The 57,671-nt window shown below is 73.4% G+C and carries 49 protein-coding genes, 2 tRNA genes and 1 pseudogene (1 of these 52 only partly in view); 31 read left to right on the top strand and 21 right to left on the bottom strand.

All coding sequences use genetic code 11. The annotated features are described in order from the left end of the window. Window positions 1-119: 119 nt before the first annotated feature. Entirely contained in the window at window positions 120-380 is a 261-nt protein-coding gene (locus ABD54_RS00470; RefSeq protein ID WP_047867430.1) for a mycoredoxin, read from the bottom strand. Window positions 381-627: 247 nt separating this feature from the next. Between ABD54_RS00470 and ABD54_RS00465 the strand changes: the two genes are divergently transcribed. The 7 genes from ABD54_RS00465 (at window position 628) to ABD54_RS00440 (ending at window position 6,515) form a co-directional block, all read left to right on the top strand. After that, window positions 628-2,754, top strand: a complete 2,127-nt coding sequence (locus tag ABD54_RS00465) for an ATP-dependent DNA helicase UvrD2 (RefSeq protein ID WP_047867419.1) — start codon at window positions 628-630, stop codon at window positions 2,752-2,754. After that, window positions 2,747-3,658: an acyl-CoA thioesterase II gene (tesB, locus tag ABD54_RS00460; RefSeq protein WP_047867418.1), complete on the top strand. Its 912-nt coding sequence runs from the start codon at window positions 2,747-2,749 to the stop codon at window positions 3,656-3,658. Before ABD54_RS00465 ends, tesB begins: the two co-directional genes overlap by 8 nt. Before the next feature lie 377 nt (window positions 3,659-4,035). Further along, window positions 4,036-4,380: a hypothetical protein gene (locus tag ABD54_RS00455; protein WP_047867417.1), complete on the top strand. Its 345-nt coding sequence runs from the start codon at window positions 4,036-4,038 to the stop codon at window positions 4,378-4,380. A 203-nt stretch (window positions 4,381-4,583) separates the two neighbouring features. After that, a complete protein-coding gene (locus tag ABD54_RS00450; protein WP_013154809.1) occupies window positions 4,584-4,862 on the top strand; it encodes a WhiB family transcriptional regulator in 279 nt (92 codons plus the stop codon). 53 nt (window positions 4,863-4,915) lie between these two features. Continuing rightward, window positions 4,916-5,074, top strand: coding sequence for a hypothetical protein (locus ABD54_RS28470; RefSeq protein ID WP_200904007.1), 159 nt, complete (start codon window positions 4,916-4,918; stop codon window positions 5,072-5,074). Window positions 5,075-5,357: 283 nt separating this feature from the next. Then, window positions 5,358-5,933, top strand: a complete 576-nt coding sequence (locus ABD54_RS00445; protein ID WP_047867416.1) for a M48 family metallopeptidase — start codon at window positions 5,358-5,360, stop codon at window positions 5,931-5,933. A 162-nt stretch (window positions 5,934-6,095) separates the two neighbouring features. After that, a complete protein-coding gene (locus ABD54_RS00440) occupies window positions 6,096-6,515 on the top strand; it encodes a hypothetical protein (protein WP_047867415.1) in 420 nt (139 codons plus the stop codon). Window positions 6,516-6,581: 66 nt separating this feature from the next. On the opposite strand, the gene ABD54_RS00435 is transcribed toward ABD54_RS00440, so the two are convergent. Continuing rightward, window positions 6,582-7,169 (bottom strand): NUDIX hydrolase, encoded by a 588-nt coding sequence (locus tag ABD54_RS00435; protein ID WP_047867414.1) that lies wholly within the window; start codon window positions 7,167-7,169, stop codon window positions 6,582-6,584. Continuing rightward, complete coding sequence (locus ABD54_RS00430) at window positions 7,170-8,645, bottom strand: zinc-dependent metalloprotease (protein ID WP_047867413.1); 1,476 nt, start codon at window positions 8,643-8,645, stop codon at window positions 7,170-7,172. It abuts the gene before it with no gap. A gap of 123 nt (window positions 8,646-8,768) precedes the next feature. Here ABD54_RS00430 and ABD54_RS00425 point away from each other — a divergent pair, with 123 nt between their 5' ends. The 3 genes from ABD54_RS00425 to ABD54_RS00415 all read left to right on the top strand — a co-directional run bounded on the left by ABD54_RS00425 (window position 8,769) and on the right by ABD54_RS00415 (window position 11,539). Then, a complete protein-coding gene (locus ABD54_RS00425) occupies window positions 8,769-9,836 on the top strand; it encodes an NAD-dependent epimerase/dehydratase family protein (RefSeq protein ID WP_047867412.1) in 1,068 nt (355 codons plus the stop codon). Window positions 9,837-9,942: 106 nt separating this feature from the next. Beyond that, window positions 9,943-10,380, top strand: a complete 438-nt coding sequence (locus ABD54_RS00420) for a molybdenum cofactor biosynthesis protein MoaE (RefSeq protein WP_047867411.1) — start codon at window positions 9,943-9,945, stop codon at window positions 10,378-10,380. A gap of 100 nt (window positions 10,381-10,480) precedes the next feature. Beyond that, window positions 10,481-11,539 (top strand): PDZ domain-containing protein, encoded by a 1,059-nt coding sequence (locus ABD54_RS00415; protein ID WP_047867410.1) that lies wholly within the window; start codon window positions 10,481-10,483, stop codon window positions 11,537-11,539. 121 nt (window positions 11,540-11,660) lie between these two features. On the opposite strand, the gene ABD54_RS00410 is transcribed toward ABD54_RS00415, so the two are convergent. Then, entirely contained in the window at window positions 11,661-12,182 is a 522-nt protein-coding gene (locus ABD54_RS00410) for a PPA1309 family protein (RefSeq protein ID WP_235431912.1), read from the bottom strand. A 297-nt stretch (window positions 12,183-12,479) separates the two neighbouring features. On the opposite strand from ABD54_RS00410, the gene ABD54_RS00405 reads away from it, so the two are divergent. The 3 genes from ABD54_RS00405 (at window position 12,480) to ABD54_RS00395 (ending at window position 16,052) form a co-directional block, all read left to right on the top strand. Beyond that, on the top strand, window positions 12,480-15,425 hold the full coding sequence (locus ABD54_RS00405) for a UPF0182 family protein (protein ID WP_047867408.1): 2,946 nt from the start codon (window positions 12,480-12,482) through the stop codon (window positions 15,423-15,425). 224 nt (window positions 15,426-15,649) lie between these two features. Continuing rightward, window positions 15,650-15,726 (top strand) — tRNA-Met (locus ABD54_RS00400). A 249-nt stretch (window positions 15,727-15,975) separates the two neighbouring features. Beyond that, window positions 15,976-16,052 (top strand) — tRNA-Met (locus tag ABD54_RS00395). On the opposite strand, the pseudogene ABD54_RS28700 reads toward ABD54_RS00395, so the two are convergent. From ABD54_RS28700 to hisN, 3 genes and pseudogenes are all read right to left on the bottom strand, one after another. Beyond that, window positions 16,031-16,430, bottom strand: a pseudogene (locus ABD54_RS28700) (ATP-binding cassette domain-containing protein); the annotation flags it as partial. The gene ABD54_RS00395 and the pseudogene ABD54_RS28700 sit on opposite strands and share 22 nt — an antisense overlap. A 600-nt stretch (window positions 16,431-17,030) precedes the next feature. Then, window positions 17,031-17,543 carry a hypothetical protein gene (locus ABD54_RS00390; protein WP_047867407.1) on the bottom strand — a complete coding sequence of 171 codons (513 nt, stop codon included), beginning with the start codon at window positions 17,541-17,543 and terminating at the stop codon, window positions 17,031-17,033. Between the two features lie 63 nt (window positions 17,544-17,606). Continuing rightward, window positions 17,607-18,413, bottom strand: a complete 807-nt coding sequence (gene hisN / locus ABD54_RS00385; RefSeq protein ID WP_047867406.1) for a histidinol-phosphatase — start codon at window positions 18,411-18,413, stop codon at window positions 17,607-17,609. 791 nt (window positions 18,414-19,204) lie between these two features. Here hisN and ABD54_RS00380 point away from each other — a divergent pair. Together ABD54_RS00380 and ABD54_RS00375 are read left to right on the top strand one after the other, a co-directional pair. After that, on the top strand, window positions 19,205-19,789 hold the full coding sequence (locus ABD54_RS00380) for a TetR/AcrR family transcriptional regulator (protein ID WP_047867405.1): 585 nt from the start codon (window positions 19,205-19,207) through the stop codon (window positions 19,787-19,789). Window positions 19,790-19,801: 12 nt separating this feature from the next. Then, entirely contained in the window at window positions 19,802-20,092 is a 291-nt protein-coding gene (locus tag ABD54_RS00375; protein ID WP_047867404.1) for a DUF2087 domain-containing protein, read from the top strand. Between the two features lie 62 nt (window positions 20,093-20,154). On the opposite strand, the gene ABD54_RS00370 is transcribed toward ABD54_RS00375, so the two are convergent. Then, window positions 20,155-20,577: a hypothetical protein gene (locus tag ABD54_RS00370; RefSeq protein ID WP_235431913.1), complete on the bottom strand. Its 423-nt coding sequence runs from the start codon at window positions 20,575-20,577 to the stop codon at window positions 20,155-20,157. 4 nt (window positions 20,578-20,581) lie between these two features. On the opposite strand from ABD54_RS00370, the gene ABD54_RS00365 reads away from it, so the two are divergent. After that, window positions 20,582-20,860 (top strand): winged helix-turn-helix transcriptional regulator, encoded by a 279-nt coding sequence (locus ABD54_RS00365; RefSeq protein WP_394324522.1) that lies wholly within the window; start codon window positions 20,582-20,584, stop codon window positions 20,858-20,860. Window positions 20,861-20,869: 9 nt separating this feature from the next. On the opposite strand, the gene ABD54_RS00360 is transcribed toward ABD54_RS00365, so the two are convergent. The 3 genes from ABD54_RS00360 to aroA are packed head-to-tail and all read right to left on the bottom strand — an operon-like array spanning window position 20,870 to window position 23,517. Then, on the bottom strand, window positions 20,870-21,112 hold the full coding sequence (locus tag ABD54_RS00360; protein WP_047867403.1) for a hypothetical protein: 243 nt from the start codon (window positions 21,110-21,112) through the stop codon (window positions 20,870-20,872). Window positions 21,113-21,148: 36 nt separating this feature from the next. Then, window positions 21,149-22,174: a ribosome small subunit-dependent GTPase A gene (gene rsgA / locus ABD54_RS00355; RefSeq protein WP_047867402.1), complete on the bottom strand. Its 1,026-nt coding sequence runs from the start codon at window positions 22,172-22,174 to the stop codon at window positions 21,149-21,151. Then, window positions 22,171-23,517 (bottom strand): 3-phosphoshikimate 1-carboxyvinyltransferase, encoded by a 1,347-nt coding sequence (gene aroA, locus ABD54_RS00350; protein WP_047867401.1) that lies wholly within the window; start codon window positions 23,515-23,517, stop codon window positions 22,171-22,173. The genes rsgA and aroA overlap by 4 nt, the downstream gene beginning before the upstream one ends. 159 nt (window positions 23,518-23,676) lie before the next feature. On the opposite strand from aroA, the gene ABD54_RS00345 reads away from it, so the two are divergent. After that, on the top strand, window positions 23,677-24,852 hold the full coding sequence (locus tag ABD54_RS00345) for a cysteine desulfurase family protein (RefSeq protein ID WP_047867400.1): 1,176 nt from the start codon (window positions 23,677-23,679) through the stop codon (window positions 24,850-24,852). A gap of 30 nt (window positions 24,853-24,882) precedes the next feature. On the opposite strand, the gene ABD54_RS00340 is transcribed toward ABD54_RS00345, so the two are convergent. Further along, a complete protein-coding gene (locus tag ABD54_RS00340) occupies window positions 24,883-25,569 on the bottom strand; it encodes a peptidylprolyl isomerase (protein ID WP_047867399.1) in 687 nt (228 codons plus the stop codon). 295 nt (window positions 25,570-25,864) lie between these two features. Here ABD54_RS00340 and ABD54_RS00335 point away from each other — a divergent pair, with 295 nt between their 5' ends. Further along, window positions 25,865-26,677 (top strand): Scr1 family TA system antitoxin-like transcriptional regulator, encoded by an 813-nt coding sequence (locus tag ABD54_RS00335; protein ID WP_047867398.1) that lies wholly within the window; start codon window positions 25,865-25,867, stop codon window positions 26,675-26,677. A 65-nt stretch (window positions 26,678-26,742) separates the two neighbouring features. Continuing rightward, window positions 26,743-27,951, top strand: a complete 1,209-nt coding sequence (locus ABD54_RS00330) for an amidohydrolase (protein ID WP_047867397.1) — start codon at window positions 26,743-26,745, stop codon at window positions 27,949-27,951. Window positions 27,952-28,338: 387 nt separating this feature from the next. On the opposite strand, the gene ABD54_RS00325 is transcribed toward ABD54_RS00330, so the two are convergent. Beyond that, window positions 28,339-29,163: a TIGR03089 family protein gene (locus tag ABD54_RS00325; protein WP_047867396.1), complete on the bottom strand. Its 825-nt coding sequence runs from the start codon at window positions 29,161-29,163 to the stop codon at window positions 28,339-28,341. 95 nt (window positions 29,164-29,258) lie between these two features. Between ABD54_RS00325 and ABD54_RS00320 the strand changes: the two genes are divergently transcribed. The 3 genes from ABD54_RS00320 to ABD54_RS00310 are packed head-to-tail and all read left to right on the top strand — an operon-like array spanning window position 29,259 to window position 33,413. Then, window positions 29,259-31,310, top strand: a complete 2,052-nt coding sequence (locus ABD54_RS00320; protein WP_047867395.1) for a hypothetical protein — start codon at window positions 29,259-29,261, stop codon at window positions 31,308-31,310. A gap of 52 nt (window positions 31,311-31,362) precedes the next feature. Further along, window positions 31,363-32,298 carry a glycosyltransferase family 2 protein gene (locus tag ABD54_RS00315; protein WP_047867394.1) on the top strand — a complete coding sequence of 312 codons (936 nt, stop codon included), beginning with the start codon at window positions 31,363-31,365 and terminating at the stop codon, window positions 32,296-32,298. Further along, complete coding sequence (locus ABD54_RS00310) at window positions 32,295-33,413, top strand: glycosyltransferase family 4 protein (protein ID WP_047867393.1); 1,119 nt, start codon at window positions 32,295-32,297, stop codon at window positions 33,411-33,413. The genes ABD54_RS00315 and ABD54_RS00310 overlap by 4 nt, the downstream gene beginning before the upstream one ends. Window positions 33,414-34,160: 747 nt before the next feature. On the opposite strand, the gene ABD54_RS00305 is transcribed toward ABD54_RS00310, so the two are convergent. Continuing rightward, window positions 34,161-35,117, bottom strand: a complete 957-nt coding sequence (locus ABD54_RS00305; RefSeq protein ID WP_047867392.1) for a YbhN family protein — start codon at window positions 35,115-35,117, stop codon at window positions 34,161-34,163. Window positions 35,118-35,357: 240 nt separating this feature from the next. On the opposite strand from ABD54_RS00305, the gene ABD54_RS00300 reads away from it, so the two are divergent. Then, window positions 35,358-37,985 (top strand): bifunctional FO biosynthesis protein CofGH, encoded by a 2,628-nt coding sequence (locus ABD54_RS00300; protein WP_082166595.1) that lies wholly within the window; start codon window positions 35,358-35,360, stop codon window positions 37,983-37,985. Between the two features lie 329 nt (window positions 37,986-38,314). Here the strand turns inward: ABD54_RS00300 and ABD54_RS00295 are convergent, their stop codons facing one another. The 4 genes from ABD54_RS00295 to cofD form a co-directional block, all read right to left on the bottom strand. After that, window positions 38,315-39,589 (bottom strand): glycosyl hydrolase family 18 protein, encoded by a 1,275-nt coding sequence (locus ABD54_RS00295; RefSeq protein WP_047867390.1) that lies wholly within the window; start codon window positions 39,587-39,589, stop codon window positions 38,315-38,317. 380 nt (window positions 39,590-39,969) lie between these two features. Further along, the gene (locus ABD54_RS00290) at window positions 39,970-41,553 is read right to left on the bottom strand and encodes a Na+/H+ antiporter (RefSeq protein ID WP_047867389.1); all 1,584 of its coding nucleotides are present in this window, start codon (window positions 41,551-41,553) and stop codon (window positions 39,970-39,972) included. Between the two features lie 122 nt (window positions 41,554-41,675). Next, window positions 41,676-42,971: a coenzyme F420-0:L-glutamate ligase gene (locus ABD54_RS00285; protein WP_047867388.1), complete on the bottom strand. Its 1,296-nt coding sequence runs from the start codon at window positions 42,969-42,971 to the stop codon at window positions 41,676-41,678. Beyond that, window positions 42,968-43,957 (bottom strand): 2-phospho-L-lactate transferase, encoded by a 990-nt coding sequence (gene cofD, locus ABD54_RS00280; protein WP_047867387.1) that lies wholly within the window; start codon window positions 43,955-43,957, stop codon window positions 42,968-42,970. Before cofD ends, ABD54_RS00285 begins: the two co-directional genes overlap by 4 nt. Before the next feature lie 240 nt (window positions 43,958-44,197). Between cofD and ABD54_RS00275 the strand changes: the two genes are divergently transcribed. From ABD54_RS00275 to ABD54_RS00260, 4 genes are all read left to right on the top strand, one after another. After that, a complete protein-coding gene (locus ABD54_RS00275) occupies window positions 44,198-45,538 on the top strand; it encodes a hypothetical protein (RefSeq protein ID WP_047867386.1) in 1,341 nt (446 codons plus the stop codon). A 239-nt stretch (window positions 45,539-45,777) separates the two neighbouring features. Further along, window positions 45,778-46,065, top strand: a complete 288-nt coding sequence (locus ABD54_RS00270; RefSeq protein WP_013154770.1) for a WhiB family transcriptional regulator — start codon at window positions 45,778-45,780, stop codon at window positions 46,063-46,065. A gap of 418 nt (window positions 46,066-46,483) precedes the next feature. Next, complete coding sequence (locus ABD54_RS00265; RefSeq protein ID WP_047867385.1) at window positions 46,484-49,897, top strand: glycosyltransferase family 2 protein; 3,414 nt, start codon at window positions 46,484-46,486, stop codon at window positions 49,895-49,897. 93 nt (window positions 49,898-49,990) lie between these two features. Beyond that, the gene (locus ABD54_RS00260; protein ID WP_047867384.1) at window positions 49,991-51,637 is read left to right on the top strand and encodes a DUF5719 family protein; all 1,647 of its coding nucleotides are present in this window, start codon (window positions 49,991-49,993) and stop codon (window positions 51,635-51,637) included. A 181-nt stretch (window positions 51,638-51,818) separates the two neighbouring features. Here ABD54_RS00260 and ABD54_RS00255 read toward each other — a convergent pair whose 3' ends face one another. After that, window positions 51,819-52,214: a metallopeptidase family protein gene (locus tag ABD54_RS00255; RefSeq protein ID WP_047867383.1), complete on the bottom strand. Its 396-nt coding sequence runs from the start codon at window positions 52,212-52,214 to the stop codon at window positions 51,819-51,821. A 271-nt stretch (window positions 52,215-52,485) separates the two neighbouring features. Here ABD54_RS00255 and ABD54_RS00250 point away from each other — a divergent pair, with 271 nt between their 5' ends. The 4 genes from ABD54_RS00250 (at window position 52,486) to ABD54_RS00235 (ending at window position 56,133) form a co-directional block, all read left to right on the top strand. Then, the gene (locus ABD54_RS00250) at window positions 52,486-52,887 is read left to right on the top strand and encodes a DUF3499 domain-containing protein (protein WP_047867382.1); all 402 of its coding nucleotides are present in this window, start codon (window positions 52,486-52,488) and stop codon (window positions 52,885-52,887) included. A gap of 150 nt (window positions 52,888-53,037) precedes the next feature. Further along, window positions 53,038-54,399, top strand: coding sequence for a phosphomannomutase/phosphoglucomutase (locus tag ABD54_RS00245; protein ID WP_047867381.1), 1,362 nt, complete (start codon window positions 53,038-53,040; stop codon window positions 54,397-54,399). A gap of 48 nt (window positions 54,400-54,447) precedes the next feature. Beyond that, window positions 54,448-54,624, top strand: a complete 177-nt coding sequence (locus tag ABD54_RS00240; protein WP_013154764.1) for a Trm112 family protein — start codon at window positions 54,448-54,450, stop codon at window positions 54,622-54,624. 141 nt (window positions 54,625-54,765) lie between these two features. Next, window positions 54,766-56,133 carry a protein kinase gene (locus ABD54_RS00235; RefSeq protein ID WP_047867379.1) on the top strand — a complete coding sequence of 456 codons (1,368 nt, stop codon included), beginning with the start codon at window positions 54,766-54,768 and terminating at the stop codon, window positions 56,131-56,133. 30 nt (window positions 56,134-56,163) lie between these two features. Here the strand turns inward: ABD54_RS00235 and ABD54_RS00230 are convergent, their stop codons facing one another. Both ABD54_RS00230 and ABD54_RS00225 read right to left on the bottom strand, forming a co-directional pair. Beyond that, window positions 56,164-57,309, bottom strand: coding sequence for a hypothetical protein (locus tag ABD54_RS00230; protein ID WP_047867378.1), 1,146 nt, complete (start codon window positions 57,307-57,309; stop codon window positions 56,164-56,166). A gap of 95 nt (window positions 57,310-57,404) precedes the next feature. Beyond that, window positions 57,405-57,671, bottom strand: partial view of a MerR family transcriptional regulator gene (locus tag ABD54_RS00225; RefSeq protein WP_047867377.1) — the 3' portion only. It continues 144 nt past the right edge of the window; only the last 267 of its 411 coding nucleotides appear in the window; its start codon lies off the right edge, out of view — the gene reads right to left on this strand; it ends in the stop codon at window positions 57,405-57,407.

Raw genomic sequence — 57,671 nt, 5'->3', positions numbered from 1 at the left:
TCATCGTCCGAGCCCTTCGCGACCCGAGCGCCGTCGGAGGTGCACCGCCGAAGGCGGGCCCCGCGGTGCGGGCCGCGGGGCCCGCCCCGGAGGGCGGGCCCCGCGGCCCGCGTACCGTCCTACGACAGCTCGGCCAGTTTCCGCTTCACCTGAGCGAGCGACGGGTTGGTCATCGCCGCGCCGTCACCGAAGACCAGCGTCGGAACCGTCTGGTTGCCGTTGTTGGCCTCCATGACCAGTTCGGCGGCCTCCGGGTGCTCCTCGATGTTCACCTCACGACCGGTGATCCCCTCGCGGGCGAGCTGGCTCTTGAGCCGTTTGCAGTACCCGCACCAGGGGGTGGTGTACATCGTGAACTGTTCGGTCGCCGCGCTCGTCATGTCGCTCACGTCCTTCTTTCGTCTACGGTCGATGGATCGGTCCGGTCATCTCAACACCGAGGGGTCCGGACCGCTTCCCTGGACCGCGCGACACAACGTGGGACGCCTCACCGGACCAACTGGTTCTGGAATGTCTGATGTGCCTCCCGCGGCCCCGGTGGCGGGCACGGGGTCCGATCCGCTCCCCGTGACGGCCGATACTTGAGAGACTGGGACCCCATCCACCCCGACCCTACGCAGGAGCACCATGGATCCCGACCGCGTCCTGGAGGGACTGGACCCGGAGCAGACCCAGGCCGCACGCGCGCTGCGCGGCCCCGTGTGCATCCTGGCCGGTGCCGGAACGGGCAAGACCCGGGCCATCACCCACCGCATCGCGTACGCGGTCTCCAGCGGTGTGGTCGCCGAGCAGCAGGTCCTCGCGGTCACCTTCACCGCGCGCGCCGCCGGGGAGATGCGCGGCAGGCTGCGCGCCCTGGGCGCCCCCCGCGTGCAGGCCCGCACCTTCCACGCCGCCGCCCTGCGTCAGCTCTCCTTCTTCTGGCCCCAGGTCGTGGGCGGCGAGAAGCCCACCCTCATCGAGAGCAAGCTCCCGGTGGTCTCCCGCGCCGCCCACTCGGTGGGCCTCCAGCCCGACCGCAACGGCCTGCGCGACCTGGCCGGCGAGATCGAGTGGTCCAAGGTCACCCAGGTGCGCCCCACCGACTACGACAAGGCCGTGGTCAAGGCGGGCCGCCAGCCGCCGATGCCCGCGGGCGAGGTGGCCCGGGTCTTCGAGGCCTACGAGGACCTGCGCCGCGAGCACAACCTCCTCGACTTCGAGTCCATGCTCGAACTCACCGCCGGAATGATCACCGAGTACCCGGCCATCGCCCAGCGCGTGCGCGAGCAGTACCGGTACTTCGTCGTCGACGAGTTCCAGGACGTCAACCCGCTCCAGCGCCTGCTCCTGGACGCCTGGCTGGGCGACCGCGACGACCTGTGCGTGGTCGGCGACCCCAGCCAGACCATCTACTCCTTCGCCGGCGCCACCCCCGGCTACCTGACCGGCTTCGGCACCCGCTACCCCCACGCCACCGTGGTCCAACTGGTCCGCGACTACCGCTCCACCCCCCAGGTCGTGCGGGTTGCCAACCACGTCATCGCCAACGCGCGCGGCACGACCTCCGCCCAGCACCTGACCCTCCAGGCGCAGCGCCCCGACGGCCCCGACCCCATGTACCAGGAGTACGACGACGAGCCCGCCGAGGCCACCGGGGTCGCCCGCAAGATCAGCGTCCTGCTCGAGGGCGGCACCCCGGCCAGCGAGATCGCGGTGCTCGTGCGCACCAACGGCCAGTCGGCCTCCTACGAGCAGGCGCTGACCGACGAGGGCGTGCCGTTCACGATGCGCGGGACCACCCGGTTCTTCGAGCGTCCCGAGATAAAGCAGGCCGTGCACACCCTGCGCGGCGCCCGGCACGGGGCGGCGGGGGAGGAGGCCGAGCCCCTGGTGCGCACCGTCCGCCAGCTCCTCGGACAGCTCGGCCTGACCGAGAGCGCGCCCGAGGGGCGTCAGGCCCGTGAACGCTGGGAGTCGCTGTCCGCGCTGGCCCAGCTGGCCGAGGACATGGCCGCCGCTCCGCGCCCCGACGGTTCGCCGGTGACCATGGCCGACCTCGTGGACGAGCTCGACGTGCGCATGGCCACCGAGCACGCGCCCGGCTTCGAGGGCGTCACCATCGCCTCCCTGCACGCGGCCAAGGGCCTGGAGTGGGACGCCGTCTTCCTGGTCGGCCTCACCGAGGGCATGATGCCGATCATCTACGCCGAGACCGACGAGCAGGTGGAGGAGGAGCGCCGCCTGTTCTACGTGGGGGTCACGCGGGCCCGCGAGCACCTGGCGATGTCGTGGTCCCTGGCCCGCTCGCCCGGGGGCAGGAAGACCCGCAAGCCCTCCCGCTTCCTCGACGGCCTGCGTCCCGCCTCCCCGTCCACCGCCTCCCGGCGCGCCGAGCGCCGCAAGGGCGGCGTGACCCGCTGCCGGGTGTGCTCGGCCACCCTCACCGACGCGGCCGAGCGCAAGCTGGGCCGCTGCCTGGACTGCCCCTCCAGCTACGACGAGGCCCTGTTGGAGCGGCTGCGCGACTGGCGCCGCGTGTGCGCGCAGGAGCAGAAGGTGCCCGCCTACGTGATCTTCACCGACGCCACCCTCCAGGCCGTCGCCGAGCAGGAGCCCGGCAGCCTCACCCAGCTCGCGGCCGTGTCCGGTGTCGGCGCGGTCAAGCTCGATCGCTACGGTGAGGCGGTACTGGCGCTGGTGGCCGGAGCGGACCCGGCGGACGTCGCCGAAGGCCGGGCCGAGGACGACGGGGAGGAAGCGGCGGATGAGTGAGAACGCCGACGCGCAGGTGCGGGGCCAGTCCCTCGCCGACCTGCTGGCCGTGCTGGACCTGGAGCGGATCGAGGACGACATCTTCCGGGGCAGCAGCCCCGAGGAGGGTCCCCAGAGGGTGTTCGGCGGTCAGGTCGCGGGCCAGGCGCTGGTCGCGGCGGGGCGCACCGTCCCCGCCGAACGCCACGTGCACTCCCTGCACGCGTACTTCATACGCCCCGGCGACCCCTCGGTGCCCATCGTCTACGAGGTGGACCGCGTCCGGGACGGCCGCTCCTTCACCACCCGGCGGGTGGTGGCCATCCAGCACGGCAAACCGATCTTCACCCTGTCGGCCTCCTTCCACAAGGAGGAGCCGGGCCTGGACCACCGGATCCCGATGCCCGACGTCCCGCCGCCGGAGGAGCTGCCGAGCGCTCGGGAGCGACTGCGGGAGGCCTTCGGACGCGTGCCGGGGTTCGTGCGCTGGCACCCCATCGAGCTGCGCCCGGTCGGGCCGCTGTCCTACGAGGCCGAGCGCGACCCGCGGCTGCGCACCGCCACCAACCCCGTGTGGCTCAAGGTGGACGGCAAGCTGCCCGACGACCGCCTCACCCACGTGTGCCTGATGACCTACGCCTCGGACATGACCCTGCTGGACACCGTGCTGCTGCGCCACGGCCGCTCCTTCGCGGGGATCTCCATGGCCAGCCTGGACCACGCGATGTGGTTCCACCGGCCGTTCCGCGCCGACGAGTGGCTGCTGTACGCGCAGGAGGCGCCGAGCGCCCAGGGCGCCCGCGGTCTGGCGCGCGGGCTGGTCTACACCCGCGAGGGCGAACTCGTGTGCTCGGTGGTGCAGGAGGGTCTGATCCGGGTGGTGGACGCCGAGGGCTGGTCCGACACCCTTCCGGAGCCGTTCTAGGCGGTGCCCCGGGCACGCGCCCGCGCGCACGCCGGGCCCCGGGCCGGATCCCGGCCCCCGGTCGGCGCGGGACAGCGCCAACGGCCCCGTCCGGACCCGCGGACGCGAACAGTCCCCGGCCACGGTGCGCACCGTGGCCGGGGCCTCGTCGTCTCGCGGACCGGGTGGCGGAAGAGCCCTCGGGGGATGCCAAAGGGCAACGCCTCCGGGCGCCGCGCAATTCCCGCGAACCCCTGACCGGATGCGGACGTTTCCGCAGGTCAAAAATAGGTTGCTCTCTTTCCGCGCCAGCCCATAGTGTGTACCCCGTCGCAATGACCGCTCCCGGCGCGGGTGCAAGATCCCGTCGCCCGACAGTGAAGGAGGTGCCCGATCCAATGACCAGCATCACGGAGACCACAGGTTTCGTCACCGGCTTCGCCATGCCGTCGCGTCAGCTGTCCCCGACCGCTGTTCAGGGCAACCTCCTGGGCGGTCACACGGATGTCCTCGCCGTCTACGGCGGGACCACCGTCGGCAACGGCGGCGCCGGGGTCCGCGGATCCCGTTCCCCGCTGATGGTGTCCCAGGTCGAGCGGACCGTCTTCGGCGACGGCAGTGGTCTGTCCGTCGAGTCCGGGCTCGCCCTTGATCGCGGCAAGCGCCAGACGAAGCACGCAGCAGAAGCTACCCAGCGCCCGTATGGCGCATCGGGGGAGTGTCCACGGAGGATTCCGGCCTAGAGCAGGACGGGCCGAGAGTTTCGACCGTGGCCGCGGACCCCGACAGGGGCCGCGGCTTTCTTTGTATCTTCGCCAGCTCCCCGTCCCCCAGGGACGAGGGAGAGGGCGGCGGCATCGCAAGTCCAGGTCCCCCACCGGACCGGTTCCGGTGACCAGTCACCGACCGCGTTGTACGAAACGATCAAAGATCTTGGAGGGCACCGATGCTTGCGTCGGTCCTGGAAACTCCCTGGCTGGGCGACACCGAAGTTCCCTGCCGTCTGGAGCCCGACCTGTTCTTCGCCGAGGCGCCCGCCGACGTCGAGGCGGCCAAGGCCGTCTGCGGCGCGTGCCCCGTGCGGGAGCAGTGCCTGGCCGACGCCCTGGAGCGCGGTGAGCCCTGGGGCGTCTGGGGCGGGCAGCTCCTCGTCTCCGGACAGGTCGTGGCGCGCAAGCGCCCCAGGGGCCGCCCCCGGAAGAACCCCGCTCCGGTCGCGGCCTGACCGTTCCAGCCACAGCCTCACCCCACCCCCGCGGACACGAAGGACGAAGACAGATGATGATGGAACTCATGCGTGTGGTCGAGCGGACCGACGTCGAGACGCGTGAACAGCAGGGCAGAAGGCTCACCGCCCGCCAGCTGCGCGCCCGCCAGCGCGAGGAGCGCCGTGCCGAACAGGCGCTCACGGAAATCGCGTGGTCACGTCTGTGTTGACGTGACGGGATGCGCTGCGCCCTGAACTGACCAGGGACCGGGCGGGGCTCCTCCGAGGTCACTGTCCGGTCTCTTTTGTGTATCCGAAAGAGCACCGGAGTGCCCCGGTGGGCCCCGCCGTGGTCCGTCACACGGCCGAAAAACGACCCTGGTCAGGGCGGAATGTGCTACCGTACCGTGTTTTCCGGTTATGCTCCGGGAGTTGGGACAGAAACGAGACCGGCGACATAACGGGACAGGACACACCTGTCCTGGAGCGCTTCGCTGGGCTACCGTAAACTTCGTGCCCTCGAACACCAAAGTCGAGGTACGACGCAGTCCTCGTCGCCGACGCACGGTGTCGGCCTACAGGGACGGGGACACCACGGTCGTCCTCGTGCCCGCGACGTTCTCCCGCGCAGAGGAAAAGCGCTGGGTGGGCCGCATGCTGCAACGGCTCGAGGCCCGCGAGGGGCGCCGCAATCCCGGTGACGCCGAACTCCACGAGCGCGCGCTCGAACTGGCCCGCCGCTACCTGGACGGCACCGAACTCCCCGAGAGCGTGCGCTGGGTGGACAACCAGAACTCGCGCTGGGGGTCGTGCACCCCCGAGACCCGCACGATCCGCATCTCGCGCCGCGTCGCCGGAATGCCCTCCTGGGTCGTGGACTACGTGCTCATCCACGAACTCGCGCACCTGTTCATCCCGCACCACGGCCGGGAGTTCTGGGACCTGGTGCGCCGCTACCCCAAGGCCGAGCGGGCCCGCGGCTACCTGGAGGGCTTCAGCGCCGCCTCCCGAGCCGAGTCCGACCGCCCCTGCGGGGCAGGGGAGGACGAGGAGGAGCTCGACGCCACAGAGGTCGCCTTCGACGAGTGAGTCCGGCCGCGCGCCGCAGGGGCGGGCGCCGTCACCGATGCGGACAGGAGCAAAAGGCCTTTTCCGCCCTTAGCGCTCTCCTTTTTCCGTGCGTTCCAGGGTATTTTTCTGCGGTCACGCGGGCCACGGGCCCCACCGAACCGGAACGGACACCCACCTCCCATGAGGACACTCAAGAAGACCCTGGCCACCGCCGCCGCGACCCTGACGCTCCTGGCCGCGGGCGTCGTCACGGCCTCTCCGGCCAGCGCCGCCGCCTACAACGGCGCCTGCGGCTCGGGCTACTCGGTGGTCAACTCGGCCCCGATCCGCTTCGACCTGGGAACCGTGTTCCTGACCTACAACAGCTCCAACGGCTACAACTGCGTGGTCACCGTCCGCAGCGCCGACAGCGCCGGCTTCGCCATGCCGATGAGCGCGGGCCTGCGCCGGGCGGGGGACGGCGGCTCCTTCGTGTCGGACACGGGCGAGTACAGCTACTACGCCGGTCCGGTGTACGTGTACGCCAGCGGCTCCTGCGTCGACTGGCGGGGGCTCATCGGCAACCAGGCCACCGAGCGCTACGCCACCAACTGCGGCTGACCCGGAGCCGACGGCCCCGCCGACCGGCGGGGCCGTTCGCGTGCCGCGGGACGGCGGAGAAGGGCGTCAGCGCCTGCCGTCCGTGCCCGGATGAGGGGCCGGCGAACGCAGGTGGCGGCCCACCGCCTCGGCGGCGGCGCGCACCAGCGAACGGCACACCTCGTCGGAGGGCTCGGGCAGGTCCTCCACCGGGAACCAGCCGAGGTCGGCCGACTCGTCGGGGTCGCGCACCAGCACCGCGTCCTCGGGGGCGAGGGCCGCGTACTGCACGTCCAGGTGGAAGCTGCCGCCCCCGCAGGGAACCGCGTGGCGGTCCAACCCGACGGGCTCGGGCAGCAGGGTGAGCCCCCGGATGCCCGACTCCTCGGTGGCCTCGCGCAGCGCCGCCGCGCCCAGGGTGGCGTCCTCCGGTTCGCAGTGCCCGCCGGTCTGCAACCAGATCCGGTGGATCCGGTGCAGGGTGAGCACCGCCCGCGAGCCGTCGGCGGAGATGATCGCCGTGCTGGCCGTCACGTGGCCGGGCAGGCAGGAGCGCCACATCCCGTCCCCGTGCGCCTCCAGGTGGTCCAGGTAGGAGCGGCGCAGCCCCTCCTGCCGGGCGTCGGGCGCGGTCCACGCGCCCAGCACCGCCCGGGCGTCCGCGTGCAGCGACACCTACGCGCCCTCTCCCCGGTCGTCGTCCCCGTCGCCGTCCCCGTCCCGGTCGGCGCCGGAGGAACCCTCCGCGGACGCGCCCCCGTCGGTCCCAGCCTTGCGACCGGGGGCGTCCCCGGTCAGCGAGGAGATGTCGAAGTCGGCGTCGCCGAACCCGTCACCGCCCCCGCGCACGAAGCCCTCGGGATCGTCCAGGTCGTCACCGGTGGGCATCAGGTCCGGGTGCTCCCAGACCGCGTCCCGGCCCTCCACGCCTCGCGCCTCCTCCAGAGCCGACCACAGCGCGGACGCCTCGCGCAGACGGCGCGGGCGCAGCTCCAGACCGACCAGGGCGGCGAAGGTGTGCTCGGCGGGCCCGCCGGTCGCCCGGCGGCGCCGGGTCGCCTCGGCCAGGGCGTCCGCCTGCGGCAGACGGCCGGACACCGCGGACGAGACCACGGTGGCCACCCAGCCCTCGATCAGCGCCAGGGTGGTCTCCAACCGGGCCAGCGCCGCCTTCTGCTGCGGGGTGTCCTCGGGCTGGAACAGCCCCTCGCCGCCGACGCCGCCCAGGGCCTCCTGGAGCGCCTCGGGGTTGGTGAGGTCGATCTCACCGAGCCGGTCCTCCAGACCGCTGATGTCGAAGGACATCCCGTCCGCGTACTCGTTGACCAGCCGGGACACGTGCGAGCGCAGCCACGGCACGTGCGAGTACAGCCGGTGCACGGCGGCCTCGCGGGCGGCCAGGTACAGGCGCACCTCCTCCTCGGGGACCTCCAGGCCCTCGCTGAAGCGCGCCACACCGGAGGGCAGCAGCGCCGCACGGCCCTCACCGGCCAGGGGCAGCCCGATGTCGGCTGTGCCGACCACCTCGCGGGACAGCTCGCCCACGGCCTGGCCGGCCTGGCGGCCGACCATCATGCTGCCCATCTGCTGGATCATGCCCAGCAGCGGACCGGCCACGGACCGCATCTCCTCGGGCAGGTTCTGCCCCATCGACCGGACGGTCTTGCTGGTCAGCGGGTCGCACAGCTGCACCCACGAGTCCATCGTCCGCTCGATCCACTCCGACCGGCTCCAGGCCTGGGTGGTGTGGACGCCCGACGGCAGGTCGGTAGCCTGGTCGAGCCACAGGTCGGCCAGGCGAAGGGCCTCCTCGACCCTGGCGTAGTCGGATGCCGGAACGCTCGGGTCGCCCTCCTGGGCGACCGTCTGGCGCGCGACGTCCTTGGCCATGTCCCAGTTCACACCGGACGACGACTTCTGGTCGCCGCCGGGGCCGGGGCCGGGACCGGGTTGGGCCGACATCATGTCGGCGAACTGGCGCAGCATGTTGGCCATCTGCTGCGGGTCGCCGAACGGGAAGCCGTCCGGCGTTCCGGATCCTCCTCCGCCCGGGCCGCCGCTGCCGGCACCCGAGCCGGAGTCGCCAGAAGGGCGTCCGGACTCGTCATCGGGATCGTTCGGCATGCTGAAACCGAATGGCAGGTCGCTCACAATCAGACCTCAGGCAGGATTAGGTTTGGTCTCCACTGTCACGTTAGCTGGGAGTCGCCCGGAGTGAATACCGAAAGCAGCCAGGTTCGCCCAGAGCACAGCCCCTCCGAGGAAGCGGGCACGGTGGTCGCTGTCACCGGTGCCGCCTCCGGGGTGGGCCGGCTCCTCGTGCAACGCCTGGCCGCGCCGGAGAGTTCCGCGCGTTTGCGCGAGGTCGTCGCCATCGACGCCGAACTCGCCGACCTGCGCGGCGTCACCTGGCGCGTCGCCGACGTGTGCGACCCCGGGCTGGTCTCCCGGCTCGGCGGGGTCGACGTGCTCGTGCACACCGCCGACGACCGCTCCCTGGAGACCCGGCCCGCGCGGCGCCGCGCGCACAACATCCGCGCGGCGCAGACGGTCCTGACCGCCGCCGCGGCCTCGGGGGTCCCCCGCGTCATCCTGGTCACCAGCACCGTGGTCTACGGCGCCGCCCCCGACAGCCCCGTGCCCCTGGCGGAGAACGCGCCGCGCGTGTCCGACAACGGCGAGGGGCTCATGGGCGACTTCGCCGAGATCGAGGCCCTCGCCGAACGCGCCCGCCGGGCCCACCCCAGCCTCACCGTCACCGTCGTGCGCCCCGCCCCGCTCGTGGGGCCCGGACTCGACACCCTCCTCAGCCGCCACTTCTCCGCCCCGCGCCTGCTCACCGTCAAGGGGCACGAACAGCACTGGCAGTTCTGCCACGAGGACGACCTGGCCAGCGCCCTGGCCTTCTGCGCCCTGCACGGGGTGGACGGGCCCGAGGGCGTGGTCGCCGTGGCCAGCGAGGGATCCCTCACCCAGGACGAGGTGGAGTCCGTCGCCGGGATGAAGCACTTCGAGGTGCCCGCCAACCTGGCCTTCGGCGCCGTCCGCCGCCTCCACCAGGCCCGGATCACCCCGGCGGCCGAGGGTGAGCTGAAGTTCCTCGTCTACCCGTGCGTGGTGGACTGCGCGGTGCTTCGTGAGGCCGGGTGGAAGCCCGCCCACGACAACGAGTCCGCCCTGTCCGCCCTCCTGGAGTCGCGCAGCGGCAGGCCCGCCCTGGTCGGCCGCAGCCTGGGCCGCAAGGAGGTCACCATCACCGCTGCGGGCGCCGCAGGCGCCGCCGCGGCGGCCATCGGCACCGCCGCCGCCATCCGCCACCTGCGCAGGCGCAAGGGGGCGTGAGGCGCGGATCCGCCGAAACCCGGCAGTCTCCGGAGCACCTGCGCGTGCGTCGGAACGCGCACCCGTGTCCCCACATGGGGGAACACCCGGTTGATACGGTCATGACGTGGAAGAGATCACTCTCGCGTCAGTACGCGACACCCCCCTGTCGGTGGACGAGGTCCTGGCCGCGGTCTCCGACCCGCGCGCGGGCGGCACCGCGGTCTTCGTCGGCACCGTGCGCGACCACGACCACGGCCGTGACGTCGCCCGCCTGGCCTACTCCGCCCACCCGACGGTGGAGGCCCAGCTGCGCGTCGTCATGGAGAAGGTCCTCAGCGACACCTGCGTCCCGGGCCGCCCCGTGGTGCGGATGGCCGCGACGCACCGGGTCGGCCAGTTGGAGATCGGCGACGTCGCGGTGGTCGTGGCCGCGGCTGCCGCGCACCGGCAGGAGGCCTTCGAGGCCTGCCGCCGCCTGATCGACGACCTCAAGGCCCAGGTGCCCATCTGGAAGCAGCAGGACTTCGAGGACGGCCGCAGCGAGTGGGTGGGCGCCCCCTGAGCGCCCCCTGACCGCCTACGGCTGCCGGGCGGACCGGAGGGAGGGCGGACCCCCGCCGGTCCGGACGCGGCAATAGGCTGGGGGCATGCTCCGTCGTGCCATGACCCTCGTCGTCGCGCTCGTCCTCCTCGTGGGGCTCGGGATCGGCAGCCTCTACCTGCCCGTTCCCTACCTGGTCGCCGCGCCGGGCCTGACCGTGAACACGGTCGGGCAGACCGACCGGGGGCCGGTCATCGAGATCGAGGGCGCCGAGAGCTACGAGCACGACGGCACCCTGTCCATGGTGACCGTGCAGTACGCGGGCGGACCCCAGCACCGGCTCGACTTCCTCACCGTCGTCACCGCCTGGCTCTCGCCCACCCAGGCGGTCCTGCCCGAGGAGCTGCTCTTCCCCGCCGGGCGCACGCCCGAGGAGGTCACCGAGCGCCAGACGGTGCAGATGAACGACTCGCAGACCGACGCCACCGCCGCCGCGCTCACCCAGCTCGGTATGGAGTACGAGGCGGTCCCCGTGGTCAGCGGCACCGTCGAGGGCATGCCCGCGCACGGCGTAGTGGAGGCGGGCGACGCCGTCGTGGCCGTGGACGGCGAGCCGGTGCCCATCCGGGGCGGCGCCCCCGGCGCACCCGCCGGCAGCGGAGCGGTCGTGGAGATGGTCGGCGCCCGCGAGCCCGGCGACCCGGTCGGGCTCACCCTGGAGCGCGACGGCGAGACCGTGGAGGTGGAGGTCGCCAGCGAGGAGGGCGACTCCGGCGGCGCGGCGATCGGCGTGCTCATCGCCGACGAGACGGACTTCCCCGTGGACGTGGAGATCACGATCGGCGACATCGGCGGGCCCAGCGCGGGCATGATGTTCGCGCTCGGGATCATGGACCGGCTCAGCGAGGAGAGCCTCACCGGCGGCGCGGACGTGGCCGGTTCGGGCACCATCGCCGCCGACGGTCGGGTGGGCGGGATCAGCGGCGTCCCGCAGAAGATGGTCAGCGCCCAGCGCGACGGCGCCGAGTACTTCCTCGTGGCCGCCGAGAGCTGCTCCCAGGTCTCCCAGTCGGCCGCCTACGGCGAACTGGAGGTGGTCCGGGTGGAGACCCTGGACGACGCCGTCGGGGCGCTGGAGACCATCCGTACCGGCGAAGGCGAGCTGCCGCGCTGCGACTAGGGGCGCGGAACCCGTCCCGGGCTCCGGCCCGTGCCCGGACACCCGCAACGGAGGGATCCCGGGCGCGCACCCCGCCTCGCGCGGGCGCGCTCCCGGGTCCCGCGCGACCCCGCGGCCCGGATCAGTCCTGTCCGGACTCCTCGTCCAGGTCCAGGGTCAGCGCCAGCGCGGAGGTCAGCGCCGGGATGAGGTCCGCCCCGTTGAGCACCTCGGACTCGCTGTCGTGGCTGCGCATGCGCATCGCGCAGTGCCGCGAGCCGTCGCGCAGCACGCCGGCGACCATACGGATCTCCTCGGTCTCGCGGCCGGAGGAGCCCGGCTGCTCGTCCGGGGCCAGGGTCTCGTCCGTGCCCTTGACCACCAGTCGCTCCATCACCAGCGCGCACCCGGCCACGCCCTCCGGCCACAGGATGCGGCCCAGCGCCTCCTCCAGCGGGACGTCGGCGGGCAGCTGCTCCTGCTCGACGGGGGTCAGCTCTTCGGGATCGGCGGGGGAGTCGATGCCCAGCAGACCGGCCAGCGCGGGCTCCGCCCGCAGCAGTTCCGCGGTCGGCACCAGGGCGTACAGGCCCAGCGGCCGGTCCCAGCCCTGCCCGGCTGCGTGGCGTTCGAGGTCCATGACGGCTTCGCGAATGTTCGACACGCCTCCATAGTGACCGATGCGGGAGGCACGACGCCCCTGTTTTCGGACAGTAGGGTCGCCACGTGGCCTTCCGGATGCGACTCCGATACAGCAACGATGCAGCCTTGTCACCCAAACGAGGGCCGTTTCGGGAACCCGGGGGCCACCGATTAAGTTTTCAGTAACAGAGCGCCACACGCGCACCCATACGCACCTACCAAGCCAGAACGAGGGGGAGGCGTGAGCTTCCGATCGCCCGGCGCACCACCTGCGCGTATGCCTCGCCGATCAAGGTTGCTCGCGCCAGTCGCGGCGACCGTGGTCGTCATCATCGCGGGGCTGATGCTCGCCGCGAACTTCTGGACCGACTTCAAGTGGTTCGAGTCCGTCGGCTACACCTCGGTCTTCCTGACCGAACTGTGGACCCGCGTGCTGCTGTTCGCCGTCGCCGGACTGGTGATGGCCGTCATCGTCGGCGCCAGCGTCTTCTTCGCCTACCGCTCCCGGCCCGGCATCCGGCCGATGAGCCTGGAGCAGCAGGGCCTGGACCGCTACCGGCAGTCCATCGACCCGCACCGCAAGCTGTTCTTCTGGATCGCCGTGGGCGCCCTCGCTCTGCTGGCCGGAGCCGCGGCCAGCGGTGACTGGCGGTCCTACCTCCAGTTCGTGAACAGCACCGACTTCGGGGTGAACGACCCCGAGTTCGGCATGGACGTGGCCTTCTTCGCGTTCACCTACCCGTTCCTGCGCATCCTGCTCGGCTACCTGTACGCGGCGGTCATCCTGGCGTTCATCGCCGCGGTGATCGTGCACTACCTGTACGGCGGGGTCCGCCTCCAGAACGAATCCGGCCAGCGCGCCACCCCCTCGGCCCGCGTGCACCTGTCGGTGCTGCTGGGCCTGTTCGTGCTGCTGCGCGGCGGTTCCTACTGGCTGGACCGCTACGGCCTCGTCTTCTCCGAACGCGGCTACACCTTCGGCGCCTCGTACACCGACGTGAACGCGGTCAAGACCGCGCTGCTCATCCTCACGGTCATCTCGGTCATCTGCGCAGTGCTGTTCTTCGCCAACATCTACTTCAAGAACATCATGGTGCCCATGGCCAGCCTCGGACTGCTGGTGCTGTCCGCGGTGCTGGTCGGCGTGGCCTACCCCGAGATCGTCCAGCGCTTCCAGGTTTCGCCCAACGAGCAGCGCCTGGAGAGCCCCTACATCGAGCGCAACATCGAGTACACGCGCCAGGCCTACGGCATCGACGACGCCGATGTCCAGGCCTACGACGCCACCACCGAGCTCAGCGCCCAGGACCTGGTGGAGGAGTCCCAGGACACCACCGTGCGCCTGGTCGACCCCTCCGTCGTCTCGCAGACCTTCCAGCAGATGCAGCAGGTCCGCGGCTTCTACCAGTTCCCCGAGGTGCTGGAGGTCGACCGCTACCCGGACTCCGACGGCAACCTGATCGACACGATCGTGGCCGTCCGCGAGCTGGACGGACCGCCCGCCGACCAGGACAACTGGCTCAACCGGCACCTGATCTACACCCACGGCTACGGCATGGTCGCCGCCGCGGGCACCCAGATCGACGCCGAGGGGCGCCCGGTCTTCACCGAGTACAACATCCCTCCGCGCGGTGAGCTGAGCGACGTCGTCGGCGAGTACGAGCCGCGCATCTACTACGGCCGCGAGGGCGCCGACTACGCGATCGTGCAGGCCGAGGAGGAGTACGACTACCCCCTCGACGCGGAGGAGGAGACCGGCGACGTCCCGACCCCGGAGGACGCGGTCCAGCCGGAGGTCTCCCCGAGCCCGGACGAGGCCCGCGCCCCGGCCGACGCGGACCAGGAGGCCGCGGAGCAGACCGCCGAGGAGGCTCCCGCCGAGGGCGGGGGCCAGGGCGGCGGCGAGGGCACCGGCGGCGGTGAGGAGGGCAGCGACTCGCAGGCCTACAACCGCTACGACGGTGACGGCGGCGTCCAGTTGGCCAGCTTCTTCGACCGGATCCTGTACGCGATCAAGTACCAGGAACCCAACATCCTGCTCAACAGCGCCATCACCAACGACTCGCGCATCATCTACGAGCGCGACCCGGTGGAGCGCGTGGAGAAGGTGGCCCCGTACCTGACCACGGACAGCCGCCCCTACCCGGCGGTCGTCGACGGCCGGGTCGTGTGGGTCGTGGACGCCTACACCACGTCCGACGGCTACCCGTACGCCAACCGGATCGACTTCACCCAGGCGGTGACCGACACCTTCACCGACGGCTCGGCCCAGCAGGTGGGCGCGCTGCCCGGCAACGAGGTCAACTACATCCGCAACTCGGTGAAGGCCACCGTCGACGCCTACGACGGCACGGTCACCCTGTACGCCTGGGACGAGGCGGACCCCGTCCTCCAGACCTGGATGGACGCCTTCCCCGGGGCCGTGGTCAGCAGGGACCAGATGAGCGACGAGCTCATCGACCACCTGCGCTACCCGGACGACCTGTTCAAGGTGCAGCGCCAGATCATGCGCGAGTACCACGTGACGGACGCCGCGGCCTACTACGGCGGTCAGGACTTCTGGTCGGTCCCCAGCGACCCGACCAGCGAGACCGAAGCTCCCGAGCCGCCCTACCGGCAGACCATCCAGTACCCGGACGAGGAGTCCACCTTCTCTCTGACCAGCACGTTCGTGCCGCGCGGCCGTGAGAACCTGGCGGCCTTCATGGCGGTGGACAGCGATCCGCGCTCGGAGGAATACGGCCAGCTCAAGCTGTTGGAGCTGCCCCGGAGCACGGTGATCCTCGGCCCGGGGCAGGTGCAGAACGCCTTCGACGCCGACGCCGACGTCCGCGAGGTTCTGCTGCCGCTGGAGCAGTCCAACGCGGAGGTGACGCGGGGCAACCTGCTCACGCTGCCGTTCGCCGGCGGCCTGCTCTACGTCGAACCGCTGTACGTGCAGGCGGGCGGCGGCGGAGCCGCCTCCTTCCCGCTGCTCCAGCAGGTCATGGTCGGCTTCGGCGACGAGGTGGCCATCGGCAACAGCCTGCCGGACGCGCTCAGCAACCTCTTCGACGGAGAGGGCGCGGCACCCGAGGAGGGCGTCGAGCAGACCCCGGAGGAGGAGTCCGAGGCCGGCGGTGGCGGCGGGGGTAACCAGGACCTCACCGAGTCCCTCAACGAGGCCGTCGAGGCCTGGGAGGAGGCCCAGCAGTCCAACGAGGAGGCCAACGACCGCCTGCGTGAGGCGCTGGAGGACATCCAGCAGCAGCTGGACGAGGACTGAGCCCCGCCTTCCGGCGGTGACCGCTCGGTGAGGGGGCGGGGGTCCGAGGACCCCCGCCCCCTCCGCGTTCCCGGGAGGCGGTGTCCGGGGGCCTGCGCGCTCTCCGGGCGCGTGCCCCCGGGAACGGGAAGAGCGGCGCGGTGAAGGGGGCGGGGCCCGCTGACGCGTCCCGGTCCGCCGATTTGGGTTTTGGTTCGGGGCGCGCTACTGTGTAGACACAACGACGCGGGGTGGAGCAGTTCGGTAGCTCGCTGGGCTCATAACCCAGAGGTCGCAGGTTCAAATCCTGTCCCCGCTACCAGACCCGGACCCGGGAGAAATCCCGGGTCCGTCGGTTTTCCGGTTTCCTCCTTTTGTGGAGGATGACGGAGGACGGGTTTCCCCGGGGAAACCCGGGTGGTCGGACCAGGGTGCAAGCGCTGGTAGGATTGCCGAAGGCGGTCGGGAAACCGAAAGCCGCAGGGTGGGATCTCCACCGGTTTTCCACGCGGAAACGCAGGGAAAACCGATTTGCCACCAGGGGGATGAACCCCTAAAATAGAGATCACGACGCGGGGTGGAGCAGTTCGGTAGCTCGCTGGGCTCATAACCCAGAGGTCGCAGGTTCAAATCCTGTCCCCGCTACCAGCAAAACGCCGGGCGCATTTCGCGCCCGGCGTTTTTCGTGTGCCCGCGCGCTCAGCGGGTGCGGCCACCGGGTCGGCCCGCTCGGCCACTCCGGGGTCGCGGGTCACCGCGACCACCACCACCACCGCCGCCGCGTCGCGGAGCCGGGCCTGCTACAGCAGTTGGCCCACGATCATGGTGCTGCTGGCGGCGTCCAGGGCGCCTCCGGGCTCGTCGGCGAGGATCAGGGCGGGCTCCCCGGCTCAGCGCCCGTGCCAGGGCCGCACGCTGCCGCCCACCGCCGGAGAGCTGATGCGGCTGCGAGTGCGGCCGCCGCCCCAGCCCCACGGCCTCCAGCAGCTCGCGGGCCCGAGCCCGGCGGCGCGGCAGCGGCACGCCGACGTTGGCCAGGCACCCGGAGAGGACCTCGCCCCACCACGGGTCCTGCGCCGCCGGGTCGTGCGGGTCGATCCGCACCCGGTAGGCGGTCATGTCGCCCATGGGGAACGGGTCGGCCGACTCCTCCTCCCGGGCGCCGGTGGAGGTTTCGAAGAGCAGCTCCTCGGAGGCGGGCCGCGCGTCAGGTAGGCGCTTTACCAGCGCGTGTCCAGCGCGTGTCCAGCGCGGAGTCCTCCAGGACGCCGATGACGCGCGTCCGTCCACCGGCCGGTGCCGACCCGGACACGGGTCAGGCCGCCCAGCGCGCCGACGCCGACGACGATGCCCGCGCAGGCCGGGATGGTCCGGGCCGCGTTGGCCCGTGAACCGGCTAAGGCAAGCGCGACCCCGGCTGGCGGTGTGTCGGCTCCTTCCCGTGATGCCTGTGAGACCGGGACGCCGCGGCGGCGGCGCGGGATACCCGCGGGGGTGGCGGGGTTTCACCTGACTCATCGTGGAAGGGGGACGGTTTGGGTTCAGTCAGACAGCGCGAATTCCGGGCTGCCGTTTCGGGCTGTGCGCGGGGGGATGGATGGGCGGGGACGCGGCGCGACCGGGGCCTCAGACCGCCTCGAAGCCGTCGCAGGTGAGCGGTGTCCCGGAGCCGGTGTCCGACCAGACCACCGTGTGCGCCCCGGCGGAGGGGTGGTCCTCGGCGCCCCCGAAGTCGTCGGGGTAGCGCACGCGGGTCCACTCGCCGGGGGAGACCGGCGCCTCGGTGGCGGCGGTGCCGCCGCGGGGCCCGATGACTGAGACGGTCACCGAGTCGGTGTCCGCGCCCCCCGGCGCGAGGACGCCCAGTCCGACGGGGCCGTCCGCGGCCGTGCGCGGCGCCTCGGTGCGCCAGAGGCGGGCGGTCCGGTCGTCCACGGCGGGCACGCACAGGTACCTGGCGGGGTCGAAGGCGGTGCCGGGGACGCCCAGGCCTGGGCCCTCACCCCGTACGGAGGCGCGCACGGTGTCGGCGATCATCTCGCGCAGCTGTTCGGGGCTGTGCCCGTGGCCGCCGCAGGCGGTGGCCAGCAGGACCGCGGCCGCGCACAGGACGGCCCGCGGGGGTGTCGTGGTCAGCACACCACCGCACGTTACTACGTACGGTGGTGTCGTGCGTACCCTTTGTCGCGGTCGGGGCGGGGGTCAGGTGCGGCGCAGCGGGGTGGGGCCGCCGTTGAGCCAGGTCAGCACCTGGTCGTGGATCTCCCCGTTGGTGCACACCAGGGGGCCGCCGTCCTCGAAGCCCTCGCCGCGCAGGTTGGTGGCCCGTCCGCCCGCCTCCTCCAGGATGACGGGCAGCGGCGCGGCGTCCCACAGCGACAGTTCGGGCTCGGCGGAGATGTCCACGACGCCCTCGGCGACCATCACGTGCGACCAGAAGTCGCCGTAGGCGCGGGTGCGCCAGACCGAGCGGGTCAGGCCGAGGAAGGAGTCGAGGCGGTCCTGCTTCTCCCAGCCGGTCAGCGAGGCGAAGCTCAGCGAGGCCTCCGACAGCTCCGAAACCTTGGACACGTGGCAGCGAGAGGCCTTGGACAGGCTGCGGCCCTGCCAGGCGCCGCCGCCCCGGGAGGCCCACCAGCGGCGGTGCAGCGCGGGTGCCGAGACCACGCCCACCACGGGGCGGTCGCCCTCCATCAGGGCGATGAGGGTCGCCCACACCGGGACGCCGCGGACGTAGTTCGCGGTGCCGTCGATGGGGTCGATGACCCACACCCGGTTGCTGTTGCCGGTCTTGCCGTACTCCTCGCCCACCACGGCGTCGCGGGGCCGGGCGCGGGAGAGCACGCCGCGCAGCGTCTCCTCCACCATCCGGTCGGCCTCGGTGACGTGGGTGAAGTCGGGTTTGGTGTCGACGACGAGGTCAAGCGCCCGGAAGCGCTTGAGCGCGATGTCGTCGGCAGCGTCGGCGAGCACGTGGGCCAGCCGCAGATCATCGTCAAAGGACATCATGACCGGTAACGCTACCGTTCCCGAACAGTGATCAGAAGTGACCCCTGGGGGGTCACGCCGGCACCCAGCTCTGAGGAAGGGGAAGAAGCGGGCGGCCTCACACCGGCACCGCCACCCGGCCTCGGTCGGTTGCGCCTGCTCCGGGCGGTGACGGCTGTTCAACAACCGCTTGCCGCCGCGCACCACCCGTACACGGCCCGCCTCCCAACCAGCCACCGCCACCGCACGGCGACGTTCCGGGGCGGCCGGGCGCCAGGACAACCGGTGGCGCAGGGTGTGGATCCCCGTTCGGAGGCGGTGCGGGTGCGCGGCCAGCCCCCTGCTCGCTGGAGGCCCTGGTGATCGCACCCCGCCCACCGCGACGAGGACTCAGCGGTCAGTTGCCGTTTGCGGGCCGCCCGGGAGCCCTTGCCGTGGTCGGGCCGTCCAGACACCGGGCGGCCGGATCCGTGGCGGCCGAGGACCACGGACGTGCGCCCACGGCCTCCAGCGCCGCCCCGTCCTCAGGGGGAGCCCCTTGAGTCGGTCACGCACGCCCACCCCGGTCGGCACGGGAGCCGGGAAGGGGTCCTCGATCGACCGCGACCGCCGCGTGCCGGTACCCGCCATCTCGCCTCGCCTCGCCTCCCGATCCGACAGCTAAAGATCCTCACGGGCACGAACATGACCGAAGGGGCGCTCTCGCGTGACCGGAGTGTTAGCTCCCGGCCGCCCGGGTCCGCGGGAACGGCGGCGAGGGGGAGGGGGCGTCAGGGGTGTCGTCCGCGGCGGCGGATGCGAGGATGGGGAGCATGGACACCGCTAACCGACAGGGGCGCGCCGAGGGCACCTCGGCGCGGGAGCGGTTGCTGGACGCCGCCTACGCCGAGGTCGTCTCGGGCGGCTGGTCCGACCGGCGTATGGCCGACATCGCGGCGGTCGCCCGGGTGTCGCGCCAGACCCTGTACAACGTGTTCGGCAGCAAGGAGGGCCTGCTCCAGGCCGTCGTGGTGCGCGAGGTGAACGCGCTGCTGGACCGGGTGGTGCGCCTCCTGGACGAGGAGGGCGAGGACCCGCCGCACGCGGTGAGCCGGGCCACGCGCCTGGTGCTGCTTTCCGCCCGCGACAACCCGCTGCTGCGCGCGGTGGTGACCGGGGACCACGGGCTCCTGCCGGTGCTCACCACGCGCGCCGAGCCGCTGCTGGACGTCCTGGGCGAGCGCATCACCGCCCTGCTGGGGGAGCGCTACCCGGAGCTGGCCGACTCCGCCGCCGAGGTCGCGGCCGACGTCGCCCTGCGCCTGACGGTGTCCTACTCGTTGCAGCCCATCGACCCCGACGAGGCCGCGCGCAGGGTCGAGACGGTCGTGCACGGGATGCTGACGGTCGGGCGCTGAGGGGGTGGCGCCGTGGTGGAGGGTCCGCTGACGGAGAGCGAGCGCCGTGAGGTGCTGCGCGCCTGCATGGCCGACGGGCGGATCACCGCGATCCCGGTCCGCCGCACCGCTCGGCTGGTCCTGCTCGACCAGGTCGCCCGGGCCTTCGAACCGGGGGTGCGCTACAGCGAGGTCGATGTCAACGCGGTCCTGAGCGGTTTCAGCGCGAACGTGGCGGTACTGCGCCGCGGCCTGGTCGACGAGGGGTTCATGGAGCGCGACCGCACCCGGTACTGGCGCTGCGGCGGGACCGTGGAGGTCTGACCCGGGCGGCCGCAGCCGGTGGAAGCCGGTGCGGCCGCCCGGTGAGCGCGGCCCGCCCGCGTTCAGCGGCGGGGCGCGGCGAGCAGGTCCACCACCCCCGTATCGTCCTCGTCTCCGTGGCCCCCGGCTAGGCGGCGCTCCATCAGCTCCGCGTACGGAGTGAGGAGTTCGGCGCTCACCCCCTGCTCCTCAGCGGTGCGCAGCAGGGTCCGGTTGCCCCTCACCCGCATGGCGAGGTCGGACACGACGCCCGTGGTGTAGTCGCCGCTCTCCAACCGCTCCGCGGTGGCGTGGACGCCGGGGGTCATCGCGCCCAGCCAGTCCGCCAGCAGGGACGCGAACCCCTTCAGCGGCACGTCTTCGTCGCGGACCAGGGCGAAGGCTTGCGCGACCCCGGCGAACATGCCGCTCATCGCGCTGAGCAGTGCCACGTCGTACAGGTCGGCCAGCCCGGCGTCCCCGCCGACGAACACGGTCCCGGCCACGAAGGTGCTGATCCTGTGGGCGCTGGATGAGGAGCCGCGGCGCTTCGGCGAGCTGCGCCGGATGCTCGACGGTGTCACCGAGAAGGTCCTGGCCTCGCACCTGCGCGAGCTGGAGAAGGACGGGATCGTGCGCCGGGAGGACTTCGGCGAGGTACCGCCCAGGGTCGAGTGCTCGCTCACCGCGGTGGGGGAGTCCCTGAACGAGGCCCTGGCCCCGCTCGGCGTCTGGGGCCGCGCGCACGTCGTCGATGCCGCCGAGCCGGTGGACGCCCGTCGGCGCTGACGTCCCGGACTACCCGTCCCGTGCGACGGAGTGCTTTCCCGGGGCTCCCCGACGCCGGAGGGGCCGTACGAGGAGGACCGCCTGCCAGGCGAGCGCGACGACGGCGAGCCCGAGGAGCACGTAGGCGAGTACCGTCAGGTCCGGCCCGCCGTTCCCCATCCATATGTCCAGGAGCACCGCCGCTGTCACGAGGAGGGCGCTGGCGGCTCCCGCGACCGCCACCGCGCTCACACGCCTGTCGTCGTCCTTCATAGCGGTTCCTCCGGAAGAAAAGGTGGGCGGTGCCGGTCAGGACTCGTTCTCGTCGGTGTTCTCCGCCTCCCCGGTGCCCCCCTCCCGGCTGGTGAGCAGGCGGCGCAGGGAGGCCACGCGGTCCGGGTCGAGTTCCCCACGCTCCAGCGCGGCCCGGATCGCGCAGTCGGGGGCGTCGGACTGGTGTGAGCACCCGGCGGGGCAGTCCTCGGCGGCCTCGGCCAGGTCCGCGAAGCCCTCGACGATGTCCTCGGGGTCGATGTGGGCCAGGCCGAAGCTGCGCACGCCCGGGGTGTCGATCAGCCAGCCGTCCTCGAAGGGCAGCGCGGCGGCGGACGTGGAGGTGTGGCGGCCCCGTCCGGTGACGGCGTTGACGTGGCCCACGGCCCGGTCGGTGCCGGGGACGAGCCGGTTGACCAGGGTGGACTTGCCCACTCCCGAGGAGCCCACGAGCACGGTGGTGCGGTCGGCCAGACGGGCGCGCAGGCCGTCCAGGCCGCTCTCGGGATCGAGCACCTCGTAGGGCACGCCCAGGGGCGCGTACACCCGCACCAGCTCGTCCGGGTCGGCCAGGTCGGCCTTGGTCAGGCACAGCAGGGGGGAGAGGCCGGCGTCGTAGGCGGCGACCAGGCAGCGGTCCACGAAGCGCGGCTGCGGCGCGGGATCTGCCAGGGCGCAGACGATCGCCAGCTGGTCGGCGTTGGCCACGATCACCCGCTCGACCGGGTCGGTGTCGTCGGCCGTGCGTCTGAGCACGGACGCCCGCTCCCTGACCCGCACGACGCGGGCCAGGGTGTCGGGTCTGCCGGACAGGTCGCCGACCACGTCGACGCGGTCGCCGACCACGATCGAGCCGCGGCCCAGCTCGCGTGCCTTCATCGCCACGACGGGAACGCCGTTGACCAGGCAGCGGTACCGGCCCCGGTCCACGGCGGTGACCAGGCCCTCCACGGCGTTCTCGTGCTTGGGTCGGGTGCGGGTGCGGGGGCGCGAACCGCCCCGGGCGCGCACGCGGATGTCGTCCTCGTCCAGGTGGCGGCCCCCGCCCCGCGTGCGGCTCACGCCAGGGCCTCCGCCCACAGGCCCGGGAAGTCGGGCAGGGTCTTGCGCGTGGTGGCGATGTTCTCCACCTCCACCCCGGGCACCGCGAGCCCGATCACCGCTCCCGAGGTGGCCATCCGGTGGTCGTCGTAGGAGTGGAACACCCCGGCGCGCATCGGGCGCGGGTTGATGACCAGCCCGTCGGGCAGCTCCTCGGCGTCGCCGCCCAGCCGGTTGATCTCGGCGGCCAGCGCGGCGATGCGGTCGGTCTCGTGGCGGCGCAGGTGCGCGATGCCGGTCAGCCGGGAGGGGGTCGTGGCGAGCGCGGCCACGGCGGCCACGGTGGGCGTGAGCTCGCCCACGTCGCGCAGGTCGGCGTCGATGCCCAGGATCCGGCCGGTGCCGCGCAGGGTGAGCAGTCCCTCGGGCGAGCGGGAGACCTCGCCGCCCATCCGGGTGAACAGCGAACGCAGTTCGTCACCGGGCTGGGTGGTGTGCTCCGGCCACCCCTCGATCGTCACCTCGCCCCCGGTGACCAGGGCGGCGGCCAGGAAGGGCGCGGCGTTGGACAGGTCGGGCTCCACGGTGATGTCGGAGACCTCGACCGGTCCGGGCTCGACCCTCCAGGAGTTGTCGGCGGTGGACACGGCGACCCCGGCCGCGCGCAGCATCTCCACGGTCATGTCCAGGTGCGGCTGGGAGGGCACGGGGGGACCGGAGTGGCGCACGTGCACGCCCTCGGTGAAGCGGGGGCCGCTCAGGAGCAGCGCCGACACGAACTGGGAGGAGCCGGACGCGTCGAGGGTCACCTCGCCGCCGCGCACGGCGCCGGTGCCGTGCACGGTCATCGGCAGCGCGCCGCGGCCGCCGTCGTCGATGTCGGCGCCCAGGGCGCGCAGGGCGGCCAGCAGCTCTCCCACGGGCCGTTCGCGGGCGCGCGGGTCGCCGTCGAACTCCACCGTGCCCGAGGCCAGGGCCGCCACCGGCGGCACGAACCGCATCACCGTGCCCGCGTTGCCGACGTCGACGGAGGCCGGACCGCGCAGCGGGGCGGGGGTGACCGCCATGTCCTCCCCCTCTGTGGTGATCCCCACACCCAGGGCGCGCAGGGAGCCCGCCATCAGCTCGCTGTCCCGGCTGACCAGCGGGCGGCGCACCAGGCACGGCGTCTCCGACAGGGCGGCCAGGACCAGCGCGCGGTTGGTCATTGACTTGGACCCCGGCAGCGACAGCCGGGCGCGCACCGGCCGCTCGGCCGCGGGCGCGGGCCAGTGCCCGCCGGCGGCCCCGGCCGGGCTCTGGGACGGTGCGGTGCCGGGGTTCTGGCCGGACTGGACGGGCTGCGAGGACGCGGACTCAGGCATGACACAAGGTTATCGGGAGCGGCGAGGCCGCAGGGGAACGCCTTCCCGCCCGTGGACGAAGCGTCGGAGGGCAGCGGCGGCCGACCCGGCCGAACCGCGCGTGCGGCCACGGGCCCGGAGAGGCCGGACGATCCGGGACGGACGTATCCTTGTCAGGCCATGGTGTATCTGGATCACGCTGCCACGACCGACGTGCGCCCCGAGGTCGCCGCCGAGGTCGCGGCCGAGCTCGGCGCCCTCGGGAACCCGTCGTCCCTGCACGGCCACGGGCGCGCCGCGCGCCGCACGGTGGAGGAGGCGCGCGAGCGCCTGGCCGGGGCGCTCGGCTCGACCCCGCACGAGGTGGTCTTCACCGGGGGCGGCACCGAGTCGGACAACATAGCCGTCAAGGGCCTGTACTGGGCGCGCAACACGCCGGACGCCCGCAGACCCAGGATCCTCACCAGTGCCGTCGAGCACCACGCCGCCCTCGATCCCGCGCACTGGATGGCCGAGCACCAGGGGGCCGTGCACGAGAAGGTCCCCGTGGACGCGCTGGGCCGGGTGGACCCCGAGGTCCTGCGGAAGACGATCGAGGGCGGCTCCGGCCCCGGCGCGGTCGCGCTCGTGTCGGTCATGTGGGCCAACAACGAGGTGGGCACGGTGCAGCCGGTCCGGGAGCTGGCCGCCGTCGCCGCCGAGTACGGCATCCCCTTCCACACCGACGCCGTGCAGGCCGTGGGCGTGGAACCGGTCGACTTCGCCGGGAGCGGGGTGAGCGCGCTGACGGTCAGCGGCCACAAGCTCGGCGGCCCGGTGGGTGCGGGCGCGCTGCTCGTCGCGCGCGGCCTGGCCCCGGTGCCGGTCCTGCACGGCGGCGGCCAGGAGCGCGACATCCGCTCGGGCACCCTGTCCCCGCCGCTGCTGCGCGGACTGGCCACGGCCGTCCACCTGGCTGTCGCCGAACGCGAGGAGCACGCCGAGCACCTGTCGGACCTGCGCGACGAGCTGGAGGAGCGGGTCCGCGACGCCGTCCCCGACGCGGTCGTCAACGGCGACCCCGCGCGCAGGCTGCCGGGGATCTCGCACATCTCCTTCCCCGGCTGTGAGGGGGACGCGCTGCTCATGCTCCTGGACGCCAAGGGCATCTCCTGCTCGACCGGCTCGGCCTGCTCGGCGGGGGTGGCCCAGCCCAGCCACGTGCTGCTGGAGATGGGCGCCGAGGCCGGGACCGCGCTCAGCAGCCTGCGCCTGTCGCTGGGCCGCACCTCGACGCGGGAGGACGTGGCCGCGCTGGGTCGGGCCATCGGACCGGCCGTGGAGCGGGCCAGGGCCGCCCGCGCCAGACGTCGCTAGGAGGACGCGGCGGCCCCGGACACGGGCCGTCTACTCCGCGCGGTGCACGGTGACGGACTCGATGGTCACGTCCTGGGCGGGACGGTCGTTCATGTCGGTCTCGGCGTTGGCGATGCCGTTCACCACCTCCATGGAAGCCTCGTCCGCGACGTGCCCGAAGATCGTGTGCATGCCGTTCAGGTGCGGGGTGGGCGCGACGGTGATGAAGAACTGCGAGCCGTTGGTGTCAGGGCCGCGGTTGGCCATGGCCAGCACTCCCGGCTCGGAGAACTCGCGGCCTGAGTCGAACTCGTCCTCGAAGGTGTAGCCCGGACCGCCCTGGCCGGTGCCCTGCGGGTCACCGCCCTGGATCATGAAGTCGTCGATCACCCGGTGGAACACGGTGCCGTCGTAGAACGCGGCCTCGCCCGTCGCCGGGTTGGGCACGCCCTCGCCCTCGGCCAGGCCCACGAAGTTGGCCACCGTGACGGGGGCGTCCTCGGGGAAGAGCTCCAGTTCGATGTCGCCCTCGCTGGTGTGCAGCGTGGCGCCCCCGACTCCGGTGACGTCCACTTCGGCGGGGCTGCCGGTCTGCTCCGATGCGGTCTCCTCGGGCGTGCCGCCGCCCTCCGATCCGCCCTGGTCGGCCGGGCCAGCGGCACCGTTGGCGCAGGCGGAGGCGGCGAGAAGGGCGGTGCAGGCCAGGAGGGCTGTCGCCGGGAGGGGCAGAAGCTTCATCGGTTCACTTCCGGGAATGAGGATCGCGGCTGGGCGGCACAAAGGCTACTCGGCCGGGGGAAGCGCCCTCGCCAGCGGGTTGGCTTTCCGTCATGGCGCGACCACGTTCCGCCCCCGCGCGGCCGCTCCGGCCGCCCCGCCGCGACGCCCCGATGACTTGTCACGGATCGCCGTACCCGTCCGGTCGCTTGACCGGTGACCCCGGCACGGGAGAGGGTCGGAAAGAGGACGGGGCGGTGCGTCGGCGGTGTGCCGGGGGCGAGGCCCCGCCCGGCGCTGGAGGGAGGGAAGTGGATTGAACACCGCACTGCCGTCCGCGATGTGGCTCCCCTTCGCCGCGAGGGTGCTGCGCGCGCGCTCCGACAGGGGGCTCTCACGCGCCGAACTCGCCGCGACGGTGGGGGTGACCGACGACAAGCTCCGCGAGGTGGAGAGCGCGTACTGCAGGCCGGCCCGCTCGCTGGTCGAACGGGTGGACACCGCCCTGGGCGCCGAACACCAGCTCGTGGACGCCTGGGCGATCACCCTCCAGGCCGAGGCCTTCCCCAACGAGTTCGGCGACCAGCGCGAGCTGGGCGTCCACGCCACCCACCTGTGGGAGTACCAGCCCATGGCGGTCCCGGCGTTCCTGCGCACCCGCGAGTACTCGCGCGCGGTGCTGCGCCCGCGCCACCCGGACCTGTCCCCGGACGAGGTCGAGGAGATGGTGGAGGAGGAGATGGCCCACCGGGCCTCGATGACCGGCACGGAGGGGCCCGTGCTGCGGGTGGTCCTCAACGAGTCGGCCCTCCAGCGACCGCAGGGCGGGGCCGCCGTCCTCAACGCCCAGCGCGACTTCCTCGCCGACCTGATCGAGGCGGGCATCGTGGCCATGGGCGTCATCCCCGAGCAGACCCCGAACCACCCCGGCCTGGGCGGCGCCTTCCGGCTGATGGAGTTCGCCGACCGCCCCAGCATGGTCTACGCGTTCGCGGCCCAGGGCGGCGACCTGACCGCCGAACCCGAGCAGGTGGGCCGCTGCACCACGGTGCGCGACGCCATCGAGGCCGCGACCGAGGAACTCACGCCGGGGTCGGCACTGCTCACCGCCCGCTGGCCGGCGGGGTAGCGGGCCGCCCGCCCGCGCCCCGCGGGGCTTGGGGACACGCCCCGTGATGGGCTAGGTTGCCCGCCATGGATATCGCGATCACAGCCGGATACGTCGTCCCCGTCGCCGGAGACCCCATCGACGGGGGCACCGTCCTCATCTCCGACGGCCGGATCGCCGCCGTCGGCGCCGACGTCACGGTCCCCGAGGGCGCCACCGTCGTCGACGCCTCCGGCAAGTGGGTGCTCCCCGGCTTCGTGGAGGCCCACGGCCACATCGGCATCGACGAGGAGGGCATCGGCTGGGCCGGTGACGACACCAACGAGATGACCGACCCCAACGGCGCCCGCATGCGCGCGCTGGACGCCGTCAACCCCGCCGACCGCGGCTTCGCCGACGCCCTGTCCGGCGGCGTCACCAGTTCGGTCGTCAAGCCCGGTTCGGGCAACCCCATCGGCGGCCAGACCGTGGCGATCAAGTGCTGGGGCCGCAGTATGGAGGACCGCCTGATCCGGCACCCGGCCAGCGTCAAGAGCGCCCTGGGCGAGAACCCCAAGCGGGTCTACGGCGACAAGGACAAGCTGCCCTCCACCCGCCAGGGCGTGGCCGCCGTCATCCGCGACGCCTTCACCAGGGCCCAGGACTACCGGGCCAGACGCGAGCACGCGGCCTCGGAGGGCACCCCGTTCGAGCGGGACACCACCCTGGAGGCGCTGGCCCGTGTCCTGGACGGCGAACTCCCGTGGTGCCAGCACACGCACCGCGCCGACGACATCCACACCGCGATGCGCCTGTCCGACGAGTTCGGCTACCGGCTGATCATCAACCACTGCACCGAGGGCCACCTCCTGGCCGACGAGATCGCCGCGCGCGGCATCCCCGTCATCACCGGCCCGCTCATGACCAGCCGCTCCAAGGTGGAGGTCAACAACAAGACCCTGGCCAACCCGGGCATCCTCGACCGGGCGGGCGTCAAGGTCGCCCTGACCACCGACCACCCGGTCGTCCCGATCGAGTTCCTGGTCCACCAGGCCACCCTGTGCGTCAAGGAGGGCATGGACCCGCGCTCGGCGATCCGCGCCCTCACGGTCAACCCCGCCGAGATCATGGGCATCTCCGACCGGGTCGGCTCCCTCAGGCCGGGCCTGGACGCCGACGTGGTCGTGTGGTCGGGCGACCCGCTGGACGTGATGAGCCGCGCCCTGCGCGTGTTCGTCGAGGGCCGCGAGGTCTACACCTACGACGAGGCCACACGCGAGCGCACCGTGCTCGACGCCTACTACCGCGAGGGCTGAACGGCCGCGCCGGGTCCCCGGTCCGCGGGGTTCCCGGGCGCTCCGCCGCCGCCGGACAGCGGTCGGGCCGCGGACTGACCAGGCGTGTCAGCCCGCAGCCGACGCGGCGGCGTCACGGAGAGGGGGAGCGGTCCGGGAGTGCCCGGGGCGCGACCCCGGTTCTGTTCTTTGGACGGGCCTCAGCTTGTGGGGGCCGGTTCGGGCGCCCACGGGGTTCTGGAGGTGCCGGAGACGGGTTCCCTTGGGAGAACCGCGCCGTAGGCGTCGGTTGAGGGTGGTGGCGGGCGACGGGTGGGCACGAGCGAAGCCGCCGCAGGCGCCGAAGGTTCCCGTTCCCCGGGCGCCCGAACACGGACCGAAGCGGAGCGCAGGTCCAAAAGACACTGCCTAGGAGAGCCCCACCGTCCGGAAGGGGGCCCCGTCCGGCAGCGCCGCGCCACCGGCCCCCTCCGCCACGCGCACCGCCACGGTGACCTTCTCCATGCCGGTCCTGCGCAGGACCTCGTCCGGGCCCGCGGAGCCCAGCGGCGTCAGGACGAGCGGCGCGCCCGCCGCGACCGGGGCCAGCAGCAGCTCCGCGCCCTCCCCGAGCAGGGTCAGCGGGGCGTCGGGTTCGGCGAACAGCGCCACCCGGTCCCCGGCGTCCAGCTCCCACCGCCGCGCCCGGTCGCGGCCCCCGGCGGTCAGCTCCGCGCCGGTCCGGACGCCGGGGCCGCGCAGAGCGGGCGCCCCCGGGTCCACGGGGTAGGGCGAGAAGTGGTCGCCGTGCCCGCGCACCTCCACCGAGTAGTCGAGCACCATGGGCGGCGCCTCGGTCAGCGGCAGCCCCAGCGGGTGCAGGGACGTGCCCACCACCTCCTCGGCGCCGCTGTCCAGGGCGGCCTCCAGGCGGTCGGCGTCGGCCACGGCGACCTGGGCGCCCCCGGGCAGGTCCGCGCCGGGCCGTGCGAACTCCGCCACGGCCCCCACCGACCAGCACGAGAGCATCCACACCAGCGACTGCCAGTGCACCGGCAGGGCGAGCACCACCCGGTCGTCCGGCTGGGCCCCCAAGCCGTCCACCAGCATGTTCGCGGTCTTGGACACCCAGTTGTCGAAGGTGGCGCGCGACAGCTCCACCCGGCCGCCCGAGGCGTCGTAGGAGGTCACGAAGGGGCGGGACGGGTCGTCGGAGACCAGGGCGCGCCACAGCTGCGCGGGAGTTTCGGACATGCCCGCCACTCTAGGGCGTCACGGGGGCTCCGCGCGGCCCCCGCGCGGGCCGCCACGGGTGTGCGTTGGTGCCGGGGAGCTGTCAGAGTTGCCCCATGCGCTTGCTCCCCGGACGGTTCATCGCCCGTGTCACCGCGCTCCCCGCGATCGCCGTCTCGGCCTGGCTCCTGGTGGCCTTCCCCCTCCTGGCCCTGGGCTCCCTCACCCCGCTGACGGCAGCCGTCCTCGGAACGCCCGCCGTGCTCGCGGCCTGCCTCCTGGTGCCCCGGCTCATACCCGACCCGCCCGACCGGGAGGACGCCCCCTGGTGGCCGGTCGTCCTCGTCGCGCTGATCACGGTCGCCTTCGCCGCCGTGCAGATCGCCTACCACGCCGAGGCCCTGGTAATCCGCCGCGACCCGGCCTCCTACGCCATGTACACGGCGTGGATCGCCGAGAACGGGTTCCTGCCCATCCCGCAGCAGCGCGAGCTCATCGCGGGCGACGACCCCTCGCTCAGCTACCAGAGCCTGGCCCACTACCAGCGCGGCGACGTCATCTGGCCGCAGTTCATGGCCGGTGCGCCCCTGGTCGCCACCATCGGCTACTGGCTGGGCGGGCTCGACGGGATGCTCGTCACGACCCCGGTCCTGGGCGCGCTGGGCGTGCTCACCTTCGCCGGGCTCACCGCGCGCCTGGTCGGGATCCGGTGGGCGCCCCTGGCCGCCCTGGTCCTGGCCGTGTCCCTGCCCCAGCAGTGGGTCAGCCGCTTCACCTACAGCGAGCCGGTCACCCAGATCCTGCTGCTGGGCGGCCTGGTCCTGGCCTACGACGCGCTCGCGCGGCGGACCCGGATCACCGACCGGTGGTCGTCCGCGCACACACTGGCCGCCGTGGCGGGACTGGCGTTCGGCCTGGGGCTGGTGGTGCGCATCGACGCGATCCGCGACCTGCTGCCCGTGGTCGGGTTCGTCGGTCTGCTGCTGCTCGCCCGCCGGGGGCAGGCCCTGCCGCTGCTGGGCGGGTTGGCCGCGGGCGCGGGGCTGGGCCTGTACGCCGGGTACGGGCTGTCCCTGCCCTACCTGGAGTACCTCTCCGACTCCCTCAACCCCCTGCTCCTCATCAGCGCGGTCGTCATCGCCGTCACCGTCGCGGCCACCGCCGTCCTGTGGCGCCGCGGCGTTCCGCGCGTGGAGCGCGTGCGTCGGCTGCCCGACGCGGTGGCCGCGCTCGCCCTGCTGGCCATGGCGCTGTTCGCCGTCCGCCCCCTGCTGTGGCCGGACTACGGGCACGGCAGCGACTTCACCGACGGCTGGGTCGCCTACGTGCAGCAGCGCGAGGGCCTGCCGGTGGAGGGCAGCCGCACCTACTACGACATGAGCCTGTACTGGGTCGGCTGGTACGTGGGCCTGGCCGCGGTCCTGTTCGCCTCGCTCGGCGTCGCCCACGTGCTGCGCCGCCTCTTCCAGCGCCGCGACCTCCAGTGGCTGCTGCCCGCCATGCTGTTAGTGTGGACGGTCGGCACCACCCTGCTGCGCCCCGCCATCACCCCCGACCACCCCTGGGCCAGCAGACGGCTGATCGCCCTGGTCATCCCGGCGTTCATCCTGTTCGCCGTCTGGTTCCTGGCCTGGCTAACCCGCTACTGCGCCGTCGCCGCCCACTCCGGCCGCAGCACTCCGGCGGCCCGCGCCCTCCCCGTCGTGGTCGCCGCCAGCGCCTCGGCGGCGCTGCTCGTCCCCACCGCGGCCACGGCGGCCGCCGGGATCATGGGCTACAGACAGGACGTCGGCAGCGTCGCCGCCACGCACCGGCTCTGCGCTGCGCTGTCTGAGGACGCCTCGGTTGTCGTGGTGGACTCCGACACGGCCGGGAACTACATGCCGCTGCTGCGCAACGTCTGCGGGGTGCCCACCGCGTCCATGGACGAGCCGACCCCCGGGGACGTGGACCGCGTGGTCTCCGAGATCCACGAGCGCGACCGCGACGCCGTGCTCGCCGCCTCCGACTGGCAGGTACTGGAGGACCTCACGGGCGGAGAGGCCGAGCCCGAGCGCCCCTTCCAAGTGAACGCCCGGATGGACCCGAGTACCCTCATGGAACCGCCGACCGGTTCCTGGGCCTTCAGGGGAAACGTGTGGGTGTCCGTGTTCCCCGACGGGGGATGAGCGCCCGGCCCGGCCCCTCCCGAACCCACCCCATCCCGCCGAAGAAGAACCCATGAGCCACAGAAGCGACGACGCACCCAGGCAGCACGGCGAGGACCAGCCGGTCCGCGTCACCATCGTGCTCCCCTGCTACAACGAGGAGGACCACGTCGTCGACGAGGTCAAGCGGATCTGCGGCGCCATGGACGCCTCCGGGTACCCCTACGAGCTGCTGGCCGTGGACGACGCCTCCACCGACGCCACCCTGGCCCGGCTGCGCGACGCGGAGCCCGTGTACCCGCACATGCGCGTCATCGCGTTCGGGCACAACGGCGGGGCGGGCACCGTCCGCCGGATCGGCAGCCAGCGGGCCCGAGGCGAGTTCGTCGTGTGGACCGACGCCGACATGAGCTACCCCAACGAGCGCATCCCCGAACTGGTCCGCATGCTGGAGGAGGACCCCGAGACCGACCAGGTCGTGGGAGCGCGGACCCAGGAGATGGGCAGCCACAAGGCCCTGAGGGTGCCCGCCAAGTGGGTCATCCGCAAGATCGCCGAACGCCTCACCAACACCCGCATCCCCGACCTCAACTCGGGGCTGCGCGTGTTCCGCCGCGAGGTCGCCCGCCCCTACCTGCGGCTGCTGCCGCCCGGTTTCTCCTGCGTCACCACCATCACGCTCGCCTTCCTGTCCAACCAGCACCCGGTCAGGTACGTGCCGATCGGGTACGCCAAGCGCGCGGGCACGTCCAAGTTCCACTTCGTGGGCGACGCCTACCGCTACATCCTCCAGGTGCTGCGCATGGTGATGTACTTCAACCCGCTCAAGGTGCTCATGCCGCCCGCGCTGGTGCTGCTGGGGGTGGGCGCCGCCAAGTTCGCCTTCGACCAGGTCCGCAACCCGCTCTACATCCCCAACAACACCGTCATGATCCTCATGACGGGGCTGATCATCGCGGCGATCGCCCTGCTGGCCGACCTCATCGTGCGCTCCAGGGGCAGCGCGTGAGCCCGGCGGCGCGGGTGGCCCTGGTCGGGCCCGCCCACCCCTACAAGGGCGGCGGCGCCAGGCACACCACCGAGCTGGCCCACCGGCTGAGCGCGCTGGGCCACCCCACGGCCGTGGAGTCCTGGCGGGCTCAGTACCCGGCCGCCCTCTACCCCGGTCGGCAGACCATCGAGGACCCCGAGGGGGAGCCCCACCCCGGCACCCGCCGCGAGCTGGCCTGGTACCGGCCCGACGGGTGGTGGAGCACCGGGCGGCGCCTGGCCCGGGAGGCCGACCTGGTGGTGCTCACCCTGTTCTCCCCGGTGCAGGTGCCCGCCTACCTCGGGGTCCTGGCCGGGGTGCGCTCCGTACGGCGTTCCGAGGGTGCGCGGGTGGTGGCGCTGTGCCACAACGTGCTGCCCCACGAGCGCCGCGCCGTGGACGTGTCCCTCGTGCGCACCCTCCTGCGGCGGGTGGACGGCGTGGTCGCCCACTCACCCGAGCAGGCGCGCCTGGCCGAGGGGCTCAGGGGACCCGGGGCGCGGCGGCCCGTGGTCGCCCAGATGCCCCCGCACCTGCCCGAGACCGGCGGCGCGCAGGCCCCGGCGCCGGGGGAGCGGCGGCACCTGCTCTTCCTTGGCATCGTCCGCCCCTACAAGGGTGTGGACCTGCTGCTGAGCGCCCTGGCCGACGGTGCGCCCGAGGACGTGTCGCTCACCGTGGCCGGGGAGTTCTGGGGCGGCACGGCGGAGCTGGGGGAACTGGCCGCCGGGCTGGGGGTCGCCGACCGGGTGCGGCTGCGGGACGGGTACGTCCCCGCCGGTGAGCTGCCGGAGCTGTTCGCCTCGGCCGACGCCGTGGTGCTGCCATACCGCACCGCCACCGCCACCCAGAACGTGTGGCTGGCGCACGAGCACGGGATTCCGGTGGTGGCCACCCGCGCCGGGACCCTCCCCGACCACGTGCGCGAGGGGGTCGACGGCCTGCTGTGCGCGCCGGGCGACGCCGCCGACCTGGCCCGCGCGCTGGGGGAGTTCTACGCGCCGGGGGAGCCCGAGCGGCTGCGCGCCGGGGTCCGCCCGGTGGAGGCCGAGCCTTACTGGCGGGCCTACACCGAGCGGCTGCTCGGGGCCTGAGCCCCTACGCCGGGCAGGACGCCCGGCGGCCCCGGCCCCGGGCGGCGGGGGACCGGGGCCCGAGCGGCCGCTCGGGCCACTCGTCAGTCAAGCCCGTGGACTCGTGGAGCCGGTAGCTGACCACGTATTCGGGCCCGATTCAGACGGTGTCCGAGGCGGCGGGCTCCAGCACGGCCATCTCGTCGGGCAGCGGAGCGCCCGTCTGCGGGTCGGACGGGAGGCGCTGCTCGTACGCACCCGACTCCCCGAGCCGACGCGGTGGGCCAGGCCGACGGCGGGCCGTCCCGACACGTCGGTCGCCCCTTCCGGCGGACGGGCCCCGGGGAGCCGCGCGAGCACGGTGTACACGCCCGCTCGCACCTCGACCGGTTCCGGCTCCGGGCCGCCCAGCCGCGGGGCGGCGTAGCGGTGCGGGGCTGGCGCGTGGCGGCGGGAGACCTCTCCGAAACGCGTCGGCTCCTCCGACGACAGCATGAGGGCGGTCGCGTCGGTCTGCGCGTCCCCGGCCCCGGCGGCCCGGAATACGGCACTGGGCGTGGGGCTTCCATCCATTCGTGTCCTGGCGGGGGCGGTCCCGCACTCCTACCGGGTCGTGTTCCTGGGATCATTTCTGGCGCGCGAGCACCGGTCGGCCCCTCACCTGCTCGACGCCGGCGCCTGCTACCGTCCGCCACCTCCGCTTCGGCGCTTCCGAGACGCCGGTCCGGCCCGCCTGCTTCCGGTGCCGCCAGCGAGACGGGGCCCTCCTCAGGGACGCGGTCCGGTCACGGCCTCCGGCCCCCGGACGGCTCCCCGGGACAGCAGCACCGACAGCCCTGCCCAGGCCACGTCCGCCACGGTCATCACCAGCCGCGACAGCACCGCCACCACCAGCGCGGCCCCGGCATCCACCACCGGCGCCAGCGCCACCACCAGCACCGCCTCGCGCACCCCCAGGCCCGCCGGGGCGAACACCACGAGCAGTCCCAGCGTCCACGCCAGCGCGTAGGCGCCCACCGCCGGTCCGAGCGACCGCAGCGCCTCGCCGCCCACCGCCCAGGTCAGCAGCCACACGTGCAGGCCCAGGGGCATCCAGGCCACCAGGGTCCACCCCACGGCCGCGGCCATGGACCGCCCGCGCACGTCCAGGGGACCGGCCTCGGCGACCTCGCGGAACCGGGCGAAGGGGCGGGCCGCCAGCCGGATCCCCCAGCCGACCACGCGCGGGTGCAGCGCGGCGAGCAGCACGGGTGCCAGCGCCAGCGCCCACCACCAGCGGCGGGCAGCCTCCGCCGACGACAGCGGCAGGGACACCGCCGCGACCGCCAGACCGGCCGCGACCGTCACACCCACCGCGAGCAGGGTCGCCGCCGCACCGCGAGTGCGCGGCACGTTCCAGTCCCGGGCCAGCTCGACCTGGGCGACGAAGGCCCATACCGAACCCGGCAGGTACTTGCCGAGCTGGCCCACGAACATGACGCGGGCCGCCGTGCGGCGGGGCAGGGGGGAGCCCATCCCGGCCAGCAGCGCGCGCCAGGCGAGCATCTGCGCGGCGAGCCCCGCCATTCCCGTCAGCACCGCCGCGGGCAGCACCCACAGGGGCAGCGCCGTCGCGGCGTCCCGGGCCTGTTCCCAGTTCGCGCGCAGGGCCAGCCCCACGCACACGCACACCACCAGCAACAGCGCCAACCGCACCCACGGGCTACTGCGCAGCCGACTCAGCACGTGGCCTCCCTCCCGTACGTGCCGACCCTACGCCGCCCATGCACCCGCCGGCCCCCCGTCCACGCCCCGGATCAGTTGGCCACAGAGTGCACAACTGATCCACAGGTCCCACCACGCCACCGAGACCCCTCCCGCGCCCCCGACCAGCGGCGGAACGCGACGGTGACGCCCCGCACACATCCGGCGCCACGGGTGGTGCGTCCGCGCGCGCGAAAGGAGCGGGGCGTAGGGTTGCGCCCTATGAGTGGTGCGAACGACCCGGCCCCCGTCCCCTCCCCGACCCCGTCCGCCATGCGCAGGGCCCTGGCCCGCGCCCGGGACGGCAAGACCCTCGACCTCACCGAGGCGGAGGTGCTCCTGCACGCCAGGGGCGAGGACCTGGACGTCCTCCTCGAACACGCCGGAAGGGTGCGTGACGCGGGGCTGGAGGCCGCGGGCCGCCCCGGGGTCGTCACCTACAGCCGCAAGGTGTTCGTCCCCCTGACCCGCCTGTGCCGCGACCGCTGCCACTACTGCACGTTCGCCACGGTGCCGGGCCGCCTCGAAGCCCCGTTCCTGTCGCCCGACGAGGTCCTGGACATCGCCCGGCGGGGCGCCGAGACGGGCTGCAAGGAGGCCCTGTTCACACTCGGCGACCGGCCCGAGGACCGCTGGAAGCAGGCCGCCGAGTGGCTCGACGCCCACGGTTACGACGACACCCTGTCCTACGTGCGGGCCATGGCCGTCATGGTGCTGGAGGAGACCGGCCTGCTCCCGCACCTGAACCCGGGTGTGCTCACCTGGGCCGACCTCCAGCGCCTCAAGCCCGTCGCCCCGTCCATGGGGATGATGCTGGAGACCACCTCCACCCGGCTGTTCACCGAGAGGGGCCGGGCCCACTACGGCAGCCCGGACAAGGACCCGGCGGTGCGGCTGCGCGTGCTGGAGGACGCCGGGCGCTCCAGCGTCCCCTTCACCACCGGCATTCTCCTGGGCATCGGTGAGAACACCGCCGAGCGCGCCGAGTCGATCTTCGCGATGCGCGGCGCCTCCCGGCGCTACGGCGGCGTCCAGGAGGTCATCGTCCAGAACTTCCGGGCCAAGCCCGCCACCGCGATGATGCACCGGCCCGACGCCGAACGCGAGGAGATGGCCGCCGCCATCGCGGTCACCCGCCTGGTGATGGGGCCAAGGGCGCACGTGCAGGCGCCGCCCAACCTCATCGGCGCCGAGCACGGGGGCGTGGACGAGTACGGTCTGATGCTGCGCGCGGGCATCGACGACTGGGGCGGCGTCTCCCCGCTCACCCCCGACCACGTCAACCCTGAGCGGCCCTGGCCGCAGATCGACGACCTGGCCGCGCGCACCGCCGCGCACGGCTTCGCCCTGCGCGAGCGGCTGACGGTCTACCCCGAGTACGTCCTGGCCGGGGAGCCCTGGCTGGACCCGCGCGTGGCCGGGCACGTGGCCGCCCTCGCCGATCCCGAGACCGGCCTGGCCCGCGAGGACGTGCCCGTGGTGGGCCGCCCCTGGCAGGAGCCCGAGGCGGTGCTGGTCTCCTCCGGCCGCACCGACCTGCACACGGGGATCGACGAGGAGGGGCGCACGACCGACCGCCGCGGCGACTTCGACGCCGTCTACGGGGACTGGGACGAGTTGCGCTCGGGCGTGGACCGCGAGGGGGCCGTGCCGCGCAGGTTCGACCCCGGCGTCGCGGAGGCCCTGCGAAGCGCCGAGACCGACCCGGCGGGGCTCTCCGACGACGAGGCGCTCGCCCTGCTGCACGCCGACGGCGCCGAACTGGAGGCGCTGACCGACCTGGCCGACCGGGTGCGCCGCGACGCGGTCGGCGACGACGTCACCTACGTCGTGACCAGGAACATCAACTTCACCAACGTCTGCTACACCGGCTGCCGCTTCTGCGCGTTCGCCCAGCGCCGCACCGACGCAGACGCCTACACGCTCTCCCTGGAACAGGTCGCCGACCGCGCCGAGGAGGCCTGGAAGGCCGGAGCGACCGAGGTGTGCATGCAGGGCGGCATCCACCCGGACCTGCCGGGCACCGCCTACTTCGACATCGCCGCCGCCGTGCGCGAGCGCGTCCCGGACATGCACGTCCACGCGTTCAGCCCGATGGAGGTGGTCAACGGGGCGGCGCGCACGAACCTGCCGGTCCGCGAGTGGCTGCTGCGCGCCCGCGAGGCCGGGCTCGGCTCCGTGCCGGGCACCGCCGCCGAGATCCTCGACGACGAGGTCCGCTGGATCCTCACCAAGGGCAAGCTGCCCGCGTCCGAGTGGATCGACGTCATCACGTCCGCCCACGACCTGGGCATCCCCACCACGTCCACGATGATGTACGGGCACGTGGACTCGCCCAGGCACTGGGTGGCGCACATCAAGCTGCTGCGCTCCCTCCAGGAGCGGTCGGTCGAGCGCAACGGCCGCCGGGGGTTCACCGAGTTCGTCCTGCTGCCGTTCGTGCACACCAACGCGCCCATCTACCTGGCCGGGCTGGCCCGCACCGGGCCGACCGTCCGGGAGAACCGAGCCGTGCACGCCCTGGCCCGACTGCTGCTGCACGGGCACATCGACAACATCCAGTGCTCGTGGGTCAAGCTAGCCGAGGACACCTGCCGCCAGCTCCTCTCGGGCGGGGTGAACGACGTCGGCGGCACCCTGATGGAGGAGACCATCAGCCGGATGGCAGGTTCGGGGCAGGGGTCGTTCAAGACCATCAGCGACATCCGCGCCCTGGTCGAGCCGACGGGCCGCCCCGTCCGCCAGCGCACCACGACCTACGGTCCGGTGCCGGGGGAGCGCCGGCGCGCGGCCGAGGCCAGTGACGGCGTGGCCCCCAGCGTCCGGCGCCCCTCGCTGCCGTTGGTCTAGACGGTGTTTTTCGGACCTGCGCTTCGCTTCGGTCCGTGTTCGGGCGCCCGGAGCACGGGAACCCTCGGCGCCTGCGACGGGTTCGCTCGTTCCTCGCGAACCCCTCTCCTGCCCCTCCAGTAACCCCGTGGGCGCCCTAACCGAGCCCCACAAGCGAGACCGGTTCGAAAACAGAACCCGGACGCGGAAGGAGGGGGCGAAGCGCCGGGGGACGGCGCTCCGCCCCCTCGCCGAGGGGGCGGCGGCCCGTCACCTGTGGGGAGTGTGCGACGGGCCGCCGGGGAGCCGCGTACGGCGGGAGGGGCGGTGCCCCTCCACGCGGACTCGGCCTAGCAGGTGCCGACGAGCCTCCAGACGCCCCATTCTCCGGTGGTGCCCGGCTCCTCGCCGCGGGTCCACCACTGGGCGCGGTACTCCGAGCCCCCGTGGGAGACCACGTCGCCGCCGTTGTAGACGCTGTCGGCCGTCCAGGCGGCGGCGGTGCAGTCGCCGGGCTCCTCGGTCGGCTCCTCGGTCGGCTCCTCGGTGGGCTCCTCGGTGGGCCCGCCGCCGTCGCCGGGGCCGGCGGCCAGGCGCGCCGAGATGGTCTCGGCGAAGGCGTAGCCGCTGGTGGCGTCCCAGTTGACGGACCAGGTCATCACACCGCCGATGGGGCCGTACGGGGCGGCGGGGGAGAAGGACCCGCAGTTGGTCCCGGCCTCCAGGCAGTCCAGGGCGCGCACGATCTGGCCGGGCGCCATGTACCCGCCTCCGGCGGCGGACTGCACGGCGGGCAGCCCGAGGCCCACCTGGTCCGGGCTCAGCCCCATCTCCAGCTGGATGCAGGCCAGCGCGGCGACGAAGTCCGGGGTGCCCTGGTGGTACACCTGGTCGTCGCACCCCAGCATCGAGCCGGAGTTGTAGTACTGCATGTTGACGATGGTGAGGATGTCGGAGATGCCCGAGGCGAGCTTGTAGTACTCCCGGTCGGGGCTCTGGAAGTCGATGGTCTGCGGCGCCATCGTGATGATCAGGTCCGACCCGGCCCGGCCGCTCAGGTCGCGCAGGGCCTGGGACATGTACTGCGCGTTGATGCCGTGCTCCAGGTCGATGTCGACCCCGTCGAAGCCGTAGTCCCGCATCAGCTGGTACACGGTGTCGGCGAAGTTGTCCGCCTGGGCGGCGTTGGCGACGCTCACGTGGCCGAGCTCGCCGCCCACGGAGATGACGACCTTGCGGCCCTCGGCCTGGACGGCCGCGATGTCGTCGCGGAACTGCTGGTCGGTGTAGCCGTTCAGCTCCTGGCTGGCCAGGTTGAACGTGACCCCGCCGTCGAGGGTGGGATGGTTGTCGGCGAAGGCGACGGCCACCAGGTTGTACTCGGAGGGGACCTCCGACAGCGGCATCACGGTGGAGCCGTTGTCGAAGTTGTGCCAGTACCCGGTGAGCCACTGGCCGGTCTGCTGGACCCCGGCGGAGTCGCTGTCGGACACGGTTTCGACCTCGGTCGGAGCGGGGGAGAGCTGGCTGAAACCGGCGAGGAGTCCGGCGGTCAGGAGGGCGAGGGCGCCGGTCAGCGCGGCCTTCGCGGCCCGGGGGGCTTTCCTGGGGCGGTGTTCGGGCATCGGGGGTTGCTCCTGTCGTCGAGCGGGGGAGACGAAGGGGCTCTGTGAGCCGCTAATTGTTAGGAAACTTTAAAGTTGTCACGCGGCCGCGTCAACGAAAACGGTAAGGAAAGTTTGTAGTTTTTCTGGTGGCCTCAGTGCCTTTCCCAGGTCTCAGGAACCCCTTCAGCACCAGGAGAGGGGGCCGACGGGTCCACCGTTCGTCACGGTCCGTGCGCGCCCGCGCGGGCGTTCGCGCCCCGCTGGCTCCGGTTCCCACGCATTCACACGCGGCGCGCTGAACGGTCCGGCGGGCACCGGCCCCCACGGAGAAGGCGGCCGGGCCCCGGCCGTTCCGGGCCTCACGGGACCTGCGGGCCCGCGCCCGGCCGCCCCGCGACTCACGAGCCGTACGGACCCGCCCCCGTGTCCCGGATGTCCAGGTCCCGGCTCATCTCCTGGAACACGGCGTGGTCGATGTCGCCCTCCCGGTACATCGACACCAGCGCGTCCCTGCGCGCCTGCGTGATCTGCGCGTGCACGGCCCTGCCGCTTTCCACCCGTTCACGAGCCCGCCCGTCCTCGGCGTCCATCAGGCCCCGCACCTGCGAGACGCGCCGCGTGTACACCGCGCGCAGCGAGTCGGCGGTGCGGTCGTCCACCTCGCCCTCCCGCAGCAGCTCGTCCACCTTGCTCAGCGCCGCGCAGCTCATCTGCTCGTCCGCCCGGAGGAACTCCATCCGCCGCGCGCCCTCACGCGCCATGCCCAGCTTGCGCAGCAGCAGCGGCAGTGTCATCCCCTGCCCGACCAGCGTCCCGAGCACCACCACCCCCGCCACGAACACCAGCGCGCCCCGCTCGGTGAAGGGCTCACCGCCCAGCGTCGCGGGCAGGGACAGGGCGATCGCCAGCGACACCGCCCCCCGCATCCCGCTCCACCCGATGACCAGCCGCTCCCGCAGGTCGGCGACCTCCAGCTTCGAGAACGGCGGGATCCGGTGCAGCGGGATCACCACCAGCATCAGCCCCATGCGCAGGGCGACCGCCGTGGCCGTCGTCGCCAGCGCCATCCACACCAGGTCCAGGAAGGCGAACTGGTCCCGCACCGCCGTGACCACCGAGTCCAGTTGCAACCCCAGCACCACGAACAGCATCGACTCCAGCAGCCCCACGAGGGCGCTCCAGATCGTCTGCCCGTTCACCCGCACCCGGGGCGGCAGCAACCCCTCGCCGCGCGTGCCCAGGTAGAAACCGGCGACCACCGCCGCCAGCACCCCGGAGAACCCCGCCAGCTCCGCCGGGATGTAGGCCGCGAACGGTGTGACCAGCACGACCATCAGTTGGAGGGAGGGGTCACGCATGCGGGTCCGCGACCACGACACCGACAGGGCCACCGCGGCGCCGCAGAGCAGGCCGCCCGCCACGACCTTCACCAGCTCGACCAGGCCCTCCTGGGGCGTGAGCGGGTGCGCCATGGCGGTCACGGCCAGGCTGAACAGGGTCAGCGCGACCCCGTCGTTGATGAGGGACTCGCCCTCCAGGAGCGTCAGCACCCGGCGCGGGGTGCCCACCCGCTTGAGGATCGCCGACGCCGCCACGGCGTCGGTCGGCGCGACGGCGGCGCCCAGGGCGATCGCCGCGGGCCACCCCACCGACGGCATCAGCAGATGGACGATCCCGGCCAGACCGAACGCGGTCAGCAGCGTCACCCCCACCGCCGTCACCACGATGGGGCGCGCCAGCTCGCGCATGTCCTTGGGCGAGGAGAAGAACGCGGCGTTGTAGATCAGCGGGGGCAGGAAGACCAGCAGGATGACCTGGGGGGAGATCGACAACGAGTGCAACCAGGGCATCAACCCCAGAACCATGCCCAGCAGCACCAGCACGACCGCCCCCGGCACCCGCAGCCGCCCCGCGACCAGTCGGCCGCAGATCACCGCGACCACGATCACCAGCGTGGCGACAACGTACCCCTCGACGGACACCCCGCACCTCCCCGCCGACCCCCGCACGCACCAGCATGGCGCTGCCGGGCCCGCCGGTCACCCTGACGCGCCGGTCGCCGGGGGACGGGCCCCGGCGGCCACCGCGTCAGCGGGTAGGCGGGTCAGCGCACGGCGACGAAGTCCTCCGGGTCGCGCGGCGGCCTCTCCCCGGGCGCCTCGGCCGCGTACCCCACGGCCACCGCGCCCATCGGCTGCCACTCCTCGGGCACCTCCAGCACCTCGCGCACCACGTCCGCGCAGAACATGGTCGAGGAGACCCAGGCCGACCCCAGCCCCTCCACGGCCAGCCCCACCAGCAGGTTCTGCACCCCGGCACCCATCGCCACCAGGAACATCGACCGCTCGGCGTCGGCCCGGCGCGCGTCCGGGTAGGGGTGGGCCCCGTCGGCCACCAGGAAGGGCACCACCAGGTACGGCGCGCCGCGCAGCACGTCGCCGCGCCGCGTGCGCCGGGCGATCTGCTCCTCGCTGAACCCGTCGCCGCGCAGGTCCGCCACCCACGCCGCGAGCATCGCGTCCAGCAGCCGCTTGCGCGTGTGCGCCGACTCCACCAGCACGAAGCGCCACGGCGTGGTGTGGTGCGGCGCGGGGGCCGTCACCGCCGCGGCCACGGCCCGACGCACCGGCGCCGGGTCCACCGGCGCGTCGGTGAACGAGCGCACCGTCCGCCGGGCGTGGACCACGTCCCGCGACCCGTACCGGAACAGGTCGGCGTCGGGCGAGCGGACCAGTGCCAGCGCCCCCGGGCCGTCCTCCTCGGTGACCAGGCCGCCCAGGCCGCTGACCACCGCGACCGGGACCCGGTTCGTCTTGCCCTTGACCAGCTCGCCCGCCCCGGCGATCTCGTCGGCCACCGCGTTGACGGTCGCCTCCATGAGGTTGCCGTGGGTGTCGGCGGTGCCGCGCAGGTCCTGCACGACCGACAGTCCGGCGGCGCCGATGGCCACGTCGGTCTGCCCGACCCGCCACGGCCGCCCGAAGGTGTCGGACACGATCACGCCGACGTTCACGCCCAGGCGCTCGCGCAGCCCTGCGCGCAGCGCGCGGGCGGAGGCGTCGGAGTCCTCGGGCAGCAGCAGCACGGTCCCGGGCTCGACGTTGGAGGCGTCCACCCCCGCGGCGGCCATGACCAGCCCCTGCCGGGTCTGCATGATCCCGGTCCCGCCCGTACGGGCCACCACCCGGACGGTCTCGGAGGCGACGGCCTCCTTCCGGTCCATGCGGCGGGCGCGGCCCTCGGCCTTGCTCACGACCTTGGATGTGACCACGAGGATGTCCCCGTCGGCCAGCGCGGTCCCGGAGGCGGACACCGCCTCGGCGACCAGGGCCGACAGGTCGTCGCCCGACCGCACCTCGGGGATGCCGCCGAGCCCGCGCACGCTCAGTTCGGTGCTCACTCGCCGCCTCCCCGCCTCTGCGCCAGCTCCACGGCCAGGTCCACGGCCGCACGCGCGAGCGCCTCGGTGGCGGCGGGGCCGCTCATGTACAGGGGACGCGAGCGCACCTCGACCCCCTCCACCTCGGTGCCCGCGTCGGCCTCGTCCACCAGCCAGCCGTCCAGCAGATCGGCGCCCAGGTGCGCGGCGACCGCGCCCGCGCTGGTCTCCACCCCGATCGCGGCCAGGCAGGCGTCTGCCATGCCGCGCACCGGAGCGCCGCCGATGATGGGGGAGACGCCCACGACGGTCTTGGCCACCATGGCCTCGCGGATCCCCGGGACGCCCAGGACGGAGCCCACGCTGACCACCGGGTTGGACGGGGGCAGGATCACGGCGTCGGCCTCGGCGATCGCCTCCAGCACACCGGGCGCGGGCTTGGCCGTCTCGGATCCGACGCTGACGATCTGTTCGGCGGGCAGCGCCGCGCGGTGCCGGATCCACCACTCCTGGAAGTGGATGGCCCGGCGCCCCCCGCCGTCGTCGACGACCACGTGCGTCTCGACCTGGTCGTCGGTCATCGGCAGCAGCCGCACACCCGGCCGCCAGCGGTCGCACAGCGCCTCGGTGACCGCCGAGAGGGGGAACCCGGCGGCGAGCATCTGCGTCCGCACGATGTGCGTGGCGGTGTCGCGGTCGCCCAGGCCGAACCAGGTGGGCTTCATCCCGTAGGCGGCGAGCTCCTCCTTGACTGTGAAGGACTCGTCGGTCCGGCCCCAGCCCTGCTCCTCGTTGATCCCCCCGCCGAGGGTGTACATCACCGTGTCCAGGTCCGGACAGATCCTCAGCCCGAACAGTGTGATGTCGTCACCGGTGTTGCCGATGACGGTGACGCTGCTGTCTGTGGTGTGCTCTTCGGTGGCCGACGCCACGGTTCCGAGCGCCGCCCTGAGGCCGCGGAGGAACCGCGCGCCGCCGATACCGCCAGCCGGTACGACTATCCGCATGCGCCCAAGTCTGGCAGTCTGGGGGCGTGTATGGGTCGTCTGCCCCGCCGTGGGCGCGATCCGTGCGTGACCGTTCCGGTATCGGAGGTCCGTGAACTCCGTGGCTGCGGTCGCCATCCCACTCCTCGGCCCCGCCCGGTGTCCCCACATCCATGCCCGGACGCGGCCGATCCACACGTGACAGCCCGACGCCGTTCCCGACGACCCGACGGCGAAGCAGCAGTAGATGGGGAACCTCTCTTGAAGAACGAAACGCTAGAACGCCTGCGCCTTCCGGCGGCCTGGGTCCTGCTTGCAGCCGCGGGCGTGCTCATGCTCTCCGGACTCATCCAGGTGATCGTCCGGTCCAGCGGCTGGCGCTCGGAGACCTCCTTCGCCACGGCCATGTACGACGCGGGCTCCGCCAACTTCTTCGGTGTGACCATCACGATCCTGGTCGCAGTCGCGGTGGCCCTCGTGCTGACCAGCGACAGGACCAGGGCGGGCGCCTCCCCGGTCGTGCTGACCGCGATGATCGTCACCGGTGTGGGCCTGCTCTTCTGCCTGATCACGGTGATCTGCGGCTTCATCGACGCGATCAACATCGGCCACGGCCTCGCCCGGATGCTGGGGACCGTCGCCCAGGGCGCGGTGCTCGGCATGCTCGGCTTCGCGGCGCTCAAGGCCTTCAACGACCCGACCCTGGTCCCCAGGGCGGTGCAGCCGCACAACGCCTACCCGCAGCAGTTCCCGCCCGCGACCGGCGCGCAGCAGTCCTTCGCCCAGCCGGCCTACCCGGGCCAGCCCGCCGACCCGACCCAGAGCGCCGCCCCGCCCTACGGTGCGGACCCGGCCCAGCAGTCCTACGGCCAGCAGTACGGGACCGACCCGGCCCAGCAGTACGCCGCGGATCCGGCCGTGCAGCAGTACGGGACCGGCGCCCAGCAGTCCTACGGCCAGCAGTACGGGACCGACCCGGCCCAGCAGTACGCCGCGGATCCGGCCGTGCAGCAGCAGTACGGCACGGGCGCGCAGCAGTCCTACGGTCAGCAGTACGGCACCGACGCCTCCGGCCAGCAGCCCGTCCAGCAGGGCTACGACGCCTCGCAGCAGTACGGCCAGCAGTACGGAGCGGACCCGGCCCAGCAGGCCTACGGCCAGCAGTACGCCGCGGATCCGGCCGTGCAGCAGCAGTACGGGACCGGCGCGCAGCAGTCCTACGGTCAGCAGTACGGCACCGACGCCTCCGGGCAGCAGGCCGCCTACGGCCAGCCCGGCGAGTACGCCTACGACCCCTCCCAGTACGCCCCGCAGGCCACCGGTCAGCAGCCCGCCTCCGGTGAGCAGGCCGCTCAGGACGCGATCCAGTACGGCTGGTACCAGGGCGCTGACCAGGGGCAGCAGGCCCAGGACACCCCGGCCGACGGCAAACTTGATCCTTTCTTTAACTCCGGTGAGAACAACGGCAACCGGACGCCCGGCCAGGGCGGGGGATCGTACGGGGGTCAGTACGGAGCGGGCACCGGATACGGCTCTGACCAGCAGGGACAGGGCGGAACCGGTGACCAGCAGGGGTGGTACGGAGGCGAGGACAAGCGCTGACCCGGCCCCGTCGGCCCGCGCTCCCCACCGCCTCGGAAGGTAGTGAATTGCACGGTAATCCGCAGAACGGACATCACCGGGCTGCCGTTGACGGTTCGTTACATGATATTCAGTGGATTACCACGCAGGGCGCTTGACTCTCAGCAAGCGACCCACGTGTAATTTCAAGGTGGGATTCCACCCGGCCCGGGGGGACGAAAAGGGCCGGGGACATCTATGGGGGGCAACAGGAGGTGCGCATGAGCGAGGTCATCCCGCTGGCGCACGGCTCGGATGAGGATCTGGGCTGGCAGGAGCGTGCCCTGTGCGCGCAGACCGACCCGGAGGCGTTCTTCCCCGAGAAGGGCGGCTCGACCCGGGAAGCCAAGAAGGTCTGCCAGTCGTGCGAGGTACGTGCGGAGTGCCTGGAATACGCGCTGGAGCACGATGAGCGCTTCGGTATCTGGGGGGGACTCTCCGAACGCGAGCGCCGCAGGCTGAAGAAAGCCGCCGGGGGAGATTTCGATTTCCTGGCGGAGATGCTCTAGGGCCGCGTGCGAGACGCGCGTCCGGGCCGCGAGCCCGGGCGCGCGTTTTTCATGTTCGACCCCTTCCGGGCGCGCGGCGATTGTGTCCGCGGCGCGGTCGGAGACGGCAATACCCGGATGCGCCGGGCCGTATTCGAATGCGTGTTCGAATATCCCCTCCCTGTCGTGGTGGAAATGCTCCGATATGGCCGACCGCAGCGGCGTGTGACGAATAGGCCCGTAATGGTGCCGAGTGGCGTAGGGTGATGTCCCGCGCGGGCCGTGTCCGGCCCCGACGAGGTCACGAGGGCCGCGGTCGGCCGTGACGCCCCGCGCGCGGACCGCGTCCGGAGCGCGGTCGCGCCCGTCGGCCCCGCCCGGCCGGACCCGCGGACCCGATCGGGGCCGCGCCCCCTCCCGGAGAGAACCCACCACAGCCGTGCCTGACCAGGATTTCGCCCGACACGTCGTCACCGCGGTCATCGTCTCCCACGACGGCGCCCGCTGGCTGCCCGAGACGATGCAGGAGCTGCGCGGCCAGTCCTGGCCCGTGCAGCGGGCCGTCGCCGCCGACACCGGCAGCACCGACGACAGCGCCGAGGTCCTGGCCCGGTTCCTGCCCGCCGACGCCGTCGTGGAGCTGCCCGCCGACACCGGGTACGGCGACGCCGTCCGCGCCGCCCTGGAACTGCCGCGCTCCACCAGCGCCGTACGCGGCTTCGACGAGGACGCCACCGAGTGGATCTGGCTGATCCACGACGACCTCACCCCGGACCGCGACGCCCTCGCCCACCTGCTGGACGCCGCCGACCAGGACCCCCGAGCCGCCGTCCTTGGCCCCAAGCTGCGCGACTGGTTCGACCGCCGCCTCCTGGTGGAGGCGGGCGTGACCATCGACGGCGCGGGCCGCCGCGAGACCGGTCTGGAACAGCGCGAGTTCGACCACGGCCAGCACGACGGCACACGCCAGGTCCTGGCGGTCTCCAGCGCGGGCATGCTCGTGCGCCGCGACGTGTGGGACCGCCTTGGCGGCTTCGACCCCTCCCTGCCGCTGTTCCGCGACGACATCGACTTCTGCTGGAGGGTGGGCGGCGCCGGACTGCGCGCCGTGCTCGTCACCGACGCGGTGGCCTACCACGCCGAGGCCTCCGCCCGGCGCCGCCGACCCATCTCCGCCACCCGCAACCACCCGCGCCGCGTGGACCGCCGCCACGCCGTCTTCGTGCTGCTGGCCAACCTGCCCGCGGGCGGCATGGTGGCCGCGCTTCTGCGCAACTCCGTGGCCTCGCTGCTGCGCGTGGCTGGGTACCTGCTCATCAAGCAGCCCGCCAACGCCCTGGACGAGGCCGCCGCGATCACCCTGGTCTACCTGCGGCCGCTCCGGCTGATGCGCGCCCGCTTCAGGCGCCGCCGCGACCGCCGCCGCACCTACAGCGCCATCCGGCCCTTCCTGGCGCGCGGCGTGGCCGTGCGCCAGGTCCACGACGTTCTCACCGCAATCCTGTCCGGGGAGCCCGTGCGCAACACCCCCGGCCGCCACCAGGCCGTCACCGCGCCGCCCGCCGCCGAGGACGAGGACGAGATCCCCGCGGACACCGCCGGCTTCGTGCGCAGCGTGCTCCTGCGGCCCGGGGCGCTGATGGTCCTGGCCCTGGCCGCCGTGGCACTCGTCGCGGAGCGCTCCCTGCTCCTGGGCGACCTCCTGGCGGGCGGGGCCCTCCCCCCGGTCGCGGGCGGCGCGGGCGACCTGTGGAACCTGTACCTGTCCGGCGGCCCCGACAGCGGACTCGGCGCGGCCGACCCCGTCCCGCCCTACGTCGGGCTGCTCGCGCTTCTGTCCACGCTCACCCTGGGCAAGCCCTGGCTGGCCGTCACGATCGTCCTGCTGGGCTGCGTGCCCCTGTCCGGACTGACCGCCTACCTGCTCGCCCGCGAGGTGCTGGGTTTCCGCCCCGCACGCCTGTGGACGGCCGCGTCCTACGCGCTGCTGCCCGTGGCCACCGGCGCGGTCGCCCAGGGCCGACTGGGCACCGCCCTGGTCCACGTCCTGCTGCCGGTGCTGGGACTGCTGCTGGTGCGGCTGGTGTCGATGCCGCCCAAGCCCTCGCGCCGCGCGGCCTGGGGGGTGGGCCTGGTCCTGACGGTCGCCACCGCGTTCGTGCCGATGGTGTGGTTCCTGTCGCTGGTCACCGGCGTACTGGTGGCCGTCGCCTTCGGCCACCTGGGCCGCCGGATCTACGTCAGCGTCGCGCTGGGCCTGGCCGTCCCGCTCGTGCTGCTGATGCCCTGGACGCTCGAACTGCTCGTGCACCCCAGCCTGTGGCTGCTGGAGGCGGGACTGCACCGCCCCGAGCTGTCGGCGCCGGGCGCGGTCCCGCAGGAGTTGCTCATGCTCTCGCCGGGCGGCCCAGGGACGCCGCCGTTCTGGGTCACGGCCGGGTTCGCAGCGGCCGCGCTGTGCTCCCTGCTGCTGCTCCGCAACCGGATGCTGGCCGCGGCGGGGTGGTCGCTCGCCCTGTTCGGGATCCTCCTGGCCATCCTGACCAGCCGGGTGGTCGTCGAGCCCTACTACGGCGGCCCCCCGGCCCCGGTCTGGCCCGGGGCGGCACTGGCCTTCGCCGCCACGGCGGTGCTGCTGTCGGCGGCGACCGCCGCCCGCTCCTTCGGTGACATGGTGCGCCTGGGCGGGCCGAGGCGGTTCTTCGCCCTCGCCGTGGGGCTGCTCGCCCTGGCGACCCCCGTCTGCGCCGCGGGCGTGTGGATGTGGGAGGGGGTGCGGGGCCCGGTCACCGCGCACGCCGACCCCGTAGTCCCCGGCGCGCTGCTCGGGGCCGGGACCGTCGAGGGCGGCGGGTCCGACGGTGCGCAGACCCGGCCGCGCACCCTCGTGGTCACCGCCGACGGCGAGGGCGGTGTGGACTACCTGGTCGTGCGCGGACGCGAACCCCGGCTGGGAGAGGAGCAGCTCGTGCCCGAGCACGGGGTCCGCGAGGCGATGGACCGGGCCGTGGCCGAACTCACCGCGGGCCAAGGCGGCGACCCGATGTACACCCTGGCCGACCTCGGCATCCAGTACGTGCTCCACCCGCGCCCGGAGATCAGCGGGCCCGCCGACGTCACCATGGTCGACACCCTGGACGGCACACCGGGGCTGGAGCGGCAGTCGCTGTCGCGGCACTACGCGCTCTGGCGGCTGGCCGCCCCCACCGGCGCGCTGCGGGTGGTCTCCGAGGACGGCGTCGGAGCCGAGGTCCTCGCGGTGCGCGGGGACGCGGACGAGGTGAGCGCCCCGGTTCCCGACGGCGGCACCGGACGACTGCTCGCCCTGGCCGAGGCCGCCGACAGCGGCTGGCGCGCCAGCCTGGACGGCGTCGAACTGGACCCCGCCCCCGCCCGGAGCGGAACCCAGGCCTGGGAGCTGCCGGCGGGGGGCGGCGAACTGCGCGTCTGGCACACCGACTACGTCCACGCGGCCTGGCTGCTCACGCAGGGGGTCCTGCTCGCTGCGGTCGCCGTCCTGGCCGCGCCGGGCGTGCGGACCGAGGAGGAGGTAAGGCTGATCGAGGCCACGCCCGCCCCCCGCCCGCGGCGGCCGGAGCGGCTGCGGCGGGCGGGTAGGTCCCGGGCGTCCTCGCGCCGGGGCGCACGCGCCCGGCCAGGTCGGCCGCGGCCCGGCGGCGACGACCCCGGCGTGTGCGCGGACGGGGACGCCGCGGCGGACGCGCCGGAGGGCGGCGTCCGGCCCGGCTCCGCGTCCGGGGAGGACACCGGCACGCTGTCCGCCGTGCGTGGCGGGGGCCGCCGCCGGGGCACCCGGGGCGTGCGCAGGGGGGAGCCGCGCCGTGGCCGGTGACCGGGACGGGAGAACGCGCCGGGCGGCGGCGGACGAGGACACCGGGACGGCCGGGACCGACGGGCGTGCGGTACCGAACGGGAGGAGCAGGCGGTGCGACTGATCGTGGAGAACCGGTTCGCGCTGTTCGGGTTGGTCTCGCTGGCACTTGCCGCGCTGTTCGGCGTCGCGTTCGCGACCGGCCCGATCACAGCCGAGCTGGGCGTCACCGAGCCCGGGACCGTGCGGCCCGACCACGCGGTGCGGGTGTGCCCCGCCCCGCACGAGTCGGGGGGCAGCTCCGTGGCCGCGTTCGCGCCGAGGGTGAGCCGCGACGACGAGGGCGAGCTGTGGGCCGAGACGGTCCCGGCGGCCCCCGAGGACGAAGGGGAAGGCGCGGGGAGCGGCCGGGACGGTGCGGAGTCCGAGGAGACCGGGGACGGTGACGCCGGTGGAACCGGCGGGGACGGCGGCGACGCGGGGAACGCGGGCGGCACCGTCGGCGAGGAGCTGACCGAGCCCGGCCGCGTGTGGAACACCGGTACCGCCGGCACCGGGGCCCCCACCGCCGTCCGCGCTCAGGGATCCCTTGCCTCCGGACTCGACGCCGCCCAGACCACCGTCTCCGACGGCTCGGTCACCGAGGTCCGCTGCCTCGAACCCTCCGTCGGAACCTGGTTCGCCCTCCCCGGCGGCGACGGCATCGAGGGCATGCGGCTCGACGCGCTCACCGCGCACCTGGCCAACCCCGAGGACTCCCGGGCCACGGTCAGCGTGGACGTCTACACCGAGGGCGGTCCCTCCTACTCCGAGGAGAGCAGGGGCATCGCCCTGCCCGCGGGGGCGGCGACCGAACTGGACCTGACCGACCTGGTCGGCGCAACCGGCGCCGTCGGGGTCCACGTGCGCACCAGCACGGGGCGGGTCGCGGCCTCCCTTCTCGCCGAGCACTCCTCCGGCACCGCGGACTGGGTCCCGCCCACGGCCGCGCCCGCGCGCGAGCACGTGGTCCCCGGTGTCCCCGGCGGCGACGGCCGTCGCCGCCTGCACGTGGCCGCGCCGGGCGACGAGCCCGTCCGGGTGCGCGTGCACACCGTCACCCCGGCCCCGCGGGAAGGGATGGAGGGGGCGCCGCAGGAGGACGGGGAAGGGCAGGGAGCCGGGACCGCCGACGACCCGCTGACCTTCAGCGTGCCCCCGGCCGCCTCCGCCTGGCTCAGTCTGGAGACCGTGCTGGCAGGGGAGCCCGGCGCCGTCGTGGTGGAGGCGGACGCGCCCGTGGTCGCCGGTGTCGCCGCCGAGGCGGTCACCGGAGAGGGGGACGACGTCGAGGCGGTCGAGGCGGCCTACACCTCCGCGGTGCCGCCGCTCGGCTTCCCGCTGGACACCACCGCGGTCCTGCCCGACGTCCCCGAGGACGCCGACACCGAGCTGCTCCTGACCGCGGTCGGGGGCGACGCCGCGCTCATGGCCACCCCCATCGGCGCCGACGCGACCCAGGGGGACGCCGTGCGCGTGCGGGTCGCCGCGGGGACCACCACCGTGTTCGGCGGGGACGACGGCTGGCGGGCGCCCGCGGGCACCGGGCCCGAGGACGGCTACGCGGTCCGCCTGGAGGTCCTGGAGGGCTCCGAACCCGTCCACGTCGCCCGCGTGCTGCGCGGCGGCGGAGACGGCCTGGGCGTGCTGCCGGTGACGCCCGCCCCGGTGCGGACCGAGCTGCCGGTGGTACGCGACAGCATGGTGGGGGTCGTCCGCTAGCCGGGGAGTGTTCCGCGGAGGCCTTCGGGTCAGCGGGCGGCCCGGTGCTCGCGGAAGCGCTGGAGCCGAAGGCTCTGCGCCCAGGGCGGCGAAGGGCGGAGGGCGGGACCGCGATGATCCGAGGAGCGCGACCCAGCCGCGTCGGCCGTGGGGCCGACGCGTCCGGGCCGCCCCGGGCCGGTCAGCCCTCGGGGTCCACCGACTCCGGTTCCACGCCGAGCAGGTTGGCGACCTCCTCGACGACCGTCTCGTGGACCAGGAGGGCCATCTCCTCCGGGTCCTTCGTCCGGATCTCCACCGGACGCCGGTACACCACGATCCTGGCCCGGCCGGAGGGGTCGGTCTCCAGGCGGGAGAAGGGGATCGCCTCGGTCATGGGGCCGCGGGGTTCCACCGGGGGGACGTCCTCCACGAGGAAGTCCACATTGGCCAGCTCCCGCGCCCACAGGCGTTCGAGGCGTTCGACGGCGTCCAGGACAAGGTCGTCGAAGGCCTGCGCCCGGCTACGGAAAACCGGCAGGTCAGAGGGCACGAGAGGACCGCGGATGCCTCGGCCGCGGCGGTCCCGGCGCCGCACTCGGTCTGGTTGGCCACTGGAAAGGCGCACTCGTCGCACACTTCGAGACTAAGCCATCGCGGGCCCCGCGCGTAGTCCCTCCCGAGGCGAAAGCGCTCACGCGCCCGGGGAGCGGGCCGCCGGACGGCGGCGGGGGGAGGGCCGGAGGAGGCGCCACGACCCCCGGGAGGGCGCCGGAGGGCGGCGCGCGGAGGCCGCCGACGAGCGCGAACGGGCCAGCTCATGGAACGATGCTGGCGTGTCCCTCAGTAAAGGCATACAGTCGAACGCTGTGAGCCCTGTTCGACGCTGCTCCCGTACCGCCTGCAGACAGCCTGCCGTCTTCACGCTCACGTACGTCTACGCGGACTCGACGGCCGTCCTCGGCCCTCTCGCCGCCTACGTGGAACCGCACTGCTACGACCTCTGCGCCGTGCACGCCGACCGGCTGACGGCACCGCGCGGCTGGGAGGTCGTCCGACTCCCGGTCGAGACGTCCGGCGGCGGCCCGGGCAGCGACGACCTGGAGGCCCTCGCCGACGCCGTACGTGAGGCGGCCCGCCCGCCTGTCCGCAAGGACCCCTCCGACGAGATCGTCGAGGGGACCCAGACGCTGCGCCGGGGGCACCTGCGCGTGGTCAGATCCGATCCGGGGCGCGGCGAACAGCAGCCCCCCCGGCACTCCGGCGGGTAGACGGCGCCGCCCCGCCGCGGCGGGGAGCCGGCCCGGGTCCGAACCGGCGGTGGTGCGGGGGCTCGCGGGGACGCCTTGCTAGTTTTGTACCGCGCGCGGCCCTGCCGCGCGGGACCGAACCCAAGCAGGACCGACCTGGCCGGAGAAGACGTGGCTGACCTCGCAAGCATCTTCAAGGCATACGACGTGCGGGGCGTGATCCCCGACACCTTCGACGCCGACACCGCCCGGGCGATCGGAGCCGCCTTCGCCCGCGTCGTCGGCGGGGAGGCCGTGGTGGTCGCCCACGACATGCGCCCCTCCTCGCCCGAACTGGCCACCGCCTTCGCCGAGGGCGTCACCGGCCAGGGCCTGGACGTGGTCTTCGCCGGGCTCGGCTCCACCGACCTGCTCTACTACGGCTCGGGCCACCTGGACCTGCCCGGCGCCATGTTCACCGCCAGCCACAACCCCGCCCAGTACAACGGCATCAAGATGTGCCGTGCCGGGGCCGCGCCCATCAGCGGCGAGACCGGACTGGACGAGGTCCGCCGCCTGGCCGAGGAGATCCTGGAGGGGGGAGCGCCCGCCCACGACGGCCCCGCGGGGACGGTCACCCATCGCGACCTGCTGGCCGGATACTCGGACTACCTGCGCGAACTGGTCGACCTCTCGGGCATCCGCCCGCTCAGGGTCGTGGTGGACGCGGGCAACGGCATGGGCGGCCACACGGTCCCCGCCGTCCTGGAGGGCCTGCCGCTGGAGGTGGTCCCCCTCTACTTCGAGCTGGACGGCACCTTTCCCAACCACCCGGCCAACCCCCTGGACCCCGACAACCTGGTGGACCTCCAGGCCAGGGTCCGCGAGACCGGCGCCGACATCGGCCTGGCCTTCGACGGCGACGCCGACCGCTGCTTCGTCGTGGACGAGAACGGCGACGCCGTCCCGCCCTCGGCCGTCACCGCCCTGGTGGCCGCCCGGGAACTGGAGCGCGAGCCGGGGGCCACGATCATCCACAACCTCATCACCTCCCAGGCCGTCCCCGAGATCGTCCGCGAGAACGGCGGCGAGCCCGTCCGCACCCGGGTCGGGCACTCCTTCATCAAGGCCACCATGGCCGAGACGGGCGCGATCTTCGGCGGGGAGCACTCCGCCCACTACTACTTCCGCGACTTCTGGCGCGCCGACACCGGTATGCTCGCCGCGATGCACGTCCTGCGGGTGCTGGGCGACGACGACCGCCCCCTCTCCCGGATCGCCGAGGCCTACTCGCGCTACGCCGGGTCCGGCGAGGTCAACTCCGAGGTCGCCGACGCCCCCGGGCGGATGGCCGCGGTCCGCGGGGCCTTCGCCGGGCGGGACGGCGTCACCGTCGACGAACTCGACGGCCTGACCGTCTCCCTCCCCGACGGGTCGTGGTTCAACGTGCGCGCCTCCAACACCGAACCGCTGCTGCGGCTCAACGTCGAGGCCCCCGACGAGGCGTCCATGGCCGGTCTGCGCGACGAGGTCCTGGCCATCGTCCGCGCCTGACCAGGCATCATGGGGCAGAGGGACACCCCATTGCAGAGGAACGAGGACATGAGCACGAAGATCGACGGCTGGCTGTTGGAGATCCTGGCCTGCCCGCAGAGCCAGGCCCCGCTGCGCCACGACCCCGAGACCGACGAGCTGGTCTGCGACGAGAGCGGCCTGGCCTACCCCATCCGGGACGGCATCCCGGTCCTGCTGGTCGACGAGGCGCGAAAAATCGGGTGAGACCGGGAACGCCCCGGGCGTTCCAGCAGTCATAACGGTTGCGCCGGGGTAACGGGGCACGACGGGACGCACCACCGCGTTCCCCGCAACCCGTACCCTGGTGCTGCGCGCCCCCTCACCCCTATCTCCCGGAGGACACCGATGCCCGGTCCCGAACCGCTACTGCCGAGCGACCCCTCCTCGTTCGGCGGGTACAGCGTGACAGGGCGGCTGGGCAAGGGCGGCCAGGGGATCGTCTACCTCGCCGAGGACTCCGGCGGCGAGCAGTACGCGGTCAAGGTCCTCAACGACCAGTGGTCGCGCGACAGCGACCTGCGCAGGCGGTTCGAGAAGGAGGTCCGGGCGGCGCAGAAGGTCGCCTCCTTCTGCACCGCCGCGATCATCGAGGCCCGGCTCGACGGCGACCCGCCCTACGTGGTCAGCGAGTTCGTGCCGGGCAAGGACCTCCAGGAGACCATCGCCAAGGGCACCACCCAGAGGGGCTCCACCCTCCAGCGGCTCGCCATCACCACCGCCACCGCCCTGGTCGCCATCCACAAGGCGGGCATCGTCCACCGAGACTTCAAGCCCGGCAACGTGCTGATCGGCCCGGACGGGCCCCGCGTCATCGACTTCGGCATCGCCCGGATCGACGACGGCACCGCCACCATGACCAACTCGATCGTCGGCACGCCCTCCTACATGGCGCCCGAGCAGATCGAGGGCCGCGGCATCACCGACAAGTGCGACATCTTCGCCTGGGGCTGCGTCATCGCCTTCGCCTCCACCGGGCGGGCGCCCTTCGGCTCCGACACCGTCCCGGCTGTCGTCCACCGCGTGGTCAGCGCGCCCCCGGACCTGACCGACATGGACGAGGCACTGCGCCCCATCGTCGAGTCCTGCCTGGACAAGAACCCGGACAACCGGCCCAACGCCCAGACGCTCCTCATGCGCCTGCTGGGCCACGAGGGCCCCGAGGCATCCGGCCCCTCCACCGACGACGCCGTCAAGCAGGGCGAGCAGATCGCCCAGACCGGCCTGTTCAGCGGCGCCCAGACGCCCTACCGGCCGCACACCGGGCCGCAGCAGCCGCACACGGGCCCCCAGCAGCCGCACAGCGGCCCGCAGGCGGGTGCCGCCGGGTACGCGCGGCCCGGCGCCTCCAACCCCCGTCCGGGTATGCCGGGGCACCCCATGGGCTCCGATCCCCGCCACGGCTTCGTCCACCCCGGCACATCCAACCCCAGGCCCGGGGTCCCCGGCCACCCGGGCACGTCCAATCCCCGTCCGGGCGCCCCCGCCTACCAGCCCCCGCCGCCCGGCATGCCCCACGGCCCGCACTCGGGCGGCAACCCCATGCTCACGGGCATGAACCCCAACCAGACCTACGCCCGCCCCGGGGCGCAGCAGCCCATGCCGCGCCCCGTCGAACAGGACTCGGTGCTCCAGCAGAGCTGGGTGATCCCGGCGGTGCTCATCACCATCGTCATCCTGCTGCTGATCCTGCTCCTGCTGGCCATCAGCGGCTGACCGCCCGGCGCCGTCGGCGGCACCGCCGGCTCAGAGACGGGTGAGCTCGTTCATGGCCCGGGACACGGCCTCGTCCACGAGGTCGCGCACCTGGGGCCAGCGGTCGTCCACGCAGTCCGTGGGCATCACGGTCACACTGTCGGCGCCGGACATGCCCAGCGCGTCGCGCTCCCCCTCCGGGGTGGTCAGGCGCGCGTCCGCGGTGACCGCGAGCACCCCCGTCCGGGGGCGGCCCACTTCCTGGACCACCACGAACAGCGACAGGGACGCCCCGCCCACCGTCAGCTCCAGCGCCGTCCACCAGTGCGCGGCCCCCGGCGTGAGCAGGTTGCGCCCCACCGCCTCCGAGGCCGTCCCGGGTTCGGAGTCGTCCGAACCGCCCGAGTACACCGACGTGCGCGCCGAGGGGTCCAGCGCCCGCAGGATCATGGCCAGCGAGCTGCGGCGCGAGCGCACGTAGTCCAGGACGCGGCGGCGCGTCACCGCCGCCAGCGGCGACACGGGGGAGCGGGGCTCGGGGACGTGCTCGGGGGTCCAGCTCAGCTCGTCGAGCAGCGTGCCGGTCACCAGGCGCGCGAAGTGGCGGACCATCCCGACCAGGCGCTCCTCGGCGTCGTGTCCGCTCCACGGCGGCGCCAGGGGGTCGGGCAGCAGCGGCGGGAAGTCCGCCCGCCGCAGCACCAGGGACGCCAGCAGCCACGGCAGCGCCCACGCGTGCGTGCCCTCGGGGCGCTCGGGGTCCAGTTCGGCCAGCACCGCCACGCCCTCGGCGTAGGTCTGGGCGGCGCGCACCACCGGATGGGCGGGCACCGAGGCGGCCCGCGCCAGCCGCAGCGCCTGCTCGGAGTCCACGGGGCGCTGGGGGGAGCGCGCGGGGCAGTCCTCGGGCAGGTTCCTGGCGCGCTCGGCCAGCTCCAGGACGAACGCGGCGGTGAACTGGCGCCCGGAGGCCCCGTCCGCCGAGGCGGAGACCACCAGCTCCTCCAGGGCGGGCCCGCCGCCCAGCGCCCGCACCCGGCGGCCGGTCAGCTCGCGCCGGGCCGCGTCCCTGGCCTGCCGGGGCTGGCTGTGCCGGTGCTGGGCCCAGATGGCCCGCAGCCGGTCGACGTCCATGAGTTCCTCGCGCACCAGGGCCGGAATCCGGTCCAGGTCCGCACCGCAACGTAGGGTATCCACGTGTCTTCCGTAGCCAGTGGACAGTTGGCCAAAACCTGTCACGGGCCCCGACCTGTGGCCGCTACCGGACGCGTCGGAGCGTAAACCGGGGGTGTTCAGGGGCGGCGGCCGTGCAGCAGCCGCATCGCCTTCTGCTTCTCGAAGTCCAGTGCGCGGGCGGGCGCCGCGGCGAGCCTGCCCAGCCGCTCCCCGTGCGCTCGCACCCGCGACAGCACCTCGGGCTCGGCCAGCACCCGCAGGGCGAAGGCCAGCGCGGCGGGCGGGATGTCGAACTCGCGCTCCAGCTCCAGGCCCACCGCGATCGTGCGCAGGTCCTCCTCGGTGAACCTGCGGTGGCGGTGCCCGCGCCCGGTGGGCTGCTC

Origin of the sequence: Nocardiopsis sp. RV163 (assembly GCF_001029525.1) — a bacterium.
In the GTDB taxonomy this organism is placed as follows: domain Bacteria; phylum Actinomycetota; class Actinomycetes; order Streptosporangiales; family Streptosporangiaceae; genus Nocardiopsis; species Nocardiopsis dassonvillei.
Note: the sequence above shows the minus strand (reverse complement) of the source record. Positions and strands in the feature narration are given on the sequence as shown.

What these genes read in the sequence shown, in the direction of transcription:
- ABD54_RS00270 (WP_013154770.1), top strand. Translation starts at nt 45,778, where the DNA reads ATGAGCGAGGTCATCCCGCTGGCGCACGGCTCGGATGAGGATCTGGGC.
- ABD54_RS00320 (WP_047867395.1), top strand. Translation starts at nt 29,259, where the DNA reads ATGCGCTTGCTCCCCGGACGGTTCATCGCCCGTGTCACCGCGCTCCCC.
- hisN (WP_047867406.1), bottom strand. Translation starts at nt 18,413, where the DNA reads ATGATGTCCTTTGACGATGATCTGCGGCTGGCCCACGTGCTCGCCGAC.
- ABD54_RS00325 (WP_047867396.1), bottom strand. Translation starts at nt 29,163, where the DNA reads ATGTCCGAAACTCCCGCGCAGCTGTGGCGCGCCCTGGTCTCCGACGAC.
- ABD54_RS00315 (WP_047867394.1), top strand. Translation starts at nt 31,363, where the DNA reads ATGAGCCACAGAAGCGACGACGCACCCAGGCAGCACGGCGAGGACCAG.
- ABD54_RS00240 (WP_013154764.1), top strand. Translation starts at nt 54,448, where the DNA reads ATGAGCACGAAGATCGACGGCTGGCTGTTGGAGATCCTGGCCTGCCCG.
- tesB (WP_047867418.1), top strand. Translation starts at nt 2,747, where the DNA reads ATGAGTGAGAACGCCGACGCGCAGGTGCGGGGCCAGTCCCTCGCCGAC.
- ABD54_RS00345 (WP_047867400.1), top strand. Translation starts at nt 23,677, where the DNA reads ATGGTGTATCTGGATCACGCTGCCACGACCGACGTGCGCCCCGAGGTC.
- ABD54_RS00440 (WP_047867415.1), top strand. Translation starts at nt 6,096, where the DNA reads ATGAGGACACTCAAGAAGACCCTGGCCACCGCCGCCGCGACCCTGACG.
- ABD54_RS00235 (WP_047867379.1), top strand. Translation starts at nt 54,766, where the DNA reads ATGCCCGGTCCCGAACCGCTACTGCCGAGCGACCCCTCCTCGTTCGGC.
- ABD54_RS00295 (WP_047867390.1), bottom strand. Translation starts at nt 39,589, where the DNA reads ATGCCCGAACACCGCCCCAGGAAAGCCCCCCGGGCCGCGAAGGCCGCG.
- cofD (WP_047867387.1), bottom strand. Translation starts at nt 43,957, where the DNA reads ATGCGGATAGTCGTACCGGCTGGCGGTATCGGCGGCGCGCGGTTCCTC.
- ABD54_RS00470 (WP_047867430.1), bottom strand. Translation starts at nt 380, where the DNA reads ATGACGAGCGCGGCGACCGAACAGTTCACGATGTACACCACCCCCTGG.
- ABD54_RS00360 (WP_047867403.1), bottom strand. Translation starts at nt 21,112, where the DNA reads ATGAAGGACGACGACAGGCGTGTGAGCGCGGTGGCGGTCGCGGGAGCC.
- ABD54_RS00380 (WP_047867405.1), top strand. Translation starts at nt 19,205, where the DNA reads ATGGACACCGCTAACCGACAGGGGCGCGCCGAGGGCACCTCGGCGCGG.
- ABD54_RS00450 (WP_013154809.1), top strand. Translation starts at nt 4,584, where the DNA reads ATGCTTGCGTCGGTCCTGGAAACTCCCTGGCTGGGCGACACCGAAGTT.
- ABD54_RS00465 (WP_047867419.1), top strand. Translation starts at nt 628, where the DNA reads ATGGATCCCGACCGCGTCCTGGAGGGACTGGACCCGGAGCAGACCCAG.
- ABD54_RS00415 (WP_047867410.1), top strand. Translation starts at nt 10,481, where the DNA reads ATGACCCTCGTCGTCGCGCTCGTCCTCCTCGTGGGGCTCGGGATCGGC.
- ABD54_RS00300 (WP_082166595.1), top strand. Translation starts at nt 35,358, where the DNA reads ATGAGTGGTGCGAACGACCCGGCCCCCGTCCCCTCCCCGACCCCGTCC.
- ABD54_RS00340 (WP_047867399.1), bottom strand. Translation starts at nt 25,569, where the DNA reads ATGAAGCTTCTGCCCCTCCCGGCGACAGCCCTCCTGGCCTGCACCGCC.
- ABD54_RS28470 (WP_200904007.1), top strand. Translation starts at nt 4,916, where the DNA reads ATGATGATGGAACTCATGCGTGTGGTCGAGCGGACCGACGTCGAGACG.
- ABD54_RS00455 (WP_047867417.1), top strand. Translation starts at nt 4,036, where the DNA reads ATGACCAGCATCACGGAGACCACAGGTTTCGTCACCGGCTTCGCCATG.
- ABD54_RS00330 (WP_047867397.1), top strand. Translation starts at nt 26,743, where the DNA reads ATGGATATCGCGATCACAGCCGGATACGTCGTCCCCGTCGCCGGAGAC.
- aroA (WP_047867401.1), bottom strand. Translation starts at nt 23,517, where the DNA reads ATGCCTGAGTCCGCGTCCTCGCAGCCCGTCCAGTCCGGCCAGAACCCC.